49 protein-coding genes and 1 pseudogene are annotated in these 56,696 nt (G+C 48.7%); 20 read left to right on the top strand and 30 right to left on the bottom strand.

Features of this window, described 5'->3' with window-relative positions; all coding sequences use genetic code 11:
- Nucleotides 1-80 precede the first annotated feature (80 nt).
- From GOU96_RS06610 to GOU96_RS06595, 4 genes are all read right to left on the bottom strand, one after another.
- On the bottom strand, nucleotides 81-698 hold the full coding sequence (locus tag GOU96_RS06610) for a glutaredoxin domain-containing protein (RefSeq protein WP_175597472.1): 618 nt from the start codon (nucleotides 696-698) through the stop codon (nucleotides 81-83).
- Nucleotides 699-745: 47 nt separating this feature from the next.
- Entirely contained in the window at nucleotides 746-1,603 is an 858-nt protein-coding gene (locus GOU96_RS06605; protein WP_174499911.1) for a DMT family transporter, read from the bottom strand.
- 199 nt (nucleotides 1,604-1,802) lie between these two features.
- Nucleotides 1,803-2,798 carry an anion-selective porin gene (locus GOU96_RS06600; protein ID WP_267781059.1) on the bottom strand — a complete coding sequence of 332 codons (996 nt, stop codon included), beginning with the start codon at nucleotides 2,796-2,798 and terminating at the stop codon, nucleotides 1,803-1,805.
- Nucleotides 2,799-3,053: 255 nt separating this feature from the next.
- Nucleotides 3,054-3,476, bottom strand: a complete 423-nt coding sequence (locus GOU96_RS06595; RefSeq protein ID WP_267781057.1) for an organic hydroperoxide resistance protein — start codon at nucleotides 3,474-3,476, stop codon at nucleotides 3,054-3,056.
- 111 nt (nucleotides 3,477-3,587) lie between these two features.
- Between GOU96_RS06595 and GOU96_RS06590 the strand changes: the two genes are divergently transcribed.
- Nucleotides 3,588-4,046 carry a MarR family winged helix-turn-helix transcriptional regulator gene (locus tag GOU96_RS06590; RefSeq protein ID WP_000098095.1) on the top strand — a complete coding sequence of 153 codons (459 nt, stop codon included), beginning with the start codon at nucleotides 3,588-3,590 and terminating at the stop codon, nucleotides 4,044-4,046.
- Nucleotides 4,047-4,161: 115 nt separating this feature from the next.
- Entirely contained in the window at nucleotides 4,162-4,776 is a 615-nt protein-coding gene (locus tag GOU96_RS06585; RefSeq protein WP_000018313.1) for a fumarylacetoacetate hydrolase family protein, read from the top strand.
- Between the two features lie 50 nt (nucleotides 4,777-4,826).
- On the opposite strand, the gene GOU96_RS06580 is transcribed toward GOU96_RS06585, so the two are convergent.
- From GOU96_RS06580 to GOU96_RS06570, 3 genes are all read right to left on the bottom strand, one after another.
- Nucleotides 4,827-5,144, bottom strand: a complete 318-nt coding sequence (locus GOU96_RS06580) for an AzlD domain-containing protein (RefSeq protein ID WP_000605633.1) — start codon at nucleotides 5,142-5,144, stop codon at nucleotides 4,827-4,829.
- On the bottom strand, nucleotides 5,141-5,860 hold the full coding sequence (locus tag GOU96_RS06575) for an AzlC family ABC transporter permease (RefSeq protein ID WP_042989186.1): 720 nt from the start codon (nucleotides 5,858-5,860) through the stop codon (nucleotides 5,141-5,143). Before GOU96_RS06575 ends, GOU96_RS06580 begins: the two co-directional genes overlap by 4 nt.
- Before the next feature lie 152 nt (nucleotides 5,861-6,012).
- Nucleotides 6,013-6,843, bottom strand: coding sequence for a helix-turn-helix transcriptional regulator (locus tag GOU96_RS06570; RefSeq protein ID WP_001283934.1), 831 nt, complete (start codon nucleotides 6,841-6,843; stop codon nucleotides 6,013-6,015).
- Between the two features lie 203 nt (nucleotides 6,844-7,046).
- Here GOU96_RS06570 and GOU96_RS06565 point away from each other — a divergent pair, with 203 nt between their 5' ends.
- Nucleotides 7,047-7,676, top strand: coding sequence for a LysE family translocator (locus GOU96_RS06565; RefSeq protein ID WP_000568039.1), 630 nt, complete (start codon nucleotides 7,047-7,049; stop codon nucleotides 7,674-7,676).
- A 71-nt stretch (nucleotides 7,677-7,747) separates the two neighbouring features.
- On the opposite strand, the gene GOU96_RS06560 is transcribed toward GOU96_RS06565, so the two are convergent.
- Nucleotides 7,748-8,323, bottom strand: coding sequence for a TetR/AcrR family transcriptional regulator (locus GOU96_RS06560; RefSeq protein WP_042989188.1), 576 nt, complete (start codon nucleotides 8,321-8,323; stop codon nucleotides 7,748-7,750).
- 149 nt (nucleotides 8,324-8,472) lie between these two features.
- Between GOU96_RS06560 and GOU96_RS06555 the strand changes: the two genes are divergently transcribed.
- A complete protein-coding gene (locus GOU96_RS06555; RefSeq protein WP_042989190.1) occupies nucleotides 8,473-9,516 on the top strand; it encodes an alkene reductase in 1,044 nt (347 codons plus the stop codon).
- Nucleotides 9,517-9,612: 96 nt separating this feature from the next.
- Here GOU96_RS06555 and GOU96_RS06550 read toward each other — a convergent pair whose 3' ends face one another.
- On the bottom strand, nucleotides 9,613-10,317 hold the full coding sequence (locus GOU96_RS06550) for a DUF445 domain-containing protein (protein WP_042989191.1): 705 nt from the start codon (nucleotides 10,315-10,317) through the stop codon (nucleotides 9,613-9,615).
- Between the two features lie 151 nt (nucleotides 10,318-10,468).
- Nucleotides 10,469-12,328, bottom strand: a complete 1,860-nt coding sequence (gene vcaM, locus GOU96_RS06545) for a multidrug efflux ABC transporter VcaM (RefSeq protein ID WP_042989192.1) — start codon at nucleotides 12,326-12,328, stop codon at nucleotides 10,469-10,471.
- Between the two features lie 365 nt (nucleotides 12,329-12,693).
- Here vcaM and ctlX point away from each other — a divergent pair, with 365 nt between their 5' ends.
- The gene (ctlX, locus tag GOU96_RS06540) at nucleotides 12,694-13,665 is read left to right on the top strand and encodes a citrulline utilization hydrolase CtlX (protein ID WP_001964501.1); all 972 of its coding nucleotides are present in this window, start codon (nucleotides 12,694-12,696) and stop codon (nucleotides 13,663-13,665) included.
- A gap of 120 nt (nucleotides 13,666-13,785) precedes the next feature.
- Here the strand turns inward: ctlX and GOU96_RS06535 are convergent, their stop codons facing one another.
- Nucleotides 13,786-14,889 (bottom strand): alkene reductase, encoded by a 1,104-nt coding sequence (locus GOU96_RS06535; RefSeq protein ID WP_042989194.1) that lies wholly within the window; start codon nucleotides 14,887-14,889, stop codon nucleotides 13,786-13,788.
- A 9-nt stretch (nucleotides 14,890-14,898) separates the two neighbouring features.
- The gene (gene grxB, locus GOU96_RS06530) at nucleotides 14,899-15,555 is read right to left on the bottom strand and encodes a glutaredoxin 2 (protein WP_042989195.1); all 657 of its coding nucleotides are present in this window, start codon (nucleotides 15,553-15,555) and stop codon (nucleotides 14,899-14,901) included.
- 120 nt (nucleotides 15,556-15,675) lie between these two features.
- On the opposite strand from grxB, the pseudogene GOU96_RS06525 reads away from it, so the two are divergent.
- Nucleotides 15,676-16,620: pseudogene (locus GOU96_RS06525) on the top strand (LysR family transcriptional regulator).
- Between the two features lie 24 nt (nucleotides 16,621-16,644).
- On the opposite strand, the gene GOU96_RS06520 reads toward GOU96_RS06525, so the two are convergent.
- The 7 genes from GOU96_RS06520 to GOU96_RS06490 form a co-directional block, all read right to left on the bottom strand.
- The gene (locus GOU96_RS06520) at nucleotides 16,645-17,139 is read right to left on the bottom strand and encodes a YgjV family protein (RefSeq protein ID WP_042989198.1); all 495 of its coding nucleotides are present in this window, start codon (nucleotides 17,137-17,139) and stop codon (nucleotides 16,645-16,647) included.
- Nucleotides 17,140-17,209: 70 nt separating this feature from the next.
- A complete protein-coding gene (locus GOU96_RS06515) occupies nucleotides 17,210-17,836 on the bottom strand; it encodes a bifunctional 4-hydroxy-2-oxoglutarate aldolase/2-dehydro-3-deoxy-phosphogluconate aldolase (protein ID WP_032477479.1) in 627 nt (208 codons plus the stop codon).
- Nucleotides 17,837-17,845: 9 nt separating this feature from the next.
- Complete coding sequence (locus tag GOU96_RS06510) at nucleotides 17,846-18,811, bottom strand: sugar kinase (RefSeq protein WP_042989199.1); 966 nt, start codon at nucleotides 18,809-18,811, stop codon at nucleotides 17,846-17,848.
- A gap of 3 nt (nucleotides 18,812-18,814) precedes the next feature.
- On the bottom strand, nucleotides 18,815-20,227 hold the full coding sequence (gene uxaC / locus GOU96_RS06505) for a glucuronate isomerase (RefSeq protein WP_042989201.1): 1,413 nt from the start codon (nucleotides 20,225-20,227) through the stop codon (nucleotides 18,815-18,817).
- A gap of 12 nt (nucleotides 20,228-20,239) precedes the next feature.
- On the bottom strand, nucleotides 20,240-21,703 hold the full coding sequence (locus tag GOU96_RS06500) for a mannitol dehydrogenase family protein (RefSeq protein WP_042989203.1): 1,464 nt from the start codon (nucleotides 21,701-21,703) through the stop codon (nucleotides 20,240-20,242).
- Nucleotides 21,704-21,754: 51 nt separating this feature from the next.
- A complete protein-coding gene (locus GOU96_RS06495) occupies nucleotides 21,755-23,056 on the bottom strand; it encodes a TRAP transporter large permease (RefSeq protein ID WP_000455168.1) in 1,302 nt (433 codons plus the stop codon).
- An 11-nt stretch (nucleotides 23,057-23,067) separates the two neighbouring features.
- Complete coding sequence (locus tag GOU96_RS06490) at nucleotides 23,068-23,583, bottom strand: TRAP transporter small permease (protein ID WP_001038355.1); 516 nt, start codon at nucleotides 23,581-23,583, stop codon at nucleotides 23,068-23,070.
- Between the two features lie 322 nt (nucleotides 23,584-23,905).
- On the opposite strand from GOU96_RS06490, the gene GOU96_RS06485 reads away from it, so the two are divergent.
- The 4 genes from GOU96_RS06485 to GOU96_RS06470 all read left to right on the top strand — a co-directional run bounded on the left by GOU96_RS06485 (nucleotide 23,906) and on the right by GOU96_RS06470 (nucleotide 28,547).
- On the top strand, nucleotides 23,906-24,889 hold the full coding sequence (locus tag GOU96_RS06485; RefSeq protein ID WP_033927872.1) for a TRAP transporter substrate-binding protein: 984 nt from the start codon (nucleotides 23,906-23,908) through the stop codon (nucleotides 24,887-24,889).
- Nucleotides 24,890-24,996: 107 nt separating this feature from the next.
- The gene (locus GOU96_RS06480; RefSeq protein ID WP_000877540.1) at nucleotides 24,997-25,788 is read left to right on the top strand and encodes an FCD domain-containing protein; all 792 of its coding nucleotides are present in this window, start codon (nucleotides 24,997-24,999) and stop codon (nucleotides 25,786-25,788) included.
- A 126-nt stretch (nucleotides 25,789-25,914) separates the two neighbouring features.
- Nucleotides 25,915-27,105 (top strand): mannonate dehydratase, encoded by a 1,191-nt coding sequence (gene uxuA / locus GOU96_RS06475; RefSeq protein ID WP_000438600.1) that lies wholly within the window; start codon nucleotides 25,915-25,917, stop codon nucleotides 27,103-27,105.
- Nucleotides 27,106-27,221: 116 nt separating this feature from the next.
- Nucleotides 27,222-28,547, top strand: coding sequence for a DEAD/DEAH box helicase (locus GOU96_RS06470; RefSeq protein ID WP_080308814.1), 1,326 nt, complete (start codon nucleotides 27,222-27,224; stop codon nucleotides 28,545-28,547).
- A 93-nt stretch (nucleotides 28,548-28,640) separates the two neighbouring features.
- Here the strand turns inward: GOU96_RS06470 and GOU96_RS06465 are convergent, their stop codons facing one another.
- The gene (locus GOU96_RS06465; protein ID WP_042989205.1) at nucleotides 28,641-29,333 is read right to left on the bottom strand and encodes an MOSC domain-containing protein; all 693 of its coding nucleotides are present in this window, start codon (nucleotides 29,331-29,333) and stop codon (nucleotides 28,641-28,643) included.
- 62 nt (nucleotides 29,334-29,395) lie between these two features.
- Nucleotides 29,396-29,638: a hypothetical protein gene (locus GOU96_RS06460; protein WP_042989206.1), complete on the bottom strand. Its 243-nt coding sequence runs from the start codon at nucleotides 29,636-29,638 to the stop codon at nucleotides 29,396-29,398.
- A gap of 86 nt (nucleotides 29,639-29,724) precedes the next feature.
- Here GOU96_RS06460 and GOU96_RS06455 point away from each other — a divergent pair, with 86 nt between their 5' ends.
- Nucleotides 29,725-30,534 (top strand): AraC family transcriptional regulator, encoded by an 810-nt coding sequence (locus GOU96_RS06455; protein ID WP_001141132.1) that lies wholly within the window; start codon nucleotides 29,725-29,727, stop codon nucleotides 30,532-30,534.
- Nucleotides 30,535-30,576: 42 nt separating this feature from the next.
- Here the strand turns inward: GOU96_RS06455 and GOU96_RS06450 are convergent, their stop codons facing one another.
- From GOU96_RS06450 to ppsA, 3 genes are all read right to left on the bottom strand, one after another.
- Nucleotides 30,577-31,905, bottom strand: coding sequence for an MATE family efflux transporter (locus GOU96_RS06450; protein WP_042989208.1), 1,329 nt, complete (start codon nucleotides 31,903-31,905; stop codon nucleotides 30,577-30,579).
- 364 nt (nucleotides 31,906-32,269) lie between these two features.
- Nucleotides 32,270-33,826: a PAS domain-containing methyl-accepting chemotaxis protein gene (locus GOU96_RS06445; RefSeq protein ID WP_138040082.1), complete on the bottom strand. Its 1,557-nt coding sequence runs from the start codon at nucleotides 33,824-33,826 to the stop codon at nucleotides 32,270-32,272.
- Nucleotides 33,827-34,008: 182 nt separating this feature from the next.
- On the bottom strand, nucleotides 34,009-36,381 hold the full coding sequence (gene ppsA / locus GOU96_RS06440) for a phosphoenolpyruvate synthase (RefSeq protein WP_258503015.1): 2,373 nt from the start codon (nucleotides 36,379-36,381) through the stop codon (nucleotides 34,009-34,011).
- A 173-nt stretch (nucleotides 36,382-36,554) separates the two neighbouring features.
- Between ppsA and ppsR the strand changes: the two genes are divergently transcribed.
- On the top strand, nucleotides 36,555-37,388 hold the full coding sequence (ppsR, locus tag GOU96_RS06435; protein ID WP_001177872.1) for a posphoenolpyruvate synthetase regulatory kinase/phosphorylase PpsR: 834 nt from the start codon (nucleotides 36,555-36,557) through the stop codon (nucleotides 37,386-37,388).
- A gap of 84 nt (nucleotides 37,389-37,472) precedes the next feature.
- Here the strand turns inward: ppsR and GOU96_RS06430 are convergent, their stop codons facing one another.
- From GOU96_RS06430 to GOU96_RS06420, 3 genes are all read right to left on the bottom strand, one after another.
- A complete protein-coding gene (locus GOU96_RS06430; protein ID WP_095473492.1) occupies nucleotides 37,473-40,352 on the bottom strand; it encodes an FAD-binding and (Fe-S)-binding domain-containing protein in 2,880 nt (959 codons plus the stop codon).
- Between the two features lie 97 nt (nucleotides 40,353-40,449).
- Complete coding sequence (gene lldD, locus GOU96_RS06425) at nucleotides 40,450-41,586, bottom strand: FMN-dependent L-lactate dehydrogenase LldD (protein ID WP_042989613.1); 1,137 nt, start codon at nucleotides 41,584-41,586, stop codon at nucleotides 40,450-40,452.
- A 122-nt stretch (nucleotides 41,587-41,708) separates the two neighbouring features.
- Nucleotides 41,709-43,403 (bottom strand): L-lactate permease, encoded by a 1,695-nt coding sequence (locus GOU96_RS06420; protein WP_001006166.1) that lies wholly within the window; start codon nucleotides 43,401-43,403, stop codon nucleotides 41,709-41,711.
- On the opposite strand from GOU96_RS06420, the gene GOU96_RS06415 reads away from it, so the two are divergent.
- The 5 genes from GOU96_RS06415 (at nucleotide 43,363) to GOU96_RS06395 (ending at nucleotide 47,834) form a co-directional block, all read left to right on the top strand.
- Complete coding sequence (locus GOU96_RS06415; protein WP_001897441.1) at nucleotides 43,363-43,509, top strand: hypothetical protein; 147 nt, start codon at nucleotides 43,363-43,365, stop codon at nucleotides 43,507-43,509. The two genes, GOU96_RS06420 and GOU96_RS06415, sit on opposite strands and share 41 nt — an antisense overlap.
- 99 nt (nucleotides 43,510-43,608) lie before the next feature.
- Nucleotides 43,609-44,508 (top strand): LysR family transcriptional regulator, encoded by a 900-nt coding sequence (locus tag GOU96_RS06410; RefSeq protein WP_032474332.1) that lies wholly within the window; start codon nucleotides 43,609-43,611, stop codon nucleotides 44,506-44,508.
- A 153-nt stretch (nucleotides 44,509-44,661) separates the two neighbouring features.
- Nucleotides 44,662-45,405: a substrate-binding periplasmic protein gene (locus tag GOU96_RS06405; RefSeq protein ID WP_267781042.1), complete on the top strand. Its 744-nt coding sequence runs from the start codon at nucleotides 44,662-44,664 to the stop codon at nucleotides 45,403-45,405.
- Nucleotides 45,406-45,535: 130 nt separating this feature from the next.
- Nucleotides 45,536-47,083, top strand: coding sequence for a methyl-accepting chemotaxis protein (locus tag GOU96_RS06400; RefSeq protein WP_324701949.1), 1,548 nt, complete (start codon nucleotides 45,536-45,538; stop codon nucleotides 47,081-47,083).
- A 19-nt stretch (nucleotides 47,084-47,102) separates the two neighbouring features.
- On the top strand, nucleotides 47,103-47,834 hold the full coding sequence (locus GOU96_RS06395; RefSeq protein ID WP_000978021.1) for a transporter substrate-binding domain-containing protein: 732 nt from the start codon (nucleotides 47,103-47,105) through the stop codon (nucleotides 47,832-47,834).
- 166 nt (nucleotides 47,835-48,000) lie between these two features.
- On the opposite strand, the gene GOU96_RS06390 is transcribed toward GOU96_RS06395, so the two are convergent.
- Both GOU96_RS06390 and GOU96_RS06385 read right to left on the bottom strand, forming a co-directional pair.
- Nucleotides 48,001-49,620, bottom strand: coding sequence for an ABC transporter ATP-binding protein (locus tag GOU96_RS06390; protein WP_267781040.1), 1,620 nt, complete (start codon nucleotides 49,618-49,620; stop codon nucleotides 48,001-48,003).
- A gap of 28 nt (nucleotides 49,621-49,648) precedes the next feature.
- A complete protein-coding gene (locus tag GOU96_RS06385; protein WP_000422923.1) occupies nucleotides 49,649-50,143 on the bottom strand; it encodes a hypothetical protein in 495 nt (164 codons plus the stop codon).
- A gap of 203 nt (nucleotides 50,144-50,346) precedes the next feature.
- On the opposite strand from GOU96_RS06385, the gene GOU96_RS06380 reads away from it, so the two are divergent.
- The 3 genes from GOU96_RS06380 (at nucleotide 50,347) to GOU96_RS06370 (ending at nucleotide 56,174) form a co-directional block, all read left to right on the top strand.
- Nucleotides 50,347-52,707, top strand: a complete 2,361-nt coding sequence (locus GOU96_RS06380) for a Lon protease family protein (RefSeq protein WP_001007391.1) — start codon at nucleotides 50,347-50,349, stop codon at nucleotides 52,705-52,707.
- A 271-nt stretch (nucleotides 52,708-52,978) separates the two neighbouring features.
- Nucleotides 52,979-54,607: a methyl-accepting chemotaxis protein gene (locus tag GOU96_RS06375; RefSeq protein WP_001116764.1), complete on the top strand. Its 1,629-nt coding sequence runs from the start codon at nucleotides 52,979-52,981 to the stop codon at nucleotides 54,605-54,607.
- A gap of 289 nt (nucleotides 54,608-54,896) precedes the next feature.
- The gene (locus GOU96_RS06370; RefSeq protein ID WP_000520334.1) at nucleotides 54,897-56,174 is read left to right on the top strand and encodes an MDR family MFS transporter; all 1,278 of its coding nucleotides are present in this window, start codon (nucleotides 54,897-54,899) and stop codon (nucleotides 56,172-56,174) included.
- Nucleotides 56,175-56,182: 8 nt separating this feature from the next.
- Here GOU96_RS06370 and GOU96_RS06365 read toward each other — a convergent pair whose 3' ends face one another.
- Nucleotides 56,183-56,623: a DUF2850 domain-containing protein gene (locus GOU96_RS06365; RefSeq protein WP_000032253.1), complete on the bottom strand. Its 441-nt coding sequence runs from the start codon at nucleotides 56,621-56,623 to the stop codon at nucleotides 56,183-56,185.
- Nucleotides 56,624-56,696 lie beyond the last annotated feature (73 nt).

Below are 56,696 nucleotides of genomic sequence, written 5' to 3'. Positions count from 1 at the left end.
ATCTCCTCGCTAAAATAGAAAAGGCCTCGTACTGTGCGAGGCCTTTTTTGCTGATCTTGGCGATGCTCAAACAATTTGAATTACGGAGCTACACGCGTAGTTTCGATTTCTACCACGTTATTAGGTAGCGCATGCGGGTTATTTTGCAGCCATTTTTCCAACGCATCACAGCCCCCAATATACTGACCATTTAACCAGATCTGCGGTACCGTGACGGGTGTTTTTTCTCCGATGATCGCTTTGACTTCTGGGATCATTCGGTATAACGCAGCACTCTCTTTCACTACATCGTGGTAGCGATAGTCGATTCCTGCAGTATCAAGCAACTGCTTGGCTTTCACGCAGTAAGGGCAGGTGGCTTTGCCAAACACAATATTGCCTTGTAACGTGTCTTGTTTAGTCCACTCTTTGATGATGGATTGCACCAATACACCGCGGTTGAGGGCTTCTCCTTGGCTGATCATTTTGCCTGCTACGACCACGATCGGCGCATGCCATGCACCAAGCTTTAAGGGTTCCCACCAGTAGCTAAGCCAATCTTTCACCTCTAATTCAATCGGCACGCCAGCCAATTCATTGGCAAAGGTATCGGCTAAAATATCTTTGGTGAGTGTACATTCTCCGCAAGGAATGTTGACTTTAAAAGGGCCAAAATGGCCTGCCCAACGGTAGAGAGTGACTTTGATCGGTGTTGTCATCAAGTTGTTCCTTATACGCATCTTTCTGTTAAAAGATAGGAAAGGTTTTAGGCGATGTTTCTTTCACGCCGTGATTTTTTTGTTTCCCATTGAGTAATGAACGCGACAGATAACACGATAATTGCTGCGCCTAGCCAGAGTCTGCCCGGTGGTACCCAACCAAACACTAACCAGCCAGCCAGCACGTTTAAGGGAAGCTTGGCGTGATCAAACGGCTGAACAAAGGAAGCATCTGCTACCGCATACGCTTTGGCTATCGCCGATTGAGCAAGCGCTGTCATGATCCCTGCACCAATCAGTAACAGCCATACGGCTTGCCCGTTTGGCATCTGCCAATCGGGTATCGCCAGCAATAAGTTAAACGGGGTGATCAGCAGCAGTAAATAGACCACCATGGTGGACGGTGAGTCGTGAGAGGAGAGTTTTTTCACCATCAAGGAGTAACTCGCCCAGAAAAAGGCTGCACCGACAGGGAGCAGCGAAGCGAGATTAAAATCATCCGCCCAAGGCTCGAGGATGATCATCGCACCGATAAATCCGGTGAGGGTAGCCACCCAGCGCGCCATGCCCACTTTTTCGCGTAGCCATAGGCCAGAGCCAATGGTGGCAAAAAGGGGAGAAGTCATCAGTAGCGCAATACCTTGCCAAATTGGCACTGGATACGCGAGAGCCCACAACCAGAGCTGAATGCCAATCACGGCCAGAAAGACGCGCAGGAGATGCCAGCCAAACTGCTGAGTCCGCAGCGACTGACGAATGCCCAAGGTTTTGAGATAAGGCAGGATAACCACAATCGCAATCGCGTACTGCACTAAGGCAACGGTGGTGGAAGGAAGGCCAAATTGAATGCTGGCGTATTGTGCGACGCTGTTGACGATGGCGAACGCGAGGCCAGCCGTCAGCATCCAAAGCGCACCTTGCAATGGGTGATGTTTAATGCTCATGAATCAAAGAGGTAGTCAGAAAGTGGGCTGAATCATACGTGGTAATAGTGAGAAAACCAATCGCTGTGGTTGCTCATGACGTTCGAAATTCTGCAACAAAAAAGGCCAAGCAAACGCTTGGCCAAAGAAGGACAATATTCAGGAGTTTAAGGCAGTGTGATTAAAAATCGTAACGTAGACCTAGGCGGATGGTGTCTTCGACTTTGTAGCCAGCGTCTTTGTCATCCAGCCCGTTCGCTTTGTAAGCGAGGTAAGAGCGGAAGTTTTTCGTAAAATCATAGCGGCCAGTTAACTCAAAGAAGTCCGCAGTGTCTTTAGTGACATTCTTGGTCTCTTCTTCTTGGTTTTGGTAAGCCGCGATCAGGCGAAATTCTTTGGTGATTTTGTACTGTGCAGAGACTTCGATACCGGTAAATTCCGTATCTGCTTTGTCATTTTTATCACCCGTGGTGTAAGTGGCCCCGAAGTAGAGGTCACCCATGGTGTAACCCAAACCCGCAATGATTTGATCCGCTGAACCTTTATCTGTACCCAGATCATTGGCGGCATAACCTAAACCGATATCCAAACCAAATGGCGCTGAGTAGATGCCTGACAGGCCATAGCCATCGGCATTTTTCTCATCATCAGCAATGTAGCTTGCTTTTAGCTTGAAGCTTTCGAAGTCATAACCATACGCGATAGTGTTGTTGATCTGCTCGTTACCTGCGCTGATGAAGGCTTTTTGATCGCCAGTAAAGGTAGCGATATCAGACATATCAGAAATTTGTACGCCAGCGGTGTTTTGGCGGCCAAAGGAGATGCTACCAAAATCGCCTTTCATGCCCACGTACATATAACGTTGTTTGAACGTCGTTTCTTGCTCTGTTGACGTTCCTGCGGACGATTTCACGCCTTGCTCTGCTTCCCAGAAGCCAAAGCCTTTCATGCCGGCACCAATGTCGGTTTCACCCGCCACATTCAAGCGCACACGGCTCTTGTTGAGCATTGTGCCTTCAATTTCTTTGCCTTTGTCGTCGCTATTAAAGTCACCACGGAACTCCAGACGACCACCCACTTTGAGTGAAGTGCCTTCTGCATCGTATACGGTTGCGGCTAAGGTTGAGCCAGATACCACTGCGGAAAGAACTGCTACTGCGATTGCTGCTTTTTTCATTTTTCTACCCTATTAGTTTGATTGGGCTTTACTGCCCGACTTGTGATGCCGCTAAGGTACTGATTGAAAATGAATAATGCGTTTCTATTTGGTGACGTTTTGATTGAATTTTTATGGCGCGGGGATGACAGAGATAAGGCAAAATGATGACAGGCCTTAATCACACGGCGGAGCACGTACCTCCTGTTGAGCTTTCAAGTATGCTCTCTAGAGTGAAAAAAGCGCTTCGCCGTGGTGAGTGAGGGGGAATCGAAATTACAGGGTTAAGCCATTGACACTGACTTGCACATCAATGTTGCCACGAACCGCATTGGAGTATGGACAGACTTGATGGGCAACGGTCACCAACTGTCTGGCTTGCTCATCTTCTAAAGCAATGTGTGCGGCGAGGGTGACACTTAGCGCAAAGCCGCCTTGACCGTTGGGTCCGATACCGACAGTGGCGGTCACAGGCGCTTCTTTTAAGGCGACTTTTGCTTCACGAGCGACGTGCAAAATCGCGTTCGAAAAGCAAGCAGCATAGCCGGCTGCAAACAGTTGCTCTGGGTTGGTTGCCATACCGCTTCCACCCATCTCTTTTGGGTAGCTGAGATTGAGCTCAAGCAGTTTGTCTTCGGTGCTGACTACTCCATTGCGTCCTGCAGAAGCGGTCGCGGAAGTTTGATAAATCGTGCTCATGTTTTTATTCCTTAATTTAAGTTGCGTGCAATTTAATTGCTTGCAATCTTATATCGAGTCTTTTGTTGTTTGCAAGTATATTGTGTGCAATTTATTTTTTGAGGATAAATTATGTCTTCTCCACAAGTGAGCTGCCAAACGCCGACTCATGATCCATTACTGCTGGAAAATCAGGTTTGTTTCCCACTCTACAGTGCATCGAATGCGGTGATCCGTGCTTATCGTCCGCTGCTTGAACAACTGGATATCACTTATTCGCAATATCTGGTGCTGCTAGTGCTGTGGCAGCAAAACGGGATAAATGTGAAAGATCTCGGTGCTAAGCTGCATTTGGATTCCGGCACGTTGACTCCACTACTGAAAAGATTGGAAGCGAAAGGAATTGTGGAACGGCGACGCAGCAGCAGTGATGAACGAGTTCGTGAGCTATTTTTGACGCCAGCGGGTTTTGCGTTGCAAGAACAGGCTCGTTCAGTACCGAATGAAATGCTGTGTAAATTTGATCTCAGCTTAGAGGAGCTGATTAGCCTAAAAACGCTGTGCGAGAAAATTCTCCATACTCTCGACTGAGTTTGGCAATCAATGGGCTGAAGTACGCATTTTCCATCATTGTGTGATTGATTTCTGAGTAGTTTATCAGCGGTTAGTTTAGAATCGCGGCTTTGTGTCTGGTCAAGGAAGAGAGATGAGTCATATCCAATTTGCCAACCGAAACCTATCTGTCGGTAAAGTGCTGTGTGTCGGGCGTAACTATGTTGAGCATATTCAGGAACTGCACAATAGCATTCCAGAACAGATGGTGCTTTTTCATAAGCCTTCGTCAGCGGTTACATCGCAGCTGCGCGCCTTCCATCAAGAGCCTTTGCATTATGAAGCAGAGATCTGTTTTCTGGTCGAAAAGGGACAATATGTCGCGGTGGGAATTGGCCTAGATTTGACCAAGCGCCAAATGCAGAGTTATCTCAAGTCCAAAGGCTTGCCTTGGGAGCGCGCTAAAGCGTTTGATGGCGCAGCCGTATTGAGCCGATTTGTTGCGCTTGACGGGTTGGATGCCGACGATCTCAATTTGGAACTGCTGATCAACAGTGTGCGGGTGCAAAAAGGCCATGTCAGCCAAATGCTTTACTCGCCTCAAGCGGTATTGCAAGAGCTCAAAAGCTATCTGACTTTGGAAGATGGTGATGTGGTGATGACTGGTACACCACAAGGCGTTGGAGAAGTACATCAAGGCGACCGTTTTGTTGGCCGCCTGAAATGTGGTGAACAGACCTTGATTGAAGTGGAATGGTTGGCTGAATAACCGAGCTTTCACCCTCTCGCCCAACATACACTAAGCCCGTTTTTACGGGCTTAGGCCAATACCACCAGCTTGAGCAGTAAGAAACTCCCCATCCCCACGACGGTCGTCAGCAGGACATTTTTGCTTAACCAAGCCAGCACACCGGAAAGTAGTGCGGCGAGAAGATAGGGGTTGTGCCACTCTAACCACAAGGTTTTTTCTGGCATAAACACAATCGGCGCCCAAATCGCGGTAAGTACTGCAGGCCCCGAGTAGCTAAGTAAGCGTTGCAGCGTGGGGCTCAAACGCAGGGGTAGCTTAGGTTCAAGAAACAGATAACGGCTGAGAAATACCAGTGCCGTCATCGCGAATATCGAAAGCATGATCATGGGCGAGCTCCTAATAAACGTTCCGCACCGTAGCCAGCGAACATGGCGCCAATACTGGCGAACATCAGGCTGCCTTCAATCCCCATCACGGTGAGTGACACCGATAACACCAAGGCGGTCAGTACCGAAATCAGCACAGGCCAGCTTTTGATATTCGGGATCACAATCGCGATGAAAGTGGCGGCGACCGCGAATTCCAGTCCCCACTGATTGAGATCGGGCAGATAGCTGCCTGCGACAATGCCGACCAAGCTGGCTAAATTCCAAATCAGATAAAAACTCAGCCCTGCGCCTAACGCATACCAGCGATTAAACTGCTTGTCGGACTGCGCGCCGCAAATCGCAAACAGCTCATCGGTGAGCAAAAAGCCCAGTGTCAGCCGCCAGCGCAAGGGCAATAGGCTGATTTTGCTGCGCATTGATACGCTGTACAGAAAATGGCGTGAGGTAATAAAAAAAGTGGCTATCAACAAACTCAGTAACCCCGCCCCCGTTTTAAACATGCCGATAGCGACTAACTGTGCCGCTCCTGCAAACAAGATTGCCGACAAGGCTTGGCTCTCGATGACCGACAACCCCGCTTCAATCGCAAACGAGCCTGCTAATAAACCCCAAGGTAACACCGCAATGCTCAGCGGCAGCATAGCGACTGTGCCTTGCCAAAACAGTCGCGTGGGGGTGGGTGAATCATCAATGGTTAACACTTGGCTATTCATACTCTTTCCAATTTATAGAAGAAAACCTTATACCCTTCTTACCTGAAACTCCAAGTGGTTTGGGTACCGTTTGGGGTTATAAAAGCATAGGGACAAGCGGGTCATCTTGGATAATCTTGCGCGGCAGTGTGCAGGTGACGAGTGCTGATTATTTAAGGTCTTGCGTACTGTTTTGGGGTGATGCCGAGCGCTTTTTTAAAGTGGCGATGCAGATGGCTTTGATCGTGAAAGCCACACTCTTGCGCGGTTTCCGAGATACTCACGCCTTGCTTTAACAGGGTTTTCGCGAGGCGCAAGCGGGCTTGGATTTGATAAGCGTGGGGTGGCAAACCAAATTGTTTTTGAAACGTCCGCACCAGATGAAAAGGACTTAATCCCGCCAGTTGTGCCAGCTCTTCGAGTGAAACATCGGCCTGCGGAAAATCATCCAGAAACTCTTTAACTAGCAATAATGGGCGTAGTGCAGATAGCGGTTGATCAGCCTGTGGTGCTGTGCGGCCGTGGCGTGTCATCAGTTTGACTAAGCTGGCGTAAATCAGGGTTTCACGTAGCAAGCGGTTAGTCGATTTCTCAAGGGTTTCAAACACTAAGCGCAGTTGGCTCGCGAGTTCGGGGTCATACACCACCGCTTGTGGAAAATAAGGCGCTCCGGTATTGGCGCCAATCTCTTTGGCAACCGTGGCAAACTGCTCGGGCAGCGGGTACATGGCTTTATACGCCCAACCACCTTCGACGGCGGAGTGTCCGGTGTGCACTTCATCGGCGTTGACCAAAATAATGCTGTCTTGCGGCGCAATATGATTGCCGCCGGTGCGGTAGAAAGATTGTGCACCGCGCTCAATCACTCCCACGGTATAGCCTTCATGACTGTGGCGAGAAAAATTCTGCGTTTCGTATTGCGCATCAAGCAGCTCTAGGCCGCCAAACTCTTCGGCAATCTGAAATTTTGCTTGTTCTTTAATTTTGCCGGCTGAGTCGCTCATCACGCTTCCTTGTGCTTTTCCCTAATGAGTCTACTGCAAAGTGCAGGAAAGTTTTTGTACAAAATTGCGCTTCTGTACTAATCGAAATCCACACTATTTTATCTCTGGCTAGAAATGAGTTTATTTGGATTATCTTTCATATGGAAATGGCGGTATGTCTCCTATAAAATCCGCCGCTTTCCAGCTTTAACAAGATTTTCAACATGATTGATGTTTCGGTATTACCGGTTTATCTCACCGCGGTATTGGCGCTGTTGCTGATCCCAGGGCCAGATATGCTGCTGATTGCGAGCTCTAGTATGAGCTACGGACGCCGAGTCGGTTTGTTTGCCAGCTTGGGCAATGCCACATCAGGGATGATTTTAACCTTACTCGCGGCGCTCGGGGTTTCCGCACTGATTGCGATGAACCCGTTGGCGCTCAATGTGCTGCATTTGTTGGGGGGAGCATACCTGCTCAAAATGGCGTGGGATTGCCTACGCGCCGATGCGGCGCAAGCGCCCACCTTGGATGAGGCACAAGCGGTAGCAAAAACCTTTTACCAACGCGCTTTAGTGAGCAATTTGCTGAACCCAAAAGCCTTGGTGTTCTTTGTGCTGTTTTTGCCGCAGTTTGTTTCAACCAATATCGCAGCCAGCTCTGCCGAACAGATGTTCGCGCTGGGTATGGTGCTGAATGTGTGCGGCTTGCTGTTTAATCTGCTGCTGGTGGCTTTGATTGGCGTGTTTGGTCGCTCGCTGGTCGACAATCAGCGTTTTCGCACTTACCAGCACAAAGTGATGGGCGCGGTGTTTTTGCTGCTGGCGCTCTGGATGCTCAGCGATTTTGTGTGATATCGCCAAAAAAGTGAAAAGCCACAGATCGCATCTGTGGCTTTTTTGTAGGAATTACCAACATTGGTAGCTCAGCGAATCGCGTCCAACAGTTTGTCGGCGAGCTTTCTGAGTAAGCCCTTTTCCGGCCGAGTGTGGGCAAACGAGCGCAAACCATAAATGCCCATCACCAAATATTCGGTGAGTAGCACGCAGTCACTGTCTGAGTTTATCTCACCGCGCTGCTGTGCTTCTTGTAATTGCGCAAGCATGCCTTGCTTCCAAGTACCGACGGTTGCACGGATCAGCGTTTCGACTTCTTCATCCTGACAAGAGAGTTCATTCAGCGCTTTTTGCAGCAAGCAATCTTTGATCTCATCGCGTTCACACTCATCCACCACCATCGCCATGTACTGCTCTAATCCCGCTAAGATGGTGGGATGTGCGGCGAAAATCGCATTAAATTCCGAGACGCGTTGTTTGGTGTATTGCTCAAGAGCGGCAATCAGCAAACCGCGCTTATTTTCAAATGCGCAGTAAATCGAGCCGGGGTGTAAACCGGTCACGCGTTTTAAATCTTGCATGCTGGTTTTGTTGAATCCTTTGGACATAAATTCATCCATCGCGGATCGCAACACCTGCTCTCGGTCAAATTCAGCTACTCGCACAACACACTCTCTTCATCGAACATGGCGCGATTCTAGCGCTAAACCGAGTCGATGACAAAGTATCTTGAACGTTCATTCAAAAAAGTTCTTGAACGATTGTTCAAGAATGATCTAGCATAAGCGCAACAGACAACCACAGGACAACTCAAATGACCGATATTCTTTTTCAGCCATACGCGCTCAACGATGTAATTACCTTAAACAACCGAATTGCGATGGCGCCACTGACGCGCTGCATGGCTGATGATGATTTGGTGCCGACCGATGCCATGGTGGCGTATTACGCACGCCGTGCCGATGCTGGGCTGATCATTTCCGAAGCCACCATTATTCGCCCCGATGCTCAAGGCTACCCGAACACTCCGGGGCTGTTTACGCAGGCGCAAATTACCGGTTGGAAAAAAGTAACGGACGCCGTGCATGCCAACGGCGGTAAGATTTTCGCTCAGTTATGGCATACCGGACGCGTGGCTCACCCTGCCTTTTTTGCGGGTGAATACGTTCTAGCGCCTTCAGCTCTCGGTGTCGAAGGCAGCGTGCCACGCCGCCGCGAATTGCAGTACACAGTACCGAAAGCCGCGAGCCAAGCGGAGATCAAGCAACTGGTGGCCGATTACGCACAAGCGGCGGAAAATGCACGCTTGGCGGGTTTTGATGGCGTCGAGATTCATGGCGCGAACGGCTATCTCATCGACCAGTTCCTGCATTTTGATTCGAACCAACGCAGCGATGAGTACGGTGAAACGCCGGCCAATATGGCGCGTTTTGCTTTGGAAGTGGTGGATGCGGTGATCGCACGTATTGGCGCAGAGCGCACTGCGCTGCGTGTGTCTCCGGGGGCGTATTTCAACATCAAAGCTGACCCGCGTGATCGTGAAGTGTTTGATTATTTACTGCCTGAGTTGGAAAAACGCAATTTGGCCTATCTGCATGAAGGGATGTTTGATGACAGCGTGACCTTTGATTTCTTAGGTGGTCGAGTGTCGACTTACTTGCGTCAGCACTACTCAAAAACGCTGATGGGTGTCGGTGGTTTTAGCGCAGAAACGGGTGCTGCTGCGATTGAAAATAATGAGTTTGATCTGCTCGCGATTGGTCGTCCATTTATCGCTAACCCAGATTACATCGCCCGTGTTCAAAAGGGTGAAGAGCTAAAAACGTACCAAGATTCGATGTTAACGGAGCTTTACTAACTCGATGTTTCACCTTTATTGATAAAATCAGCCCCACTATTGGGGCTGATTTTTTAGGTTTACAGTGCGGATGTTTAAACCAAGGTTAAATCAAGGTTAAACCAAAGCTGCGGAAACAAGACCAATCACGCCACCAAACACGCCGCCCCAAATCACCAGCCAGCCAAGATGCTCTTTGATCATCTTCTGCACGATCTCTTTGACCAGTTGCGGAGTCAGCTCATTTAAGCGCTGATCTATGATGCCTTCAATATTGGCTTTGATTTCATCCAGCATCGCTGGGGATTCCAGTTGCTCTTTTAGGGCTTCACGTACCGACTCACTTTGGCTCATCTCGACAAGCGCCGTTTGCATTTTCTCGACAAAGGGCTGTTTCAGTGGCTCAAGCGCGGTCGCGCCGCCAAACATCGCCAGCATGCCACCGAAGGAGGATTGGCTTATCACTTCGACGAGCGAATCAAAGGTCGGGTTGAAATCGACTTTGGCGATCACCGGTTGCAAATCAAGGTTCAACGCGCCATTCATCTCTTTATTGAGGAAACGGTCGATATTGGCATCGGTAAAAAACTGCTCCATCATCAGATTTTTGATGGCGGCTTTGAAATCTTCAAAACGTGCGGGAATCACGCCGGAGCCATACAGTCCAGGCACTTTTTCAAACAGCATATGGATGGCGAGCCAGTTGGTGATCGCGCCAGAAAAGGCAAACAGCCCCGCATAAAAGGCATAGTGGTTAGGCAGGAAATAGCCGACACCCATCAGGGCCAGCGCCACTACATTGGTAATAAGGCTTTTATTCATAGTGTTCTCTAAGTTACTCAAAGTCTTACCTTGGCATAACGGCCAAGTGCTTCTCGGTTAATGCATGGAAAAAGTAGCGAAATTCTAAGTCAAAAGCCCAGAAAGAGGAAAGCCCGCGAATAGCCGCGGGCTTATTCAGTGTTGATTGGAATTATGCCAGTATGGCTTCTTCTACTTCGTCTTCATCACAGCCGATAAAGCCACCGGTTTGATGCGCCCACAAGTGAGCATAAATGCCGTTTTGCGCAATCAACTCTTGGTGAGAACCTTGCTCAACAATTTGGCCTTTATCGAGCACGATCAGGCGATCCATCGCTGCGATGGTCGACAGACGGTGGGCAATTGCAATCACAGTTTTGCCCTGCATCAGTTCATTGAGGCTCTCTTGAATCGCCGCTTCCACTTCAGAATCGAGCGCGGAAGTCGCCTCATCCAATACCAACAGTGGCGCATCTTTGAGCAAAACGCGAGAGATCGCAATTCGCTGACGTTGTCCACCAGAGAGTTTGACACCACGTTCACCGACCTGTGCATCGTAACCGCTGTTGCCATGCGGATCGGTCAAACCGAGGATGAACTCATGGGCGTGGGCTTGCGCCGTTGCTTTCAAAAGCTGCTCCTCGGTGGCGTTCGGATTGCCATACAAAATGTTGTCGCGAATGGAGCGGTGCAGCAGTGACGTATCTTGTGTCACCATGCCGATTTTGCTGCGTAGCGATTCTTGGGTCACTTCCGAAATGGGTTGACCATCAATTAAAATCCGGCCGCTTTCCACATCATGAAAACGCAGTAACAGGTTCACCAAGGTCGATTTACCGGCTCCAGAGCGCCCCACCAAACCGACTTTTTCACCCGGTTTAATGTTGAGATTGAGATGGTTGATCACGCCTTTGTTTTCACCGTAGTGGAAGCTCACATCATCAAAGGTAATGCCACCATGCTTAACCACCAAGGGTTTCGCGTCAGTTTTGTCGGTGACGGTGATGGGTTTGCCCAGCATGGTCATGCCATCGACAACGGTACCGATGTTTTCAAACAGGGCGCTGACTTCCCACATGATCCACTTAGACATGCCGTTGATACGCAAGGATAAACTGACCGCAACCGCAATGGCACCGACGCTGATGGCGCTGGTGGTCCACAGATAAATCGACAGGGCAGCAATGGTAAACACCAATAAGTAGTTGGCCATTTCAACCCAAATATTAAAACCGGTCACCAAACGCATTTGGCGATGGACGGTGCCCAGAAAATCTTGCATGCCTTCTTCGGCGTATTGCGTTTCACGTTGACTGTGCGAAAACAGCTTTACAGTCATAATGTTGGTGTAGCTATCGACGATACGGCCGCTCATCAGTGAGCGGGCATCGGCTTGCTCGGAAGCGACTTTTTTCAGCTTAGGCACGTAATACATTTGCACCGTAACGTAAATCGCCAGCCAAATCAGCATCGGGATCATTAAGCGCCAATCAGCCTGCGCCAAAATCACGACAATCGCGGTGAAATAGACCATCACGTAGACAAACACATCGAGACTTTTCATCACGGTTTCACGTACCGCGAGCGCCGTTTGCATCACTTTGGTTGAGATGCGCCCTGCAAATTCGTCTTGATAAAATGACACGCTTTGCTTGAGCAGATAGCGGTGCGCCAACCAACGGATCGACATCGGGTAGTTACCGAGCAAAGATTGGTGGATCAGCAGTGAATAGAAGGCGATCAGTAGCGGCATGCCGACCAATACCAATAAGCCTAACCCAATCAAAGTGCTCTGATTCTCGACTAAAAAGGTGTCTGGCGAGCTGGTGGAAAGCCAGTCCACCAGTTGGCCCATAAAGCCAAACAGAGAGACCTCGATAATCGCGATCGCCGTGCTGAGTAACGCCATCACGATCAATGGTTTTTCAAACCCGCGAGTGTAGTGGCGACAAAAGGCCCACAAAGTGTTGGGTGGGCGTTGGGGTTCACCTTTGGGAAAAGGGTCGGTGAAACCTTCAAATAGCTTAAACATGAACAAGATCCTTGCTGTGATAGGGCGGCAGTGAGGGAGAGAGCACGCGTGCGAGCGTCCGCCAAAATGTGATTTTCTGTTAAAACGGAAGCAGTATAACGTTATCCATTGGTGACTTGAAGTTATACCCTTGCGACCTGCAACGCCAAGTCGTTTGGTTTCGGTTTTGCGAGCCAATCCGTTTGGCGTGCTATTTTGAAGTGAATCCAGCCGATGTCATCCATAACGCCAGCAAATTTGACTGAGATGAGCCATTTTTTCAGTAAAAAGATAAAATTTATCGATTGAAATTCATCAAAATCAGCAAATCTTTAGTTAACATTCTGTTTACACTTTTGGGGTGAAATCGGTGATGAGTGCCTATTATGAATGTTCATCTACAACCCAATATGTTGATTCCGCGCTCTGCTGCGCAAACGGCTCGCGCTGTCGTTATGGTGCCGCCGAAAGAGTTCGGCTTTAATGCGCAAACTGCGCAAGATAATGCCTTTCAAAACCCGCTGGCACTGAGCGCTGAAACCATTTTGCAGCGTGCTATGGCCGAGTTTAACGCCATGGTAAACGGTCTTCGCCAAGCGGGCGTTGACGTTGTGATATTTGATTACCCCCTAGGTCAAGGTGAAACACCGGATGCGGTGTTCCCGAATAACTGGTTCAGTACCACTGAGGCGGGCGAGCTGTTTTTGTTTCCAATGGCGTGTGCGAATCGACGTTTGGAAGTGCGCCCTGAAGCTTTGATTGATACCTTACAAAAGCAAGGCTTTGCTGTGAAAAAACAGCACTCTTTGCTGGCGTTTACTGAGCAGCAAGCGTTTTTGGAAAGCACCGGCGTGATGGTAATGGATCACCCTAATCGCACCATTTATGCGGGGCTTTCACAGCGCTGTGATCGTGAAGTGTTGGAAGTGTATGCCGAACAGATCGGCTATTCGCGCGTGGTGTCGTTCCAAACTCGATTGCCGTCTGGCTCGCCGATTTATCACACCAATGTGATGATGGCGATAGGCGAGCATTTCTGCGTGATTTGCGATGAAGCGATCCCCGAATATGAGCGCCGATTTGTCGTAAAGTCGCTGGCTAAAGATAAACAGGTAATTTCGATTTCGATTGAGCAGATGAACCACTTCTGCGGCAATATCCTGCAACTCGAAACCGCTGACGGCCAGAAAGTGATCGCGATGTCGCAATCCGCTTATGAAGCCTTTACGCTTACGCAACTCAATCAACTTGCCACTCACGGTAAGTTGCTGCCTTTCGCCGTACCGACCATAGAAACCATCGGCGGTGGCAGTGTGCGCTGTATGTTGGCCGAGTTGTTTTTACCAAAACAAGCGTAAGGTGAATCAGCAAAACAAAGGGAGATGAGGGGCTCTCCCTTTAAAGTATCCCTGCGTCACTTTACTTCGCTAGGCCAAATAGCGGCGTAAAGTGACGAGGATTGAGCAAATCCGATCGGGCTAGATTGGCTGTTCAGGGATTTTGGGGTAATCGGTATAGCCTTGCTCACCGCCACCAAACAGGGTTTTACCATCCAGTTGCGCCAGCGGTTGCTGGTGCTTGAGGCGAGAAACCAGATCGGGGTTGGCGACAAAAGGACGCCCGAATGCGACTAAATCGGCATAGCCTTTTTGTAGCACCTCTTCCGCGCGCTCAAGGGTGTAGCGACCAGCGACGATAATCGCGTTAGTGAAATGCTTGCGTAGCTCAATGCGAAAGCTTTCTGGAATGGTAGGAGCATCATCCCAATCCGCTTCTGATAAGTGCAAATATGCAATATCTCGTGCTTGCAACTGCTTCGATGCCTCCAAAATTGTTGGCACTATGTCGGGACAGTCCATGTCTTTGAAAGTAATAAACGGCGCTAAGCGAACGCCTACTCGGCTGGCACCAATCGCTTGACTGACCGCATCAACCACTTCGAGCAAAAATCGAATTCGATTTTCACGGCTGCCACCATAACTATCGGTACGATGATTCGAGTTGGTACGCAAAAACTGATCGATGAGATAACCATTCCCACCGTGGATTTCTACACCATCAAACCCTGCTTCAATAGCGCATTTCGCCGCCTGAGCGAAGTCGTTCACCACTCTATCAATATCGGCTTGAGTCATAGCGCGGGGTTCAACGCAATCCACCATCTGGCCATTACCTTGTTCATCGGCGATCCAAACTTGAGTTTCAGCCGGTTTGAGGGCTGACGGGGCAATCGGCAACTGCCCTTTTTGAAAAACAGGGTGGGAAACACGCCCGACATGCCAAAGTTGGCAAAACATCGCTGCACCTTGTTGTTTGACCGCTTGAGTTACGCTTTTCCAACCTGAAACTTGCTCATCGGTATAAACGCCGGGAGTGAATGAATAGCCTTGCGCATCATCGGAGATCTGGGTCGCTTCGGAAATGATTAACCCTGCACTGGCGCGCTGTTGGTAATAGGTTGCCATCATTGGATTGGGAATATTCCCCGGTTGGCTACTGCGTGCACGAGTCATCGGAGCCATCACTACACGGTTTTGCAGCGTGAGTTGTTTTAAATCGGTTGGTTCAAATAATCTGCTCATTTTGCCTCCTTATTTCTGCGATGTGATTTGCAACGGATCTTGCAACAAGCGGACTTGGGTTTTCTGGCTGACCGATACCATCCAATCTCTGACTTCGCTGTCCCATTGGATCTCAGGCGCGCTGAAAAATCCTCGTAGGATTGAGAAAATGATCGCTTCATCAATAAGAGCAACGTGCTGATAGGAATGAAGTTTTAGCAGCGGTTTAACCGCATCAATACAGGTTTGCACTTGCAGGGCAATTTGCGACGTGTTTTTCAGTAGGGATTCAAAATGAAGTTCAGTGGTCTCTTTTTTTACACGCCATGCTTGTTGAGCGGATGCGGTTTTAAACTCAGGTAAATTCATGTTCGACCAGCGTGGATAGCCGATTTTTTGCAAAGGCAAGAATGCGCTGCGCTGCCAATCCAACGTGGTTTGTGCTGGTTGTGCTGTTTCACTTGAGTTCACCGATTCGAGCAAGAATTGAATGATGTCGAGACTTTCTGCCAGTGCTTCGCCACTTTCTTTGATCAGCAAAGGCACTTGTTTGCTACCAATGAGCTCATTGGTGGTTTGGTCGTCGTCGTAATCAAGGGTGATCACATCAAGTGGAATGTTCAACATACCTGCCACGTAGCGCACGCGTGCACTGAAAGGACAGTGTTCATAAATATAGAGTTTCATGGTGATTTCCTAATCCAGTTGAGATTGAGGCAGTATATTTCTCATATAAAAATTGATAATTGGCGAGAAACTGAATTGATTGTTCGGTTATATTGAATAATCAGGGTTTAGGGAGGTGTTATGGATAAGTTTGCAGATATGGTGTTATTTGCCAGCATAGTCAAAAACCAAGGTTTGGCGGCCGCTGGCCGAGAGTTGAGTTTATCGCCCGCAACAGTAACGGCAAGGCTACAAGCACTGGAAGATCGCTATGGAGTCAAATTGCTCAATCGCAGCACTCGCCATCTCTCCTTAACCGAATCTGGCGTTTTGTATCATCAAGCTTGCCTTGAGATTCTTAATAGCGTGCGCGAGACAGAAAATTTGCTGCAAACAGGCAGAAAAGAAGTCCGGGGAACGCTAAAAGTCTCTGCTCCGCGTGACATCGGGAAGCAACATATCGCTCCGATTCTTGCCGATTTCACTGAGCAATATCCGGAAGTGGTGCCCTATCTCTACCTCAATGACAACATCTCGAATTTGGCGGAATCAGGTTTGGATGTGGTGATCCGCTACGGTGAACTGGCCGACAGCAGTCTAATTTCACGCAAGCTGGCGACGAGTCGCCGAGTGTTGTGCGCTTCTCCGGCTTATTTAGCGCGTAAAGGAATACCGAAAACGCCGCAAGATCTTGCACAGCATGACTGTTTGGCCATGGTTCGCAGCAATGAAGAGATGAAAACCTGGCACTTCCAAGAGAATTAGCAGCACAAAGTGATCACGGTAGTACCCAAGAGTTTTGCAGATGATGGCGAAGTGATTCGCCAGTGGGCTTTAGCGGGAATGGGGATCGCGTTGAAATCGATCCTCGATGTGCAGGACGATCTCAATCAGCAGCGGTTGGTCACTGTTCTCGATGGTTACATGAAGAATTTTAACGCCTCCACGTCTGCTTCAGGGGCGGATTTGAATGTGCTTTATCTCATCCGCCAATACCAGCCCAAACGCCTGCGATTGTTTATCGACTTTTTGATTGAGCAGTGCTCGTTACGCTTGGCTGGCAAAGAGCATTCAGAAAATTCATGAGCCCATTTCGTCACGGGTTTCTGATTATGGATGGGCGCTTTTGTGTAACCGATAAATGGTCATCAGGTTGGTCACAATAAAGGTGCTTTCCACGAGTGTGCCGCCGATGGAGCCAAGCCAAATATTGTGGCTAACCCAACACAGTGAGTTAAATAGAATCAGACTGCGTAGGGCGACCCCTCGTTTAGAAAATAGTGCCCAAGTCGCCACTGACGATCCAAACACAGTCATAAACTCGAAAAAGTGGGTGATGTTGGGCAGCGTCATCAGCCACATCAACGCGATAAAAAAACACATGACTCTGCGCGATTGCGTTTTGATCGAAGCAAAACTGCGCATGCCGTTAATCACCACACCGATGGCGGCAACGGTCGCACCCAGCAGAGCAAAATGAATGCCCATGATGAAGCAAAATGCGACCATCTGATAACGAAAGCGCATGTCGTCTTTTTGCCAAAAGGCCATCACACCGACCAGAAACGCAATACCACCGATGCCTTGCGCTAATGCATTGCCCATTGTTGTGTCTCTTTAGTGAAAGCGCCCCTCAAAGTGAGGGGCGTCAAGATGGTGAAGCTCAGTCAGAGGGTTAGTTGACTAACGCAACGGCTTCACGAGTCAGCCGAGCCAGTTCTTCCCAGTTTCCGGCTTCAATCAGCTTTTTATCCACCATCCAAGTACCGCCGCACGCTAACACGCGTGGGATCGCTAAGTAATCTTGGATGTTGGCAGGACTAATACCTCCAGTGGGCATTAGCTCAATATTGGTATACGGCGCGAGCAGGGATTTCACCATGTTGATCCCGCCAGAGGCTTCGGCAGGGAAAAACTTCAACGTGGTTAAGCCCATTTCCAGTGCTGCTTCAACCGTGCTCGGGTTATTCACGCCCGGTACGATATCAATGCCGATCTCCTGACACGCTTTGACGGTATTAGGGTTAAAGCCAGGGGAGACAATAAAGGTCGCGCCCGCTTCCTTAGCGGCAATCGCTTGTTCGCGATTGAGCACCGTGCCTGCGCCGATCAGCATGTCCGGTTGGGTTTGGCGCAGCAGACGAATGGCTTCTACCGCCGCTTCTGAGCGAAAAGTGATTTCGGCAGCAGGCAGACCATTTTCCACCAGCACTTTACCCAGTGGGATGATGTCTTCGGCGTTGTCGATGGCGATCACTGGGATCACTTTCAGAGCTTTCAGTTGTTGTTTAATGCTAGACATGTTGGTTCCTTAAACGACGCCAAGCGCCGATTGTGTGAATGCTTTGGGAATAATGGCTCCGCGATGCTGAATCACAGTGCCGGCCAGTGCGTTACCACGTTGGCATGCGGTGGCTAAATCGGCGCCCGCTAAGTAGGCCGAGAGGAATCCACCATTGAAGGAGTCACCCGCTGAAGTGGTATCCACAACTTGCACTACCGGTTGGGTTGGTACTGCTTGTGGAGCGAAAGTAGAAGCCGAAGAATCTTGAATCAAGCAGCCCTCAGCCCCCAATTTGACGATGCATTTTTGTACGCCAAGTGCGGTGAGGCGTTGAATGGTCTGCTCTGGAGTGCTATCCCCCCAAATCAACAGCTCGTCATCAAAGGTGACGAGTGCTACATCCGTCAGTTGGTACATGACTTGGTAGATTTCTTTCACGGTATGGTGGTCATCTTGCGGCCACAGAGCGGGGCGGAAGTTGCTGTCAAACGCGATTTCTACGCCTTTGGCTTTGAGTTCAACCAACAGGTTGAGCAACGCAATACGATCTTCGGCAGGCAAAATCGCCAGAGTGATTCCGCTGAGAAACACCATATTGACCTGATGTAACGCCTGCTTAATCTGGCCAAAATCGGGGTGTTGCAGTAAGTAACGCGCCGCAGATTGGTTGCGCCAATATAAGAAAGTGCGTTCGCCTTGATCATCAAGTTGGATCAGGTACAAACCGGGCGTGCGAGTGGGGTCGCGCAGCACGAGTTCTGTTGCAACGCCTTCTTCTTGCCAGCGCGACAGCATGCCAGAGCTAATGGGGTCGGTACCGAGTGCGGTCACATAAGAGACTTTAATGTCGTCCGGGTTAGTATTGGCTTCACAGCCGCGGCGCAGATATACCGCAGCATTTAACGTGTCACCACCAAATGTTTGATGCATTGCGCCGAATGGCTTGCCGTTCAGCTCAATCATACATTCGCCCACAATGGCGATATGTTTCATTCGTTACGCCCTCTCTTCAAAATAGCGTTTAGCGTTACCAAAGCAGATGTTTTCAATCATTGGGCCAAGCAGGGAGAGATCATTCGGTACTTCGCCATTTTCTGCCCAACGGCCGACCATATCACAAAGGATTCGGCGGAAATATTCGTGGCGTGTGTACGATAGGAAACTGCGCGAATCAGTCAGCATGCCGACAAATTGACTCAGCAGACCAAGCTGCGAGAGCTGCTCCATTTGGCGCTGCATGCCGTCTTTTTGATCGTTGAACCACCAACCCGAGCCAAATTGCACTTTGCCTGCAATGCCCCCACCTTGGAAGTTGCCGATCATGGTTGCCATCATTTCGTTATCACGCGGATTTAAACAGTACAAAATCGTGCGAGGCAATTCATTGGTTTGATCCATTTCGTCCAGTAGGTGTGCCAGCTCAAAGGCAAATGGACTATCGCCAATCGAATCGAAACCCGCATCGGCGCCCAGCAATTGGAACATGCGAGTGTTGTTGTTACGTTGCGCGCCAATGTGCAGCTGCATCACCCAGCCCAATTGTGCATAACGCTTGCCAAGCCAAACTTGAACCGCAGTGGAGAACTGGGCACATTCGATCTCGGAAAGTACTTCGCCTTTTAAACGGCGAGTTAACAATGCATCCAGATCCTGCTCGGTTGGAATTGGGGCGTAACGAACCATCTCAATCCCGTGATCGGCCGCGCGACAGCCGTGTGCATTGAAGTGCGCCAAGCGTTTATCTAAGGCATTGAGTAAATCGCCGAAACGGCGAATTTCAATATCCGCCACCGCACCGAGTTGGCTGAGATAATCAACAAAGCCCGCTAACTCAATTTTGAACGCTTTATCCGGACGCCAACTGGGCAGCACTTGCACATTGAAAGTGTCATCTTCGGCGATCGCTTTATGGTGTTCGAGTGAATCAATCGGATCATCCGTTGTTCCAGCCATCACCACATTCATATGCTGCATAATGCCACGAGCGCTGAACTCTGGTGTGGCCAGCAGTTCATTGCAGTGGTGCCAGATGTGATCGGCCGTTTTCGGACTTAACAACGTATCCGTAATCCCAAATGGACGGCGCAGTTCGAGATGCGTCCAGTGATACAGCGGATTGCCTAAGGTTTGCGGTACGGTTTTCGCCCACGCCATGTATTTGTCGTAATCGCTCGCATCGCCGGTGATCAAACGCTCTTCAATACCTGCGGAACGCATGCCGCGCCATTTGTAGTGATCGCCGGTCAACCAAATTTGGCTTAAATTCTCGAACTGACGATCTTGCGCCACCTCTGCCGGATTAAGGTGGCAGTGGTAGTCATAAATCGGTTGGTGAAACGCATGCTCGTGGTACAAGCGGCGCGCCGTTTCATTGGAGAGTAAAAAATCTTCACACAAAAAATTCTTCATGGTTCCTTCCTCTTACAACGCAGCCACAGTGGCGCGTGCACCGTGAGCCAGTAGAGATTGATAAGCGTGGTTGACCGCTTCAATGACTTTGGTGTTTTGGCCTAATTCAGCAGGGAAAATCGCTTCGACACTGAGTAGGGCTGGTACCACTGAAACGTTTAAGCCATGTTCATCGCAAATTTGGCGCAGAGTCGCGGCCATCGGGTCGCGAACGTCAATCTCGTTGCCTTGTTCATCAACGCCAGCCACGTAACGCATCCAACCAGCAATCGCGGTGGCCAACCATGAAAAATCAGAGCCTTGTGCGAGGTGGAAGCGTAAGCTGCCGCCCATACGTTGTGGGATTTTCTGGCTGCCATCCATCGCAATCTGCCACGTTTTGTGTTTCAGGCTTGGGTTGGTGAAACGGTCGATCAGTAGCTTGGCGTAGCCGGCTAAATCCGTGCCTTCTGGCATGGTAAGGGATGGAGCTTGCGCTTTCATCATCATATCGAAAGCGGCTTTGCGGTAGCCTTCATCCGTCATGGTGTCTGAAATGTGTGCGTAGCCGCCCAAGTAGCCCAAGTAAGCTAAGAATGAGTGGCTGCCGTTGAGCATGCGCAGTTTCATCTCTTCGTAAGGTACGACATCGGCGACAAATTCTGCGCCAGCCACATTCCAATCTGGGCGACCAGCGACAAAGTGATCTTCAATTACCCATTGGCGGAAAGGTTCACAAGCGATGCCACATGGGTCTTCACAGCCCAGCAGCTGTGCGATTTCGGTGAGTGTTTCTTCGGTCGCGGCAGGCACAATGCGATCGACCATAGTGCATGGGAAAGTCACATGCGTTTCAATCCAGTCACGCAATTGTGGGTCAAGCAATTGAGCAAATTCGAGAATCGCGGCTTTGGCGACATGGCCGTTCTCTTGCACGTTATCGCAAGACATCACAGTAAAAGGTTTCAAACCACGATCGCGACGCAGTTTCAGTGCCTGAACAATGTAGCCGAGGGCGGATTTTGGCTCGCTTGGATTCGCCAGATCGGCAATGACTAACGGATTGTTTTTATCCAACGTGCCAGTGGCCGGATCGGCGCAGTAACCTTTTTCGGTAATCGTCATCGAAACGATCGCCACTTGCGGCTCGGCCATTTTTTCCAGTACCGCTGGAATGCCATCCAGATTCGGATGAAGGGACTCAGTCACCGAGCCGATCACTTTGACTTCTGTGGATTGCGCGCCTTTTTCCGCGACGGAGTAGAGGTGATCTTGCGCGCGCAGTGATTGAATTAAATCTTCACCACCAAACAGGTTGATCTCACAAATACCCCAATCAGAGCCCGTTTTGCTGAGCATTTCATGGGTGAATAGGGCTTGGTGAGCGCGGTGGAAAGCGCCAAAACCAAGGTGAACAATGCGGCTTTTTAGGGCGGAACGGTCGTAATCTGGCAGTGAAACAGCAGCATTCAGTGTGGAGTTTGCAATGGTTTTCATTTTATTTCCCTTCTCCCGCAGAGCGCTCTGCGGGATGATTCATTGAAAGAGTTAGTAGCCAAGTACCAGTTTGGGTAAGAACAGGCTGAGTTCTGGAATAAAGGTCACAGCCATCAGTGCCAAGATCAGTGCCGCGTAGAAAGGCAGCAAAGGCTTAATCACTTTATCGATCGCCACATTAGCCACCGAACAGCCAATGAACAGCGCACTGCCGACCGGCGGAGTACAGATACCAATCGCCAAGTTGAAGGTCATCATGATGCCAAAGTGCACAGGGTCGATGCCCATATCGAGTGCGATAGGCAGGAAGATTGGCGTGAAGATCAGCACCGCTGGCGTCATATCCATGAAGATGCCGACAATTAACAGGATGATGTTGATGATAAGCAAGATCATCATTGGGTTATCAGAAATCGCGAGCAGAGCATCGGCGATCATGTAAGGAATATCCGCATTGGCCATCGCCCAAGACATCCCCATAGAGGCTCCGACCAACAGCAGTACGATGGATGTGGTGACCGCCGATTCAAGAACGATTTTGGGCAGGTCGCGCCATGTGACTTCACGGTATACCAAAACCGCGAGTACAAAGGTGTACACCACCGCAATCGCAGACGCTTCCGTTGCGGTGAAAATTCCGCCGATAATGCCGCCCATGATCACGATGATCAGTGCAAGCGAGGGGGCTGCTTTGAGGAAAGTATCCCACACCATCGCGAGCGTTGGGCGCGCGGCCACTGGGTAGCCGCGGCGTTTGGCGATAATGCCAGCCACGACCATGATGCTCAGCCCCATCAAAATACCCGGGATGTAGCCTGCTAAAAACAGAGCCGCGATAGAAGTGCCGCCAGAAACCAGCGAGAACACAATCAAGGTATTGCTGGGTGGAATTAACAAGCCGGATGGACAAGAGGTGATGTTCACCGCAGCAGAGAAGTTTTCATCGTAACCATCTTTCTTTTGCAGCGGAGACATAGTGCCACCCACTGCGGCAGCAGAAGCAACCGCTGAACCTGAAATCGAACCAAACATCATGTTCGCCATTACGTTAACGTGGGCGAGTGAGCCTGGCAGTCGGCCGCCTAAGACTTTGGCGAAGTTAATCAGGCGCAAAGCAATACCGCCTTGGTTCATGATGTTGCCTGCCAGAATAAAGAACGGGATGGCTAACAAGGCGAAGTTATCTAAACCCGCCGCCATGCGCTGTGCAACCACCGCAATCGCGGGTTCAAGCGGTAAGCCCATCAAAATAGTGGCTAACGATGACAAACCGATCGCAAATGAAACCGGTACACCAATTGCGAGTAAAACGGCGAAGCTACCAAACAGGGTAAGAATTAATTGCCATTCCATGATGGAACCCTCTATGAGTTAAGTGGTGAGTTGGTGAGTAGGGCTTCACCAAGGATGAGCTGTTTAACGCGTTCATAAGTGAAGATGGTGGAATAAAAAATCATCAGTGCTCCGCTGATCGGTAAGCAGAAATAGATGTAGCCCATCTCTAAACCTAACGCGGGAGTCAATTGTCCTGTGGCTAAGGTTTTTAAGGCTAATTGAGTGCCGCCGTGAACCAAAACGACATAAGAGAAAAGGGCGATGGCGATTTGGATGACGATTTCATTAATCAGTTTGCGTTTTCCCGTCAGTTTCATGGTCAACAGATCAATCGCAAGATGGCGTTTTAGCCCAGTGGTATAGGCTGCACCAATCAAAGCGACCCACATAAACAGATAACGCGCGAGTTCATCGGTAACAGTACTTGGTTTACCAAGCACATAGCGAGACAGCACTTGCCAAACAACACAAAAGACAAGAAAGCTTGAAAGAGAAATGGTGAATGCCGCCAATCCTCGGTTTATGTATGTGACCAATTTATTCATTTTCATTTCCTTAAAATAAACACGCGTGTTGCATAACAATTGGTTTACCACTTTTGGTTGCGTGTTTGTGTGTGGTCTCAAAATGTGTAGGGTATTTTTGATCGGATTATAAGTTAGTCGATTTGGTTGTCACGTGAGCGGCTTCACAAATGAATTGGTTAACCAATTTGAGGGTTGTTAGTGTGATTGTGGTCAATCAATTTGAACTTTTGTTTTGACGATGACTTTTTTGAAGGTCAACATGCCCATCGAAACAACAATATTCGTTAGAGAAGAACAATTACCCTACACATTGGACAACCAATCCACGGAGACAAGAATCATGATGACGCGTAAGACTCTATTAAGTGCCCTTGTGGGTGCTGCAATGACCTTCGGCGCCACAGCTTCTGCTTATGCTGCGACCACATTAAAACTGAGCCATAACCACCCTCGTGACCACGCGGTACACAAAGCGATGGATTACATGGCAAAAGAAGTGAATGAATTGACGGGCGGGGAAGTGCGTATTCGTATCTACCCTGATGCGCAGCTAGGCACACAGCGTGAGTCGATGGAGCTGATGCAAAACGGCGCACTTGATATGGTGAAAAGCAATGCGGCTGAGTTAGAGGCTTTCTCACCGGCTTACTCTGCTTTCAACTTACCTTACTTGTTCCGTGATAAAGAGCATTACTACAAAGTGACGGATGGCGAAGTTGGTCGTGAAATCCTCGATTCATCGGCAAGCAGCGGCTTTATTGGCGTGACCTATTACGATGCGGGTGCGCGTAGCTTCTACACCAGTAAACCTATCAATACTCCGGCGGATCTGAAAGGGTTGAAAGTCCGTGTTCAGCCAAGCCCATCGGCTATCGCTATGGTGAAGGCACTGGGTGGTAACCCAACGCCACTGGCTTACGGTGAGCTTTACACCGCGCTGCAACAAGGCGTAGTGGATGCCGCGGAAAACAACATTCCATCGTTTAGCTTGAGCCGTCACAGTGAAGTTTCCAAATTCTTCAGCTTAGACGAACACACCATGGTGCCAGATGTACTGGTGATTTCAACTAAGACTTACGACAAGTTAACGCTAGAGCAGCAAAAAGCCTTAATGAAAGCTGCAGCGGATTCTTCGGAATACATGAAGAAGCTTTGGGCAGAATCGGAAGCGAAAGAGCGCACCAAAGCAGAAAAAATGGGCGTGACGTTTGTTGAACCAAACAAAGCGGCCTTCGTGGAAGCTGTTCAACCAATGTATCAAGAGATTGAAAAGAGCAATCCAGAGCTAAATCAGTTGGTTGAACGCATTAAAGCCGTTCAGTAATTCATTAAAATCGTCGTAATTGTAAAATTAAAACAAGGTGTTACCACATACTGGTACATATAGGTTGACCAATTATTATTGGTCATTATGATGGCGTGAGTAGTGAGATGAAATACAGTGACAATATCATCATGATGCCTTTTGAACCGAAAAGACCGTATCAAGAGATTGGTTTAGTACTAAGAAAAGAGTTGATCAACGGCCACTATAAAGTGGGGGATAGACTTCCGCCTGAGCGCGATATTGCTGAACGTTTAGACATCAGCCGTACCGTAGTGCGTGAAGCCATCATCATGTTGGAGCTGGAAAACTTAGTCGAAGTGAAAAAAGGCTCGGGTGTCTATGTCATTAATATTCCATCGAAAAATAACGCTCGTGAGAATGTGATCAGCGATGATGCTGGCCCGTTTGAAATGCTCCAAGCGCGACAATTGCTCGAAAGCAATATTGCTGAATTTGCTGCAACGCAAGTTACGCCGGGAGACATCGTGAAGATGCGTGCCGCACTCAAACTGGAACGTGATGAACTGGTGAGTGGCGCGCAAGAGTGTCACGGTGATGAAAGGTTTCATATGTGCATTGCAGAGGCAACCCAAAACTCTGTACTGGTGGACATGCTGAGACAATCATGGGAACGACGCGAAAAAAGCCCGATGTGGAAAAAACTGCATTCTCACATCAGCAGTCAAGACTACCGTGAAGAGTGGCTTGACGATCACGCCAAAATTCTTGCCGCTTTGCAGCGTAAAGATCCTATCGCGGCCAAAAGTGCCATGTGGCAACACCTTGAAAACGTAAAGCAGCGCCTGCTGGCGTTGTCCGACGTCGACGATCCTAACTTTGATGGTTACTTATTTAGCTCAAACCCAGTGGTTCTACTGGGTGCTGAAAAAAGATAACCCTCTAGCCAGCGTAAGCTGGCACTGATCAGCGCGGTTGTTTTGCAACCGCATAATAAGAAGTCGTTACGCACTGAGCTTGAAATTTTCGAGCGGGATAAGTGCGTTTTAAAAAAGGTGAGTGTCATGGAACAAACTTGGCGTTGGTATGGCCCGAATGATCCCGTTTCTTTAGACGATATTCGTCAGGCGGGCGCAACGGGCATCGTGAATGCTTTGCATCACATCCCGAACGGGGAAGTGTGGTCAAAAGAAGAGATTTTAAAACGTAAAGCGATCATTGAAGCGAAAGGGCTGACTTGGTCTGTCGTGGAAAGTGTGCCTGTCCATGAAGAAATTAAAACTCAAACTGGCAACTACCAACAGTGGATCGAAAACTACAAACAAACCCTGCGTAATTTAGCGGAATGCGGCATTGATACGGTTTGCTACAACTTTATGCCCGTGCTGGATTGGACGCGTACCGATCTGGAATTTGAAATGCCCGATGGTTCAAAAGCGCTGCGTTTCGACCAAATCGCGTTTGCTGCGTTTGAGCTGCATATTCTCAAACGCCCAGGTGCGGCAGCGGATTATACCGAAGCAGAACAAGCGCAAGCCTTGGAATACTTCAACAACATGAGTGAAGCGCAGATTCAGCAGCTCACTAATAACATTATTGCGGGTTTACCGGGAGCGGAAGAAGGTTACACCTTAGAAGAGTTCCAAGCCCAGCTTGATCGTTATGCCGGCATTAACAAAGACAAGTTACGTGAGCACATGGCGTATTTCCTCTCACAACTGATGCCGATTTGTGAATCTTATGGCTTGAAACTGGCGGTACATCCTGATGATCCACCGCGCCCGATCCTTGGCCTGCCACGTATTGTCTCAACGATTGAAGACATTGATTGGCTGACCGAAAATGTGCCAAGCAAAATGAACGGCTTAACCATGTGTACTGGTTCGTACGGTGTGCGCGGTGATAACGATCTGGTCAAGATGATCAAAAAGCACGGCGAGCGTATCTATTTTACGCATTTACGTTCAACCAAACGTGAAGAGAGCAATCCGATGACATTCCACGAGGCGGCTCACCTTGATGGCGATGTGGATATGTACAACGTAGTGATGGCGATTCTGGATGAAGAACACCGCCGCGCCGAAGTGGGCGATCATCGTTTGATCCCGATGCGTCCTGATCACGGCCATCAAATGCTGGATGACCTGAAGAAAAAGACCAATCCGGGTTACTCGGCGATCGGCCGCTTGAAAGGGCTAGCCGAAGTGCGTGGCCTTGAAATGGCCCTCAAGCGCGCTTTCTTTACTAAAATCTAATCTGGCGCGAGTAACATAAAGCGCAACCCCATAAACGCGGAGCTTTGGCTCTGCGTTTTTCGTTTTAACGCTGGGCCATCTTGAGCGGAAAAGAGTGTCACTTCTCAAATACGCTTGTGATAAAGTCCACGCCTGCGATAATTCGCCCCACATTGTTTTTTGAATATTCAGGTATCCAACCCATGTCATTTTCTTCTCTCGCGTTAAGCGCTGATCTAATCCAAGCTCTGCCTAAAGCGATCACCGAGCCCTCCGCCATTCAAACTTTGGTGATCCCAGCCATGTTAACGGGTAAAGATGTGTTGGCGTTGGCGAATACGGGAAGTGGTAAAACGTTGGCTTACGGTCTGCCTCTGCTTGAGCGTTTAAAAACTAGCCCTGAGCAGCAAGCCTTAGTGTTGGTACCCACGCGTGAATTAGCCATGCAGGTGAGCGAAGTGCTCACTCACGTTGGTACAGCATTAGGGCTGAACACACTCTGCTTGTGCGGTGGGGTAGATAAGACTGAGCAGCAAAATGCGCTGGCTGAGAACCCGAATATTCTGGTGGCAACCACGGGACGTTTGTTCGATTTAACCCAAAGTGGATTGAGCTTGAACCGCGTAACGACGTTGGTGTTAGACGAAGCCGATCGTCTGCTCGACATGGGCTTTTGGCCGCAAGTGCAAGCGTTAGCCAGTCAAACCGCCGGTGTGCGCCAAACCGTGATGTGTTCTGCGACCTTCTCTGATGATTTGAAACTTAAAGCGCAGCAATTGATGCGTGCGCCAACCCAAGTCTCTGCTAATCCTGAAAATAGCATCAACCAAGCAGTGCAAGAAACGCTGTATTTGGTGAACAAAGGCAGCAAAACGCAAGCCCTGGTAGCCCTTTTAAAGCAGCACCAATGGCCGCAAGTGCTGGTGTTTATCGGCGCAAAAGAGAATGCCGATAGTTTGACCAAAAAACTCAACAAAGCGGGCATAGTGACCACTGCGCTGCATGGTGATAAAAGCCAATCGGAACGTGAAGCGGCACTGGCAGAATTTAAAAACGGCTCAACCCAAGTGTTGATTGCCACCGATCTGCTCGCTCGCGGCATTCATATTGAGCAGCTTCCGGTTGTGATCAACTTTGAGTTGCCGATGCACGCAGAAACGTACGTGCACCGTGTTGGCCGCACCGCCAGAGCGGGGCAGCAAGGCATTGCGCTCTCGTTAGTGTGTCACGGAGAAATGGATGCACTGAATGCCATTCGTACCCTAACCCAACGTCAATTACCTGTGCAGAATCTGGATGGTTTCCCAGTGACCGATCAGCCATCAACGGGTGAAAGCAAACGTACTCCGCGTGATAAACAAGCCAATCGTCGTACTAACAGTAAGAGCAGTATTAAACAGTTTCAAGGCAAGTCGAAGCCCCAATCACGCCGAACGAATGGGGGGGTTAACTACACGCCATAACGAGTTAGAGGGCTTGTTTGAATTGATAAACAATAAGCCTCACTCTTTGCAGCTGTCGAGTAAAGAGTGGCTTATTGATTTATTTTCGGGCACTCAGCTAGCCGTTGGGCCAACCAAACGCATTTCCCAATCTTCGACTTGACCTGTTTCTAGACGGTGTGCAATCAGCTTGCCCCATGACTCGACAAGCGGCAGTTGGGCAATGTCGCTCAATTCTTCTTCATCAAGCTGACCAGTAAAAACAGCGCTCATAATCCGAGCCAGTGACCAATTCGGATAGGGTCTTTCACACAGCAGTATCTCATCATCTGCGCCGATATCGCCTTCTTCTAATACACGGAAGTACCAACCTGTTCTTAAGGTATCTTGCAACCGCGTTGCCATATCTTTTTGGTTGAATCGAACATTAAGTTTCCAGCAAGGCATACGCCCTTGAGAGACTTCGAGGAGGGTAGATCCAATACGAATCTTATCTTTTAAGCAAATGAAAGCTTCTGTTATTCCTGTTGAACTGAGGTTTTCACCAAAGGCTCCAACCGTTTGGAAAATCGGTTTGTTACCTAGCTCTTGTTGCCAAATGGGATAATGCTCACTTGGATAAATGTGCAGTGCTTTTTGAATGCCGCCATGAAAGCGTGGATCACCTTGTTGGTCGTTAATAAAGCCAAGTTGAGTTACTCGTTGTCTTCCGTGCATGATTTTCTTATCGATAGCACTTTGTGAACCATGAGCAAATGCCACGGTTTGACCTGCTAATATGCAGTTTATTACGCCTAATTTTTTCATATGCCCTCACAACTCTTTTCGCCCAATCCAGTCTGGTACAGACTGAGCAAACGTTTATAAAGTTAACGTTCACCTAATGACTTAAACAGTGGAATTGCCGCTAAAAGTTCGATGCTCTTATCGGTACTTTTCAGGTAGCGAGTTTCGCTGTCGGCATAGAGCACATGGTGATGGTAGCCTTCCGCTAGCGGGAACTTTTCTAAGACTAAGTTTAGTGATGTTTCGCATTGATCTTGGTTGATGCTATCTATATCCACTTTGAATAACAGTTGATTGTTTTTGGATATTTCAACTTGATACCGCATGTGTATTCTCCAAGGTTTTATTGGATCTGGCGTGTATCATAGCTTAGGTTAATAATGTCAGAGTAGGGATGTAAGGACAGTTAACAATGCCAAGCCGCCAAATAAAAGCACAACCCAGTGTTATGACAGCCAATCAAATGATGGCTGCTAACCCAAGTTCGCCCGCTTTGACTAAAACAATCGATATGCCTAAAGGCTATGTTGATTTGCGACATCAACATACATGGCATCAAATTATCTTTCCGATTAAGGGGTTACTCCAAACCCAGACTGATCACTATCAGCATCTCGTGCCTCATACTTCTGCCTTATTTGTGCCAGCGGGAATTCAACACGAGTCTATCGCACTCACTCATACCACTTTTGTCGGTATTTATCTCAATCCGGCCTTGGGTGCACAGTATGAGCCTAAAGTTCGAACTATCACACTCACGCCATTTTTAAATGAGCTATTACAAGAGATCCGAAGACAGTGTGAAGGCCACGGTACTCATCATCAGGAAGTCTCCCGTTTGTTGGCTGTTTTGCATGATCAAGTTGAGAAGGATAACGTGCAAACGTTTCAGTTGCTTTTACCGGAAGACCGACGTTTGAGACTGATCTTTGAGGCGTTGACCGATAGCCCGGCACTCGATTGGTCGTTGAAAGAGTGGGGGAAAAAAGTGGGAGCCTCTGAGCGAACATTATCACGCCTGTTTGCTAAAGAATTTCACACCTCATTTCAACTCTGGCGGCAGCAAATCCGCCTAATCTGCTCCTTGTCACTGCTTGATGAAGGCTTTTCTATCCAATCGATTGCCGATCAAGTCGGGTATCAGAATGATTCTTCTTATATCAAAGCGTTTAAAGCTTACTTTGATGTTACTCCTCAGAAATTTAGGGTGAATGGTGGATAATTTTAAGCTTCACCAGCGTAGTGTGTTTTTTACTCATGAAACCTAAGTGGAGGTGTGATGCGCTCCTTCGAGCTGACGTAAAGCTTTTTGATAAGCGAGCCATGATGCCCAACCAGCAATAATATTGCCGACTAACGCACCAATAAAAAGCCCCTCGATCCCGTAGAAATGGGCACCGAGCCACAAACAAGGTAAGTAAAAAGCAAATAAGCGCAGCGCTGAAATAGTCAGAGCCACGTAAGACTTCCCAAGCGCGTTAGCGACAGACACCATCAACATACAGATCCCGAGTGCGCCGAGGCTGATCGGGACAATCACCAAGTGTAAATTCAGTATTTGGCTCACTTCGGTTTCGCTGGTCATCAGCTCAGCTAACGGTGTGGCAAAAACATACGTCACCAGAGCGATCAGCAGTTGAAAACCTAACACAAATTGACAGGCGATCCGTACCAATTGCCGAATATGGGTAATCTCTTTAGCCCCTAACATGCGACCAATCATAGGCGGCAGTGACATGGTCATAGCTAACACGGCCACTAAGGCGAAAAACTCAAAGCGTGAGCCAAGTGCCCATGCGGCGACGGCGGCAGTACCAAAACTTGCCAGTAATTTGGTGGCAAACATCGAAGAGAGCGGGGGTAACAGTTGGCTTAACATCGCCGGTCCCATGATATGGCCAAGCGCAGTGAGGCTTTGCGAGATATTCAGATCTTGCCACTGATAACTCGTCCATTGGCGCTGGGCAACCTTAGGTGCGACGATAGCGATACCGACGCCAAAAGCAATAATGGTCGCGATCGCTGCACCATCAATCCCAAGGTCGAAGGTAAAGATAAAAATCGGGTCGAGGATGAGGTTGAGCACACTGGTCACCATCATCAAAGTGCCTGGCAGTAGAGTATTGCCATTGGCGCGGCAGACACTGTAATAGAAGTAGAGCATAGCGCCTGTCCATGCACTGGCAAGCCACCAGAGCCAGTAGTGATCTATGATGGCAAAGACGGTTTCCGAGGCGCCGAGCAGGCCAAGCAAAGGTTGGCGTAATAGGTAAAGCACAAGGGCTATCAGTGCTACGCCAATACCACCGATGATGATCACCAAACCACCTAACTGTTTAGCGTATTCGGTTTTTCCTGCACCGATGGCTCGAGAAATCACCGCTGTGGTGGCGATACCTAAACCGACTTGAATACCGATGATCACCATCTGAATCGGCATGGTAAAGCCTTGAGCCGCAAGAGGTAGAACCCCGAGCTGGCCGATAAAAGCGCTGTCAACTAGCTGAAAGCTCATCAGTGACAGGACGCCAAACATCATAGGCCAAGTCATCTGAAATAACTGCTTGGCTAAAGAAGACGTTGAAGTTTGCATATACACTCGCGCTTAATGGGGGAGAATACCCCCCTTACTTGTGGAGCCACAGTGGTTAATTGAATTCACCTCAAGCATAGAGTGTCTCAATGCTCATAGGGATGAGTTCACTGACCGTCTACCTGCAACTCCAGGTCGTTTGGGCATAGACCTTATGTTGGGGTGAAATGGCTTTTCACAAGAAGGAATGTGTGACTGTGATGAAAATGTTACGTTTTCATCAAGAGAGCTTACGCTAAAAAACTCGCCCCAAGCGATCTTGGGGCGAGATTTTCTATCACTTACATACCCTTCTGACTTGAGGCTGTAATGCCAAGTCGTTTGAGATTACCCAGCGAGCGGATTAAATATCCTTTACTCTGGTTTATACCCGGCGGAACTGTGCAACCAAGCTGGTTTGCTGGGCAAGATTGTTTGCCAATTGACGACACTCATTTTGAGTATTTTCGGCTAATCCTAGTGTTTCTGTTGAGACATCACTGATGGATTGCACACTACGGTTCATATCTTCCGTTACATTGACCATCTCTTCTATGGCGGTCGCGATTTGCTCATTACGCATCGTAATATCTGAAACCTGTGAAAGCAGGGCTGTCAATTTATCACCTGATACGTGCGCACTTTCCACACAAGAGACGGAGAGTTTGTTACCTTGCTCAATGGTATTCACGGCATTACGAGTACTGGTTTGAATGGACGTAATGACTTCTTTAATTTCTTCCGTTGATTCTGTGCTGCGCTGAGCCAGTTTACGAACTTCATCGGCAACCACAGCAAAACCTCGCCCTTGTTCGCCTGCACGTGCCGCTTCAATGGCCGCATTCAGTGCTAACAGGTTGGTTTGTTCTGCGATACTCTGAATCACTTCCATAACTTGACCAATCATCGCACTTTGTGAAGAGAGTTGCTCAATCACAGAAGACGCGGTTTTCAGTTGGCTTGCCATCTCACCAATCGCATCAACCGTTTGTTCGACCGCATGCATACCATCTCGAGCGGCATTTTTGGCATGTGTTGTTGCATCAGAAGCGGCTTGGGCGTTTTGTGCAATTTCAGTCGCGGTGACATTCATTTGGGTAATGGCAGTGGCTAACTGTTCAGTTTCGCGAGTTTGAGTATCCAGATTCCCCGCCGTTCTTGCACTGTTTTGGGATGACATTTTCGCCGCTTCCCCAATTTGAATACTCGAGTCTTGAATGCGACCCACCACCGCATTGATTTCGGATTGGCGCATTTTCATCGCGAGTTGAATCTCAGATAAATCGTCGACTCGACTGTTGTAAACCAGTTCCATCAGTGGGTTATCGAAGACTTTGCGCGCTTCTTGTGAAAGGCTTTCTAAGCGGCGAGTAAATTGATAGGCCATGAGGATGGTTAACACAAGCATCAATGGCAGACCTGCACCGGCAAAGAAACGATCCGCCGCAAAACTGATGCCTGCCGCTACGATAAAACCGAGACCTAAACGCTGCCATAGGCGAGTGCGTGGCATTTTTAACTGCCAAGGTGTTTTGCCTGCTTTAATCTGTTTGTAAAGCTTATCCGCATTATCGACATGCTGACGGCTCGGGCATAAACGAACCGACTGGTATTCCACTACCTTGCCATTTTCTTTAATCGGTGAAGCAAAGGCATCCACCCAATAATGGTCGCCATTTTTGCAGCGGTTCTTCACCATTCCCATCCAAGATTTGCCCGCCTTGAGGTGTTCCCACATGTCTTTAAACGCTTCAGGCGGCATATCGGGGTGGCGAACCATGTTATGTGGTTGGTTTACGAGCTCATCAAGCGTGTAACCTGCGACATCGCAAAATTCTTTACTGGCGTATTTAATATGACTGCTGAGTGTAGTGGTTGACAAAAGGTTGAAGTGAGGTGGATAGGTGACTTCCTTTTGAGTAACCGGTTGGTTATTGCGCATAAAAGAGCTCCATTCAATAGTTCCTGTTGCGCCAAATACTGTGCGTTGTGATTGTGATTATCGTTGTCTTTAACGTATAGATGGGGTTATGTTGCGAAGCAAGTGAGGAAAGCGAAATTTTATGTGACTAGAGGCAGAGTAAAAACTCTGCCTCTGTTCAAGTAGGTTGGGTATACCTTAGGTTAACGTTTAGACACAGCGCCCAGCTTCAGCCAAGTATCAATCACCGTGTCTGGGTTGAGAGAAACAGAGCTGATGCCTTGTTCCATGAGCCACTGTGCAAGGTCATCATGATCCGATGGTCCCTGACCACAAATACCCACGTATTTTCCAGCGCGCGTTGCCGCATCAATCGCCATTTTCAGCATGATTTTTACCGCAGGATTGCGTTCATCAAACAGATGAGCTACATCGCCAGAATCACGATCCAGTCCTAAAGTGAGCTGAGTCATATCGTTCGAACCGATGGAGAAACCATCAAAGAATTTCAAAAACTCATCGGCGAGAACCGCGTTCGAAGGCAGCTCGCACATCATGATTACTTTCAAACCTTGCTCACCACGGCGTAAACCAAATTTCGCGAGCAGATCGATCACCGCTTCGGCTTCACCTGTGGTGCGCACAAATGGGATCATCACTTCGACGTTTTTCAGCCCCATTTCATGGCGGACACGTTTGATGGCTTGCGTCTCCAGCTCAAAACAGTCTTCAAAAACGGGAGAGATGTAACGCGATGCGCCACGGAAACCAAGCATCGGGTTCTCTTCGTGAGGTTCAAATTCACTGCCGCCAACTAAGTTGCTGTACTCATTCGATTTAAAATCGGACATACGCACAATCACCCGTTTTGGCCAGAAGGCAGCCGCGATGGTGGCGATCCCTTCGGTCAGCTTGCTGACGTAGAAATCGATCGGGTCACGATAGCCGCGGATGCGATCTAGGATCTGCGTTTGCAATTCGGCACTTTGCGCATCGAAATTGAGCAGTGCTTTTGGGTGGATACCAATCATCTTATTGATGATGAACTCTAAGCGAGCCAGCCCCACGCCTTCGTTCGGGATCTGCGCGAAATCAAAGGCGCGATCGGGATTACCCACGTTCATCATCACTTTGGTGGGCAGCATCGGCAGCTCATCTACTGAAGAGCGGCGCACCGCGAAATCCAACTGACCGGCGTACACATAACCGGTTTCCCCTTCTGCGCAGGAAACGGTGACTTGCGCGCCATCGCTCAGGCGACGAGTCGCATCACCACAACCGACAATCGCAGGAATTCCCAATTCACGAGCGATGATCGCTGCGTGACAAGTCCGTCCGCCACGGTTAGTAACAATCGCGGCTGCTTTCTTCATCACTGGTTCCCAATCGGGGTCCGTCATATCGGTGACGAGCACATCGCCTTGCTGCACGAGCGACATTTGATCCAGAGAATCGACCAAACGCACGGTACCGCTGCCGATGCGCTGACCAATCGCGCGGCCTTCGAGTAGCACAGACGCCTTATGGCTCAGCTCATAACGCTCAATCACGTTCTGTTCGCTCTGTGAACAGACGGTTTCTGGGCGAGCTTGAACTATGTAGAGCTTACCGTCGATGCCATCTTTCGCCCACTCAATATCCATCGGACGTTGGTAGTGTTTTTCAATGATCAACGCTTGTTTAGCCAGCTCTTGGATTTCGGCATCAGTCAGTGAAAACTGGTTACGCTCGTGTGCGGAGGTATCGACGACTTCCACTTGCTTGCCAATCACTTGGCTGTTGGCGTAGATCATTTTGCTCAGCTTGGAGCCAAACGTTTTTTTGACAATCGCAGGATAGCCCGCTTCGAGCAGCGGCTTGTGCACGTAAAACTCATCTGGGTTAACTGCGCCTTGTACCACCATTTCACCTAAGCCCCAAGCCGCAGTGATAAACACTACTTTGTCGAAGCCAGATTCGGTATCGAGCGTAAACATCACGCCAGAGGAAGCTTTATCCGAACGTACCATGCGCTGAATGCCTGCTGAGAGTGCGATACCGCGATGGTCGAAACCTTGGTGAACACGATAAGAAATAGCGCGATCGTTAAACAACGAAGCGTACACATGCTTGGTTGCTTCCAGTACCGCATCAATGCCTTTGACGTTAAGAAACGTCTCTTGCTGACCCGCAAACGAGGCATCAGGCAAGTCCTCTGCAGTGGCGGATGAGCGCACCGCAACCGACAATTCGCTGTTGCCATCAATCAGTTGGTTGTAATTGGTACGGATCTCTTGTTCCAGCTCGGCTGGGAAGGGGGCTTGTAAAATCCATTGACGAATCGTGGCACCGGTTTTACGCAGCGCGTCGACATCGTCAACATCCAACTCGTCGAGCAATTGGTGAATACGTTCATCGAGTCCTTCAAAATCGAGGAATTGGTTGAAGGCATACGCGGTGGTGGCAAAGCCATTGGGCACGGAAACGCCAGCGTTGGCAAGGTTAGAAACCATTTCGCCGAGCGAGGCATTTTTCCCGCCGACTTTATCCACATCTTGCATGGATAGGCTATCAAACCAGAGGGTGTTCTTTTGCATGTCTTTCTCCAGAAACATTGCAGCTTGTAGGGTTGGCAATCGTTTGCTTCTCTTGGCAAAAAAATTCGCGAAGGAATTTTCAAAGCTGTGGGAGAGGCGCTGGAATGCCGGGTTTTGTTATGCGTATTATGGTGCTTATCCTAATCAAAAATTTTTGAAAGATTAAATAGAAGATGCAAATGGAATCGCAACGCCGTGATGTGTTCTATGTTTCTGACGGAACGGCCATCACTTGTGAAACGTTGGGGCACGTTGTACTGGGTCAGTTTGCTGTGCAACCCAATGAAAAAACCTTTCCGTTTGTGGAAAGTGACGAAAAATTGAGTGAACTGCTCAAGCAGATCCAACGTTCTTATCAATTGCACGGGGTAAAACCTTTGGTGTTTTTCTCCATGGTGATCCCCGAAATGCGTACCCGTTTGCTGCAAGCGCCCGCGCATTTTTACGATGTGTTGGAGAGCATAGTGCAGCGGGTGAGTCTGGATATTGAGATGGAGCCCGCGCCTAAGTTGCAACGCTCGCGCAGTGTTGGCAAGGACTCGGACACCTATTTTGACCGGATCGCTGCCATTGAATACACCTTGGCACATGATGATGGCGTTTCGCTTAAAGACCTCGATCGCGCAGACATCATTTTGCTTGGCGTATCGCGCAGCGGAAAAACGCCCACCAGTTTGTACATGGCGATGCAGTTTGGCCTGCGCGTGGTGAACTACCCCTTTATCGCCGAAGATATGCATGCGATGCGCCTGTTGCCTGAGTTTGAGTTTCATCGTCATAAACTGTTTGGTCTTACCATCAATGCGGAGCGTTTGACTGAAATTCGCGAAAACCGTTTGGCAGGCAGCGAATACGCCAGCAACCAGCAGTGTTTACAGGAATTAGCGACGGTTGAAGCGCTGTTTCGCCGTGAAGCCATTCCATACATCAATACGTCCTCCTTGTCGGTGGAGGAGATCTCTACCCGGATCCTTGAACGCACAGGCTTAAAGCGCCGTTTATTCTAATTTCTATTTTGATAAGGGCATTTTGAGAAGGGGCGCAAGCGCCCCTTCTCTTTTCCCAAATTGATCGGCTTGGAAAAGTATTTTTTATGCGTACTCGCTTGGCTGCTCTGTACTCTCTTGCGTTGCCAACCTTGGTCTCGCGACTTCATCCACCAGATACAAGATGGATTGATAAGGAATGCCGCTGTGGTGTGATAAGCCGATTTCACACGTGCGGCTATTACTAAACCCACGGCTGCAGTGCGCCGGCACTTGCTCTTTGAGCGAATGGACGGCAGCGGCATTGAGCTCTGGCGTAGTAAAGCCTTTGTCACCCGCCCAACCACAGCACTGAATGTGCTCAGGCACAATCACCTCACTGGCGCAGGCTTTGGCCAGTTTCAGCATATCGCCTTCTAAGCCAAGGCGGCGCGAGCTACAAGTGATATGCAGCATGATGGTTTCTTGCTTCGGCGCGAGTGTGAGGTGATCCAGTAAGTAACGACTTACCAACCCCGTTGGCTCCAGAATTTCCATCGGTTTGGTGAATTGCTCAATGCTGCGTTTGGCGCACGGGCTGGTGTCCATCAAGATCGGATAACGCCCTTCTTGGCTAGCTTGCCATAAAGCGTGTTCGAGCTGCTGGGCTTTGCTCTGCGCAATCTCAGTCATCCCTTTGCTGTCATAAGGCATACCACAGCACTGGCTGCTGAGCTCTGCAGGCAAAATAACCTCAAAACCAGCTTTATTGAGCAGGGAGAGGGTGACTTCCGTCAGTGGGCGTTGATCGGTCGCGCTTGCTTGTTGACCCATATTGCGGCTGGCACATGAGGGAAGGTAAACCACTTTTTTGTCACTGCGCGGCAGATTTTCGACAGCGAGTTCCAGCGAGTGAGTGTTTGCTTGCGGCATTTCCGGCATCCACAAAGGGGTTTTGCCTTTGCTGATCCGGCGCAGCCCATTAACCATGGAATCCACCGATTTTTCTCCAAGCACTTTGGTCGCCAGTTGGTTAGCTTTTAATCCTGTGCGAGCGAGCGTGGTGGTCGCGCTAAAGTGCTCTGCTGTCCAACGCGCAATCGGGGTGAATTTTTGGTATTTGGCGGTGCGCAGTTTTTTGACCAGATCGCCGGTATTGATGCCGACGGGGCAACGTTCGGCGCACAATCCAGTTGCGGCGCAGGTGTCTAACCCTTGGTATTCAAACACTTGCTCTAGCTCGCTAGAAGCCACGTTTTCACCCGCTGTACGGCGGCGTTGCAATTCGCGATACAACACAATGCGTTGGCGTGGTGATAACGTGAGGGTGCGTGATGGGCAGACGGGCTCACAGAAACCACATTCGATACAGCGATCCACCAAGTTATCGGCCGCAGGCATGGGTTTGAGGTTACTGATGTGCGAATGCTTATCTTCGTTGATGATAACGCCGGGGTTGAGTAGGCGTTTTGGGTCAAAGAGTGCTTTGATTTTCTGCATCAAGGCGTAGCCTTCTTTACCCCATTCCAGCTCAACGTAAGGGGCCATGTTGCGCCCTGTACCGTGTTCCGCTTTCAGTGAACCTTGGTATTTTACGGCGACCAGTTCGGCCACATCGTCCATAAACGCGCCGTAACGTTCGATTTCACTTTTTTTATCAAAGCCTTGAGTGAACACAAAGTGCAGGTTGCCTTCAAGGGCGTGACCAAAGATGATCGCTTCGCTGTAGTGGTATTTGTCAAACAGAGCTTGCAGATCGCGCACGCCCGCTGCGAGGTTTTCTACCGGAAAGGCCACATCTTCAATGATGACCGTAGTGCCCACTTCGCGTACAGCCCCCACCGCAGGGAACATGCCTTTACGAATACCCCATAAGGTCGCCACGGTTTTGCTCTCGGAAGTAAACGGAACCGATTCAATAATGTGGTAGCTTTGCAGCGCGCTCATCACTTGCTCACACTGAGCGTGTAAGGTTTGCGCGTCACTGGCGTGGGATTCAACCAGCAGCGCCGCGGCTTCTAAATCGAGCTTGGCGATAAATTCGGGCATGCCTTTTTTGTCGGCCACCGAACGCAGCGCGCGTCCATCCATCATTTCTACCGCTGCCACTGGCGTTTTGGAAAGCGTGGTCACGGCTTGGCTGGCTTGTTCAATATCGGCAAACACCAGTAGCGCAGAGGCTTTGTGTGCGTGTTCAATCACGGTGTGATAGGTGATGTCGGCGATAAAGCCGAGTGTGCCTTCTGAGCCAATCATCAAATGGGTCAGCACTTCGATTGGGTCAGAGAAATCAACCAAGGCGTTCAGCGCATAACCTGTGGTGTTTTTTAGGCGGTATTTGTGGCGAATGCGTTCGGTGAGTTCAGAATTGGCAAGGGTCTCTTGGCACAGCGCGTGAATGCCTTCCACCAAGTCGGCTCGCTCTTGTTTAAAACGAGCCACGCTCTCTGGATCGCGTGTATCGAGCACATAACCATCGGCAAACACAATTTGCATGCCATCAACAGTGCGATACGAGTTTTGCGCCGTACCGCAGCACATGCCGCTGGCGTTATTGGCGGCAATGCCACCGATTTTACAGGTGTTGATGGAGGCGGGATCGGGGCCGATTTTGCGCTGAAACGGGGCAAGGTACTTGTTGGCATCGGCGCCAATCACCCCCGGTTGCAGGCGAATTTTCAAGCCTTGGTTTTGCACTTCATGCCCGCGCCAATCGTCGGTTAAGGTGATCAGTACCGAGTCGGAAACCGCTTGACCCGATAAGCTGGTGCCTGCCGCGCGAAAGGTAAAATGGATACCCAGTTGGCCACAACTCTGAATAGCAAAAATCACTTCATCGAGTGATTTGAGGCGTAACACGATTTTTGGGATCAACCGATAAAAGCTGGCATCGGTACCATAGGCGAGCCGTTTCGCTTCTTGAGTAATAATGCGCTGCGGATCAATTCGGCTCGCTAAAATCTGTTCGAGCTGCTGATAGAGACGATCGGCGATCGGTGGGGTCATATTGTGCTTCCTCGTGTGTTCCCTCAATTCACTTTTTACTTGAAGTTGCAGGGGTGGGCTGCAACTCCAAGTCGTTTAAGGTTAGGGGATATTTTTATTATCTTTTGACTAATGAATCGCGTGACAGTTCGGCAATGCTCTTTGCGCCAGTCAGCGTCATGGCAACCCGCATCTCTTTTTCATACAGGTCGAGCAGATTTTCTACCCCAGCGCGCCCTTGAGCTGCCAGAGCGTAAATAAACGAGCGGCCGAGCATGGTGCAATCTGCGCCGAGTGCCAACATGCGTACCACGTCTAGACCGGTGCGGATACCCGAATCGACCAGAATCTTCAGGTCGCCTTTCACCGCATCGGCAATCGCGGGCAGCGCTTGCACGGTAGAAAGCACGCCATCTAACTGACGGCCCCCGTGGTTAGACACCACAATGCCGTCTGCGCCGAAACGCACCGCGTCTCTCGCATCTTCCGTATCCAAAATGCCTTTGATGATCATTGGGCCGTCCCAGAAATCACGGATCCACTCTAAGTCTTTCCATGAAATGGAAGGGTCAAAGTTCGCGCCCAGCCAGCCGATGTAGTCTTCCAATTTGGTCGGTGAGCCACGATATTTGGAGATGTTGCCCAAATCATGCGGCTTACCAAGCAAACCCACATCCCAAGCCCAGCTCGGGTGTGCCATGGCTTGCAATACACGGCGCATCGCAGCGTTAGGGCCGCTCATGCCAGAATGCATATCGCGGTAACGCGCGCCCGGTACTGGCATATCGACGGTGAACACGAGATTTTTTACGCCAGCGGCTTTGGCACGCTCCAATACGTTTTTCATAAAGCCGCGATCTTTTAAAACGTAAAGCTGGAACCAGATTGGACGATGAATCGAAGGAGCCACTTCTTCAATGGGACAGACCGAAACCGTGGAAAGAGTAAAAGGAATACCTTTCGCTTCTGCGGCTTGCGCGGCTTGCACTTCGCCACGGCGGGCGTACATACCGGTTAAACCCACAGGAGAAAGGGCGATCGGCAGCGCCATTTTTTCGCCAAACAGCTCGGTTTCTAAACTCAGCTCCGACATATCATTCAGCACGCGCTGGCGCAGGGCAATGTCGGCCAGATCATCGCTGTTGCGTCTGAGCGTGTGTTCTCCATACGAGCCGCCATCGATGTAGTGGAACAAAAAGGGCGGGAGTTTGGCTTTGGCTGCCGCGCGGTAATCGGTCGAAGCGGAAATGATCATAATGCAATCCTATTCTGGGCCTATTCTGTGAATGTTTCTTTTTTGCTCAAGCCCATACACGAGGTGCAAGGTGAGTTTGAGCAATGAGAGCGAGACGCTCGCTCTCGGTACTGATTAAAGTTTTAGCGGTTCATTAAAGCATCGGTCATGTTGAAGCCGTAAATCACGGTCATGCCGATGATGCCGGTCAAAACAAGATAGTAGAGGGTTGGCAAAACGGTTTTGCGCAGTGTCGCACCTTCACGACCCAGCAGGCCAACCGTCGCGGATGCTGCGACCACGTTGTGGATAGCAATCATGTTACCGGCGGCTGCACCAACGGCTTGCAGGGCGATGATCACTACGCTCGAGATGGTCAGCGTTTGTGCCACTTCAAATTGGAATTGGCTGAACATCATGTTGGACACTGTGTTAGAACCGGCAATGAAAGCGCCCAGTGCACCAACGGTTGCACTCAGCATTGGGAAAGCGTCACCCACTAAACCTGCTGCAAAGTTGGCGGTCGTCACGGGCATACTGGCTAAATCTGCGCCGTTAACTCCAGAGTTAATGAAAATCCGCACCATTGGAATGGTAAACACCAGTACAAAGCCCGCACCAATCAAGGTTTTGGTGGATTCACCAAACGCTTTGCCCATCGGTGCTAAGCTGCGAGCTTGAGTGAGAACCGCAATCAAGGCCACAAACACCAGAATGCCACCAGGTAGATAAAGCGGCTCAATGGCAGTGCTGATGCCGGTTTCACCTAAAATATTGCTAAAGGAAACCTTGATACCCAGTAGCAACGCTTTGAAATCCGCACTCACACGGCTAGCGACGAGAATCACCGCGAGCAGCACATAAGGTGCCCATGCGAGAGCAAGACTCATCGGCTTGGCTTTGACGTCATCCAGATCCATTTTCAGCGAGCCTAACCATTCCGCAGGCCATTCGTTTTCAGGACGAAAATCCCATTGGGTTTTGGGTACCAAGAAGCCTTTTTTCGCTGCCGTTACCACAATCGCAAGGCCAACGAGACCGCCCATGAGTGAAGGAAACTCAGGGCCGAGGAACACGCCGGTCAGCGCGTAAGGAACAGTAAAGGCAAGGCCTGAAAAAATCGCGAAAGGTAGAATGTCCAAACCTTCCGTCCAGCTACGATTCTTACCGAAGAAACGGGTCAACATCATCGCCATCAAAATGGGCATCAGTGTGCCGACTGAGGCGTGGATCAGCGCCACACTGGTGGTGATTTGCTGCAGATACACATCCCAGTTTGAACCGTTGGCAATCAGCGCTTCCGTGATGTTGTGGGTGTCCAGACCTTTGTTGACGCCAACAATGATTGGCGTACCAACGGCGCCAAATGAAACCGGAGTCGATTGGATCATCATGCCCATTAACACGGCAGCAAGGGCAGGGAAACCAATCGCAACCAGCAGTGGGGCGGCAATCGCCGCAGGCGTTCCGAAGCCAGAAGCCCCTTCAATAAAGGAGCCAAAACACCAAGCGATGATGATGGCCTGCACGCGGCGATCCGGTGAAATGTTGGTAAAGCCGTTACGAATCGTGGTAATCGCACCTGTGTATTTGAGCGTGTTGAGCAGGAAAATCGCACCAAACACAATCCACAACACAGAGACCGTGATGCCCAAACCTTGCAATACGGAGGCGATCACGCGGTTAGCCGACATATCCCAAAATATCAGGGCAATCGCAACGGTAAGGGCGAAAGCCACAGGCATGGCTTTCTTGGCTGGCCAGTTGAGGCCGACCAGTAAAATAGCGGCCACCACTATGGGTGAAAAGGCCACCAGCGCGAGCAGTGTTTCATTCATGGAGTACTTCCTCGTCCTTGAACTCTCCATCAATCGGGATGAGCTAACGCGCACAGAATGTAGGGTACGGCTAACCAGTAAGAGTTCGGTTGTTGATTTTTTATAGTTGTGATGGGGTTGTTAATTTGTCGTGAATTTACTGCTTTATTTTTTGTGGATATAGGGAAATAATGAAATTCATTATTTCCAAAAATAACAAAATCAGATGCGTGCCGATGACTTAATTTTGTTTTATCAAGTGATTGAATTGGGGAGTTTCAGTAAGGTTGCAGAGCAAAATGGCCTTACAAATTCGGTGGTTAGCAAAAGATTGGCGCGATTGGAAGAAGAACTTGGCGTGCAGCTATTGTATCGAACAACGCGTAAATTGACCTTGACTGAGGCAGGCAAGGCATTGTTGCACGGTGCTAAAAATGTGAAGCAAGCCACTCAAGAAGCGCTGGATGCGGTGGTGGGATTTGGCGAAAACGTCAGCGGTCACATCAAAATGTCGGTGCCGACCATCTCGGGTGACTTGATTTTGGCTGATGCGGTCGCTGAGTTTTGTAACCTGCATCCGGGGCTGACGGTGGATATGTCGCTGGATAATCGCTTCGTAGATCTTGTTGAAGGCGGCTATGACTTGGTGATCCGCACCGGTTATTTGGAAGATTCGAGCTTAATTGCCCGGCATATTTTGGACTCGCAGTGGGTAGTGTGCGCGTCTCCTGCTTACATTGCCCGCAATGGTAAGCCGCTCAAGCCAGAAGATTTAGCCAAACACAACTGCTTGCAATACGCCTATCAAACCACGGGGGCGACCGATTGGGAATTTAAAGGGGCAAAAGGCAACTACATAGTCAAAGTATCCGGCACCTTTTCGACCGATAATGCCACCGCACTGCGTAAAGCCGCGCTTGGAGGGCATGGCATTGCTTATGTACCGCGCTGTTTGGTGTATCACGATTTTCGTAATGGTGAATTGGTGGATGTGTTTCCGGAACAGGTCGGTAAAAAGCTTGGTATCTACGCAGTTTATCCATTCACTCGCCAACCCCCCAACAAAGTGCGTTTGTTGATTGAGCACATACGTGCCCGTTATTTAGCGATATCACATTATTTTTAAAAGATAAAAGACTCACTCATCAAGGCCATTTCCTATGAGGATAATCACTTCTTGGGCATTTGTTGCAAAAAAGGCGTGGTGACAAATTGCGCATATTTTCAATCCTAAGTCTATTCTTTTGAATAATGTGTGAACGAATGAAGGATGCCTCAAATGCGTCATGGACTAAGCAAATGGCTTTGGATTCCGCTTTTATCATTATCGGCGGCTTTTTCTGTTAAGGCTGATACCCTGATACTGACCTCGCTAGATTGGCCGCCCTACTCAGGTGAAGGGTTGGCTGAAAAAGGCGCGTCGATTGCGGTGGTTAAAGCGGCCGTTGAAGCGATGGGCCATGAGTTGGTGGTTGAGTTCTATCCTTGGTCACGTGCAGTTCATTTGGCTAAAGGTGATGCCAAGTATTCCGGTTATTTCCCAGAGTACTTTTTTGAAGACAACAGCTTATTGTTCTCCGATTCTATCGGCAAAGGCCCATTAGGTTTTGCGGAAAATGTGGCCAATCCTATTCAATGGTCCGTGCTTGAGGATCTCAAGCCGCACACCATTGGTGTCGTTCGTGACTACATCAATACCCCTGAACTTGATTCAATGATCGCCCAAGGGAAATTACTCTCTTCTGCGGTCAACAGCGATGTTCAAAACTTACAGAAAGTGGCCAAAGGCCGCGTGCCTCTCGCGGTCATTGATAGCAACGTATTTAACTACCTTAAGAATAATGATCCCAGCTTGGCGGCAGATAAAGACCAGCTACAGATGAATAAGCAGTTATTGGTTGAAAAAGATCTGCACATCGCATTTCGCAACGACGCACAGGGTCAGAAATGGCAAGCCATCGTTAATGAAGGTTTGAAAAAGATCGACATCGAAAAAATTATGAATAGCTACCTGTCAAAGTAGCAGAATCACAATGTCAGATTGGGAAAAATAACTTGGGAGAATAGGAACCTACCATGCCACTTTACTTGCCTGTGAAGTGCGTGCTGGTGAAGAGGGTTTCTCTTGAGCCTTCTGGTTTAATGGAGGTCACATGTTTAGAAGTATTAAAGTCGCCTCAATTGTGCAGATTGTGTTTGCGGTGTGTGCGGTTTTGCTGGCATTAACGGTATTTGAGTACAAAAAAGCGCTCAATACTTTTACTAACGATCTTAATTTGACGGTCAGTAACACCTTAACGCGGTTGCAAGTCAATTTGCCTAAACCGCTATGGGATTTTGACTTAGTGACAGTGAAGTCGGCGATCAGCGCGGAGTTGAAAACGCCGGAAATCTCGTCGATCAAAATTACCGATACTACGGGTAAGGCCATTTTGTATCTGACCCTAGATCAGGCAACAGACGATAAAGGATTACGCAAAACGATCGCAGTAGAAAACGAAGGCGCATTGGCCGAGTTAGCTTCTGTGAGCGGAGAGTTAGAGTTTGTTGAATATGGTAAGAAGAACCCGCTCGGCTCGATTGAAATTCGCTATTCCGATGAGTTTATGCATCAGCAATTGGCTGAGTATGTGTCTTTTAATCTGCTCAAAGTATTGATTTTAGCGATTCTTATCCCTTGTATGCTGTTTATTATCCTGAACTTTTCAGTGTTGAAACCACTGAATGAGTTGGGTGATAAAACCCGTACTCTATCCAGTGGGGATGCAGATCTCACCCATCAGTTACCCGTTCCTAAATACAAAGAATTTCAAGCTGTGACTCAAGGCATTAATCAGTTCACGACCACGCTGCGCACCATAGTCGTGGAGGTGAATGATGCTTCTTCTGAACTGCGCTTACAAGCCCAGCAAAGCCGAGAAAAGGCGGAAGAAAACGTTGCACAAATTGACCAGCAAAAACATCAGTTGGAAACCATCGCTGCAGCCGCCACAGAACTGAACCACTCGGTCGCAACCGTCGCACAAACTGTGAATGAAACGGCTGAACAAGCTCTGAATGCGACAAGGTTAACCGATAATGTTGTCCATGAAATTGGTTCAGCGACGTCCGATATCTCCAACATGTGTAATGAAATGGTACGAGTCAATCAAGAGATGAGCAAACTGCTGATTGAAGGGGAGAAAATCACCACAGTACTGAATGTGATTAATGATATTTCAGAGCAGACGAACTTACTGGCGTTAAACGCGGCGATTGAGGCAGCACGTGCTGGTGAACAGGGGCGCGGATTTGCGGTGGTTGCCGACGAAGTGCGAAATCTAGCCGTGAAGACCAGCCAATCCACAGAGCAAATTAAAGCCAATATCACCAATTTGAACCGTGCAACTAATACGGTGGAAGAAGAGTTAACGCGGATGACCGGACTACTGGAAAAAACAGCAGAGAAGGTTAGCCATTCGCAGTCATCGATTCGAAATGTGAAATCGTCAGTGGAAATGATTTCTGAACGAAGCGATCAAATCCATCAATCAGCCGCAGAGCAGAGAACCGCAATTGAAGAGATTAGCCTTGCAATTGTTGAAGCCTCAGAGGCGGCCAACAGTGTTTATGACCGCGCTGCTCAAAACGCGGAAGGAACAAAACGAGTCAGCGCAATCAGCGCATTAATTGCCGAACACATGGCGAAGTTTAGAACTTAGGTCAATAACGGGAGTGTTTATGATGAAATCCATTGCTACTTTAATCAGTGTTGTATTGTGTAGTTTTTCCGCTTGGGCTCAAACCATTACTGCAGCGCAAGATCCATGGCCACCTTTTGTGATGGAAAATGCGCAGCAAAAAGGGCTTTCGGTGGATATTGTGACCGCCGCGTTTGCTACTCAAGGCTATACGGTGGAGTTTACTATCATGCCTTGGTCGCGGGCGCTGAATGATGTTAAAGAAGGGAAAATCGATATTCTACCCGCGACATGGTTTACCCAAGAGAGAACTGCCTATCTCACTTACTCCGATAACTATCTGACTAACCAAGTGAAGTTTATTAAGAAAGCCGGAGATAACTTTGAATTTGCTGGACTGGCCAGTTTAAACGGTAAGAAAGTTGGGATTGTTCGTGGTTATGGGTATGGCGATGAGTTTATGAATGATCCCTCGTTTTTCCGTCCAGAATCTACTGACCTCAAACAAAATTTACAGAAACTGCAAGCTGGACGGATTGATCTTGCTGTCGAAGATGAGCTGGTGGCCAAATCGATCATTACCGAAGCTGGTATGAATTTGGCGGATTTTGCCTTCACCAACCAAGCGATTTCGGAAAACCCACTGCATGTAACTTCCGGTAAAGCCAATCCACGCTCAGAAGAGCTGGTGGCTGCGTTTAATAAAGGGTTAGCGGAAATTAAAGCCAATGGCACATTTGATAAACTGTTAGCCGATTACGGCATCAAATAGCGCCTTATCTCTGTTTAACTGCAGCAACAAAGAATAAAAAACTCGCTCAACTTGAGCGAGTTTTTGTTGTCGGCGGCCAAACCGAAAAGGCAGCTATGCCATGGTGAAATCAGTATAATCTTCATTCACTAATAAGTGTAGACGTCATTCGTGAAGTTAATATGAATCATGCTGCATTTTCTTCCAGAATGTCGAAAGAGGCAGCGATCAGTTTCTTGGTGTATTCATGTTGTGGATTATGGAAGATGGATTCCGCACTGCCTTGCTCCATCACTTGCCCTTTTTGCATCACCAGCACGCGATCCGATAACGCTTTTACCACGGCAAGATCGTGGCTGATGAACAGATAGCCGATGTTGCGTCGTTTTTGAATCTCTTTTAGCAGTTCAATGACCGTCAGTTGTACGGAGCGATCCAGCGCTGAAGTGGGCTCATCCAATAAAATAAAGGAAGGTTCCAGAATTAGCGCCCGAGCAATCGCAATCCGCTGACGTTGACCGCCGGAGAACTCATGTGGGTAACGATTAATCGAATTCGGATCTAATCGCACTTCTTCGAGCGCTCGTCTCGCCCGTTGCATACGTTCCAACTTACTGATGTGAGGTTGGTGAACCAAAAGCCCTTCAGTGATGATTTCGCCAACGGTCATACGTGGAGAAAGCGAGCCATAAGGGTCTTGAAACACCATCTGAATGTCTTTCTTCAGGGCTAAGCGCTGTTTCTCGCTCAAAGCGCGAAAGTCTTGCCCTTTGAAGGCAATCTGACCCGTGGAAGGCAGTAAACCAATCAAAGCTCGCCCTAATGTGGATTTTCCGCTGCCAGATTCGCCTACGATACCGAGGGTTTCACCTTGCTTGAGTTCAAGAGAAATCCCTTTCACTGCTTCAAAGTATTGGTTATGTCTGCTGATAAAGTGCGGTTTGACCAAAAACTTCACGCGGATGTCCTCGGCTTTCAGCAAAGGGGGCGCATCCAGCGCTACTGGGTCTTTACTGCCTTTGGGTATCGAGTTAATCAGCATGCGTGTGTAATCATGCTCAGGTTGCTGGAAAAGCTGTTCAGTAGAGCCTTGCTCTACCACATCCCCTTTACACATTACCAGCACGCGGTCGGCAACAAATTTCACCACACCTAAATCGTGGGTGATAAACAAAATCGCCATGCCCATATTGGCTTGGATCTCTTTGATGAGTCGGAGCACTTCGGCTTGAACTGTGACATCGAGCGCCGTGGTCGGTTCATCTGCGATCAAAATATCCGGCTCATTGATCAGTGCCATCGCAATCATAATGCGCTGTAACTGACCGCCGGAAAACTCATGCGGGAATTTTTGGTAAGCGCCTTTTGGGTCGGGCAGATGAACGAGCTGAAACAGCTCCAAGACTCGCTGTTTCGCTTGATTCTGGCTGACATTACGGTGACAACGAATGGCTTCAGCAACTTGAACGCCAACACGCATATAGGGATTGAGCGAGGTCATCGGCTCTTGGAAGATCATGCCAATCCGATCCCCACGGATGCGGCGCATCTGCGTGTCCGTTTTATTGAGCAGCTCTTCACCTTCAAACATGATGCTCGATTCTGGATGGATCCACGCGTTTTTAGGCAGCAGTTGCATCAAGGCGTTGGTCGAAACCGATTTACCACTGCCGGACTCACCGACAATCGCAAGGGTTTCTCCGGGGCGAATGTCAAAGCTGACGTTTTTCACCGCATCGACAACACCATCATTGGTGGTAAAGCTCACGCTTAAATTACGAACTTGCAAAAGTGGATTGGGTGACATTGTATTTCCTTATTCAATTCATCACGATTCAATTCATCACGGGAGATGCGGTGGGTAAAGCCATGCTGCTTCTTAACTGGTTAAAGTAGAAGTGTGCTTTCTCCACTTGTTGATATTCCAACTGCCATTCGGCACTGCGCTGCGCGTAGCAAAAGGCATTGATATGGCGCAGCAGATATTCGCTCACTTGGCATAGGGTGGTATTAAGGCGGCGCATCAAGTCAATTTCTTCAATCGATAGAAATTGCAACAGAGCATAGGCTTGATTGAGGGCATCAAACGCGCGTTGATACTGGCCGATGTTGTTGAAAATTTCAGACTGCGCAATAGCGGCATCACGCAGACCAGTGATCAAACATGCCATCTGGCATGGTTTCGTCTGCTCATCATGTGCGGCACTGTGAATATGTTGCGGCATGTAGTGTAGAACATCTTCTAACAAGTAATGGGCTTGTGACCAGTGTCCTTGCTTGAGTAACTGTTCAGCCTGCAAAAAACTGTTCCAACACTGCTGTAATTCCATGGTCCATTCTCCCCGCCAAGAAAGGGATATTTAAATGCAATTTATTCTCAAATGCAAATAATTACCGTTTTGTGTTTGGTGGATTTTGGCTATTATTTGTCCGCTTGGTCTTGAATTAGGAATAAGTCACTAAAAAGACAATGATTTATCTCTACACTTGAGCTACATATGAAGTAAAGAGTCCCGAAGGAAGGAGTGGAGCCATGGCGATTCAGCATCTGAGTTTTGAGCAGCTCTACCAAGTCGCAAAACTGGAAAAGCTAGAGTGTAAGTCAACCAAAGAACTTGCACCGATCGATGAGATCGTTGGACAAGAGCGAGCGCAGAAGGCGGTCGAGTTTGCGATGTCAATCAAAGAGAAGGGATACAACATCTACGCGATTGGCCGCAATGGGCTAGGCAAGCGTACCATGATTTTGCGTTATCTCAGCCGCCATCAACACGATGTCAATAAACTGTATGACTGGTGTTATGTGGCGAATTTTGAGGATGTGCGCGTACCTAAAGTGCTGAAATTACCCTGCGGGATAGGCATTCAGTTTCGTCAAGATATTGAAAAACTGATGACCAAACTGGTCACGGCTATCCCATTGGCATTCGATAATGAAATCTACTTCAGCCGTGCTGAAAAGTTAAAAAACCAGCTTGCACAAAAGCAAGAAAGTGAACTGGAAAGCATCACTCGCACCGCAAAAGAGCGGGGAGTGAGTTTAACCTTGACTCCTCAAGGGGAGTATCAATTTGTCGCTCTAAACGGTGAGGAGATGCACACGGAAGAGACGTTTGATGCGCTCTCTAAACGTGAGCAAGAGCAGTTCAGTAATACGATTGATGAGTTGGAAGTCAGTTTGCGCAATATGGTGCGCCAGTTGACCGAATGGGAAGAGTCATACAGCGAGAAAATCAAAAAACTGAATGATGAAGTCACTTTAGATGTGATTGCCCACTTTATTAAAAAACTGAAGCTTGATTACAGTAAGTACCCAGAAATCAAGGCGTATTTGACCGAGCTGCAAAAAGATATTGTGGAAAATGTCGAGATTTTTCTTGATGAAGGCGGTGACCAAGGTGAGCTTGCGAATGCGTCTTTGGATAAGAAAATGCCACGCCGTTATAAAGTGAACGTGCTGGTTAGTCGCAATGCTGAAGAGTTTCCCATCGTGGTTGAGGAGAGCCCAAACTACCACTCTCTATTTGGCTACATTGAAACTGCGACCTACAAAGGCACGGTGTTTACCGATTTCTCTCTGATCCGTCCCGGCAGTTTGCACAAAGCCAATGGTGGTGTGCTGCTCATGGATGCGGTAAAAGTACTCGAACAGCCTTATGTGTGGGATGGATTGAAGCGTGCGCTGCGTTCGCGTCAGCTCAGTTTCACTTCATTGGAAAAAGAAGTCACACTCACTGGCACAGTTTCGCTCGATCCCGAGCCAATCCCACTCGATGTGAAAATTATCCTGTTTGGTGACTATCGTACCTATGAATTGCTGGCACATTATGATCCCGAATTCAGTGAACTGTTTCGCGTGACAGCAGACTTTGCTGATGAAATGCCGCGTGATGCCGATTCAGAGCTGCACTATGCGCGCTTTATTTCCAGTATTGTGCATGATGCCAATATGCTGCATTGCGACCGTAAAGCCATCGCGCGCATTATCGAGCATAGTTCGCGCACCACGGGCGATCAAACCAAACTGTCGTTACACTCGGCCCACATTGCCAATTTGCTGCGTGAATCCAACTATGTGGCGAAACAGGCCAATGCGAATTTGATCCGTCAAAGCCATGTTGAGGAGGCATTGCGTAACCAAGAACTGCGCGTGAACCGCCTACAACAGAGCATGATGGAAACCTTCGTCAATGGCACCACGCTTATCCAAACCGAAGGGGTGGCCATAGGCCAAGTGAATGCGTTGTCGGTGTTGGCAACCAGCGATCACGCGTTTGGTATGCCAAATCGAATCACGGCCACAACGTCATACGGTGAGGGAGAGATCATTGATATTGAACGCAATGTCGATCTTGGTGGCAGTATTCACTCCAAAGGGGTGATGATTTTGTCGGCGTACCTCAGTTCGGTGTTTGGGCGCACCGCACGTATTCCGTTGACCACTACCATAACCTTTGAGCAGTCCTATGGTGGGGTGGATGGCGACAGTGCGAGCATGGCGGAATTCTGTGCGATTGTTTCTGCGTTTTCGAAACAACCGAATCGACAAGATATCGCGATTACCGGATCCATGAACCAGTTTGGCGAATCGCAGCCGATTGGCGGCTTAAATGAGAAGATCGAAGGCTTCTTTGATGTGTGTACCATCAAAGGACGCAAAGATACCCAAGGGGTGATCATTCCACGCTCTAATATGCATAACCTAATGCTGCGCGCTGATGTTGTGAAAGCGGTGGAAAAAGGTGAATTCCATATCTGGGCGATTGATCATGTGACCGAAGCGATCGAGATTTTCACTGGCAAACCGGCTGGCGTCGCAACTGATGATGGCAGCTACCCGGTGGACACCGTATTTGGTCTTGCTCAAGCCAAACTCAACGCATTACGTAAATAAGCCTCTTCTCTCTTTACCCATAGTATGAACACAACAATAAGTTGTGTTCATACTTTTTCATATAAGAATACAAATTGTCATTTATGCAGCGTTTGTCATTATTTTGGCTCATGTTTTGTATTTTTGACGTTTAATTATTCATAAATACCTGAAAAATAACCCTATTTAATGTAGACAAATTTGTGATTAAGATCTAATATTTTGGCGATTTTTTGTGCTGGGAATACTCCCATTTGCATGGATGCGTGCATTGCGTTTAAAGAGGTTAAGCATGCCATTTTCGCTGAAAAACTTGTCCATTCGGCTACAAGTCCTACTCCCTGTTTTATTTACTATGATTGCTTTGGTGATCGCTCTGTGGATCACTAAGGTCAACTTAACTCATGAGCAACAAGCGATTGCGGATAACACTCATGCGTTGGTGCGTTATAAAGACACCATCGCACAAATCGACGATACGATTTATCCGCTGCGAATTAGCGCTGTGTATGCGATTTATGATGCTGAACGTCGTAATAACTTCATCGCTGAACTACGAGAGGGCTTGACGGAAGTGCAATCTGCTCTGAGTTCAATAGAGCAAGATGCACAATTTAGCCGTGATGTTCCTGTGGTGAAACAGTCTATTGAAATCTACGTGGCTGAATCACAGAAGATGGTTGCGCTGTTTAATCGCTTAGACCAAGGCTTAGCCACGCGAGAAGAAGCGAACGTTTTCATCCAGAGTTTCCGCGAGACGGGGAATCGTATGATCAGTGCGATCAATGATTTGTCTCAGAAAGTGAACCACTACGCGACTACGTCTATGGAGCAGAGTGCGCAAAGCAATGCGGTTGTGATGCGCAATGCGATGATCACCGTGCTCTCGGTATTGATGCTCTCGGTACTGGCGGCTTGGCTGCTATCGGGGCAAATCGTTGCTCCTATCAATAGCTTGCAATCGGTGATGCGTAAGTTGGCGCAAGGTGATCTCTCTGTAAAAGCCGATGCTGACGGTGAAAATGAAATTGCCAAGTTGAGCCAAGATGTGAATACCACCGTCACACAGCTGTACACCACTGTTGAGCAACTGACCCGTATTAGTGAAGAGGTGGCATCGGCTTCGACAGAGCTTGCTGCGGTGATGACTCAAGCGGAATCCAATGCGCAGATGGAACTGATGGAAATTGAGCAAGTGGCTTCCGCGGTGAATGAACTCGCGAGCACGGCAGATAACGTCAGCGATAATGCTTCTTCTGCGGATGCAACAGCGCGTGAAGCCGATGAGCTGGCAAAATCAGGCCTTGCGATTTTCAAAGAGAGCAGCCAAGCCAGTGAACAGATGGCGCTGGCTCTGAATGATGCTGCGCGTGTGGTCCTGCGTTTGAAAGAGCAATCTGAGCAGATCAGCAACGTGATTGAAGTGATCCGTGGTGTGTCGGATCAAACCAACCTGCTGGCATTGAATGCGGCGATTGAAGCGGCTCGTGCAGGTGAATCTGGGCGTGGTTTTGCTGTGGTTGCCGATGAAGTTCGTATGCTGGCTGCGCGCACGCAAGCCTCTACGAAAGAGATCCAAGCGATTATTGAAGAGTTACAGACTCAATCAACAATGGCGAACGACAGCATGCAAACAAGCTTGGATATGTTGACTCAAAATAAAGCGCTGACGGCCAAAGCCAATGACGCCTTAATCGGCATTACAGAATCGGTCTCGGATATTAATGATTCGAATGCCCAAGTTGCCACCGCGGCGGAGCAGCAATCTCACGTGACGCAGGACATCAATCGTAACGTATCGAACATGTCGACTCTCGTACATCAGAACGTGACGGGTATCAGTCAGAGTGCTAGCGCCAGTAATGAGCTTTCGCACCTTGCGGAGAAGCAAAAAGCGCAGCTCTCTTTCTTCAAGCTGTAAAGAAAAACGAAAATTTAGCGATCCACATACAATCAAGTGTTAAACGCTGAATAAACGATGAAAAAGCCGTAGGATAATACTGTTCCTGCGGCTTTTTTCTTTTTCTTCAGAATTGATAACTGTCTGTTTAGGAAGAGGTTAATTGAGTCATTGTGATATTTTTTTCTGTTCTTATTGCTTTGTAAAATTCCGCTATCTTTGCCCATTTTTTCTCTTTATATTGAAGGAATAATAAACAAAGTGTGATGTCCATCGCCCAACAATGTCAGTACTTAAGGGAAGGGAAAATATGGGGAAAAGTAAGGAAAAAGGCATAGAAAGTAGTGAGAGTTTATTTCAGTGGGAAAGGGTGGGTCGATTCAATTTTCCTGTCTGGACAGTACTTATTGGCACTTTATTTGCGCGCACCAGCTTTTTTATGGCTTGGCCATTTTTAGTCGTGTTTCTGTATCAAGATTATCACGCGACAGCGACGGAAGTGGGTGCCATGTTGGCAACATCAGCACTGGTCGGCTCGTTAACGGGGCTCTATTCAGGGTATCTTTCTGATAAGTTTGGCCGCAAATGGGTGATGGTCAGCGGTACCCTGATCGCGACGTTTGCTTACACTGGCATCGGGCTTTCAAATCAAATCTGGCAATTTTTCATCATGATCGTTTTAACTGGATTAATGCGCCCTATGATTGAAGCGCCCGGCAAAGCGGTGATTGGGGATAACTTACCCGATGAAAAAGATCGTGAATTGGCGCTCAATGTCCGTTATTTCCTACTTAACCTTGGGGGAGCCATTGGCCCATTAATAGGAATTACCCTTGCGCTTGCTCATCCGCAAGTGCTGTTTATCGTCACGGGCATAGCGTATTTGCTGTTTGGTTTATGGTTGCTCGCCACTTTGGAGCGTAAAGGACGTTTCCAACAACCTGATCGTTCACTTCTCCCCAATTTTTCTGCCACTTTACGAGTGATCAGTAAAGACAATGTGTTCGTTAAAATGATGCTGGCTAACTTCCTGATGATGTTTGTTTATGGTCAGGTTGAGTCCTCATTGCCGCAAGTGATTGTTCGCTCTGGGATTGCGGATGCGGCTCAGTTGGTGGCCGGGTTAGTATTGGTCAATACCATGACCATTATTTTATTCCAGTTTCCGACATTGAAACTGTTGGAAAGCGTGCCGTTGTTTACACGTACGCGCTTGGGAATGGCTTTGATGGGGCTTGCGCAAGTCGGTTTTATGTTCACCCCTGAAGCTTTTCCATTAGGTTGGTATTTGGCTTGTTTTGTCTTGAGTATGGGGGAGGTGATCGCATTTCCGACGCTAAATGTGCAGATTGACCGTTTAGCCCCCGCTCATTTACGAGGCTCTTATTTTGGTGCAGCAGCGCTTTATTCGTTAGGTTTTGCGATTGCTCCACTGGCTGGAGGTATGATGATCGAATATGTCAACGCACAGTGGTTATACGGGCTCTGTTTTGTTTTGTGCTTAGCCATGATGGGTTTGTACTACTTGGCGCAGCGAGAGCAAGAAATGGGGGAGAAAGAGAGATTATCTCGCGCAACGGAGTGTTAAACGGGAGGCTATTTCTCGTTGAAGTGTTCGGATAACGCCGAGCGTCTAAGCTGCGCGGCGTTATTTCCCTGATCACTGACAGTATGTTCAAACCCTTGGCGAATAAAACGCTGCACAGGGTTGATCGGTTGAGTTCGTTTCAATTGTGGCGAGTTAAAGGTACCTGAGAGCTCGTAAACGAAGATGCCATTGCCAGTACGAATGGTGATGGCAGCTCCGTCAAATTCAAAGTTGGTACTGATCAAGCGATCATTGCGATAGACACCTTGTTCATTAAAACGCAGCACTTCGGTTTGGTAATTCGGTGCACCGATTTCAATCCAAGAACCAAAAACGTGTTTAGGATTCACGTAGTCTTGATAACTCACGTAGAGCAGCATAGCAAATGCCACCCCGAGAATAGAGAGTGATGACCAGAATACAGATTTAAAGACCAGCTCTTTTGACATTTTCTCACTTGGTTTATGACAAACAACGGTTTATGGCAAACAAAGAATCACCCAACGCTCAGTGTCGAACTTT

Origin of the sequence: Vibrio sp. R-1, assembly GCF_035615595.1 — a bacterium.
In the GTDB taxonomy this organism is placed as follows: domain Bacteria; phylum Pseudomonadota; class Gammaproteobacteria; order Enterobacterales; family Vibrionaceae; genus Vibrio; species Vibrio cholerae.
Note: the sequence above shows the minus strand (reverse complement) of the source record. Positions and strands in the feature narration are given on the sequence as shown.

Excerpts from the sequence above, each read along its gene's own strand:
- GOU96_RS06610 (WP_175597472.1), bottom strand. The coding sequence starts at position 698 with ATGACAACACCGATCAAAGTCACTCTCTACCGTTGGGCAGGCCATTTT.
- GOU96_RS06605 (WP_174499911.1), bottom strand. The coding sequence starts at position 1,603 with ATGCTGACGGCTGGCCTCGCGTTCGCCATCGTCAACAGCGTCGCACAA.
- GOU96_RS06600 (WP_267781059.1), bottom strand. The coding sequence starts at position 2,798 with ATGAAAAAAGCAGCAATCGCAGTAGCAGTTCTTTCCGCAGTGGTATCT.
- GOU96_RS06595 (WP_267781057.1), bottom strand. The coding sequence starts at position 3,476 with ATGAGCACGATTTATCAAACTTCCGCGACCGCTTCTGCAGGACGCAAT.
- GOU96_RS06590 (WP_000098095.1), top strand. The coding sequence starts at position 3,588 with ATGTCTTCTCCACAAGTGAGCTGCCAAACGCCGACTCATGATCCATTA.
- GOU96_RS06585 (WP_000018313.1), top strand. The coding sequence starts at position 4,162 with ATGAGTCATATCCAATTTGCCAACCGAAACCTATCTGTCGGTAAAGTG.
- GOU96_RS06580 (WP_000605633.1), bottom strand. The coding sequence starts at position 5,144 with ATGATCATGCTTTCGATATTCGCGATGACGGCACTGGTATTTCTCAGC.
- GOU96_RS06575 (WP_042989186.1), bottom strand. The coding sequence starts at position 5,860 with ATGAATAGCCAAGTGTTAACCATTGATGATTCACCCACCCCCACGCGA.
- GOU96_RS06570 (WP_001283934.1), bottom strand. The coding sequence starts at position 6,843 with ATGAGCGACTCAGCCGGCAAAATTAAAGAACAAGCAAAATTTCAGATT.
- GOU96_RS06565 (WP_000568039.1), top strand. The coding sequence starts at position 7,047 with ATGATTGATGTTTCGGTATTACCGGTTTATCTCACCGCGGTATTGGCG.
- GOU96_RS06555 (WP_042989190.1), top strand. The coding sequence starts at position 8,473 with ATGACCGATATTCTTTTTCAGCCATACGCGCTCAACGATGTAATTACC.
- GOU96_RS06550 (WP_042989191.1), bottom strand. The coding sequence starts at position 10,317 with ATGAATAAAAGCCTTATTACCAATGTAGTGGCGCTGGCCCTGATGGGT.
- vcaM (WP_042989192.1), bottom strand. The coding sequence starts at position 12,328 with ATGTTTAAGCTATTTGAAGGTTTCACCGACCCTTTTCCCAAAGGTGAA.
- ctlX (WP_001964501.1), top strand. The coding sequence starts at position 12,694 with ATGAATGTTCATCTACAACCCAATATGTTGATTCCGCGCTCTGCTGCG.
- GOU96_RS06535 (WP_042989194.1), bottom strand. The coding sequence starts at position 14,889 with ATGAGCAGATTATTTGAACCAACCGATTTAAAACAACTCACGCTGCAA.
- grxB (WP_042989195.1), bottom strand. The coding sequence starts at position 15,555 with ATGAAACTCTATATTTATGAACACTGTCCTTTCAGTGCACGCGTGCGC.
- GOU96_RS06520 (WP_042989198.1), bottom strand. The coding sequence starts at position 17,139 with ATGGGCAATGCATTAGCGCAAGGCATCGGTGGTATTGCGTTTCTGGTC.
- GOU96_RS06515 (WP_032477479.1), bottom strand. The coding sequence starts at position 17,836 with ATGTCTAGCATTAAACAACAACTGAAAGCTCTGAAAGTGATCCCAGTG.
- GOU96_RS06510 (WP_042989199.1), bottom strand. The coding sequence starts at position 18,811 with ATGAAACATATCGCCATTGTGGGCGAATGTATGATTGAGCTGAACGGC.
- uxaC (WP_042989201.1), bottom strand. The coding sequence starts at position 20,227 with ATGAAGAATTTTTTGTGTGAAGATTTTTTACTCTCCAATGAAACGGCG.
- GOU96_RS06500 (WP_042989203.1), bottom strand. The coding sequence starts at position 21,703 with ATGAAAACCATTGCAAACTCCACACTGAATGCTGCTGTTTCACTGCCA.
- GOU96_RS06495 (WP_000455168.1), bottom strand. The coding sequence starts at position 23,056 with ATGGAATGGCAATTAATTCTTACCCTGTTTGGTAGCTTCGCCGTTTTA.
- GOU96_RS06490 (WP_001038355.1), bottom strand. The coding sequence starts at position 23,583 with ATGAATAAATTGGTCACATACATAAACCGAGGATTGGCGGCATTCACC.
- GOU96_RS06485 (WP_033927872.1), top strand. The coding sequence starts at position 23,906 with ATGATGACGCGTAAGACTCTATTAAGTGCCCTTGTGGGTGCTGCAATG.
- GOU96_RS06480 (WP_000877540.1), top strand. The coding sequence starts at position 24,997 with ATGAAATACAGTGACAATATCATCATGATGCCTTTTGAACCGAAAAGA.
- uxuA (WP_000438600.1), top strand. The coding sequence starts at position 25,915 with ATGGAACAAACTTGGCGTTGGTATGGCCCGAATGATCCCGTTTCTTTA.
- GOU96_RS06465 (WP_042989205.1), bottom strand. The coding sequence starts at position 29,333 with ATGAAAAAATTAGGCGTAATAAACTGCATATTAGCAGGTCAAACCGTG.
- GOU96_RS06460 (WP_042989206.1), bottom strand. The coding sequence starts at position 29,638 with ATGCGGTATCAAGTTGAAATATCCAAAAACAATCAACTGTTATTCAAA.
- GOU96_RS06455 (WP_001141132.1), top strand. The coding sequence starts at position 29,725 with ATGCCAAGCCGCCAAATAAAAGCACAACCCAGTGTTATGACAGCCAAT.
- GOU96_RS06450 (WP_042989208.1), bottom strand. The coding sequence starts at position 31,905 with ATGCAAACTTCAACGTCTTCTTTAGCCAAGCAGTTATTTCAGATGACT.
- GOU96_RS06445 (WP_138040082.1), bottom strand. The coding sequence starts at position 33,826 with ATGCGCAATAACCAACCGGTTACTCAAAAGGAAGTCACCTATCCACCT.
- ppsA (WP_258503015.1), bottom strand. The coding sequence starts at position 36,381 with ATGCAAAAGAACACCCTCTGGTTTGATAGCCTATCCATGCAAGATGTG.
- ppsR (WP_001177872.1), top strand. The coding sequence starts at position 36,555 with ATGCAAATGGAATCGCAACGCCGTGATGTGTTCTATGTTTCTGACGGA.
- GOU96_RS06430 (WP_095473492.1), bottom strand. The coding sequence starts at position 40,352 with ATGACCCCACCGATCGCCGATCGTCTCTATCAGCAGCTCGAACAGATT.
- lldD (WP_042989613.1), bottom strand. The coding sequence starts at position 41,586 with ATGATCATTTCCGCTTCGACCGATTACCGCGCGGCAGCCAAAGCCAAA.
- GOU96_RS06415 (WP_001897441.1), top strand. The coding sequence starts at position 43,363 with ATGGGTGAAAAGGCCACCAGCGCGAGCAGTGTTTCATTCATGGAGTAC.
- GOU96_RS06420 (WP_001006166.1), bottom strand. The coding sequence starts at position 43,403 with ATGAATGAAACACTGCTCGCGCTGGTGGCCTTTTCACCCATAGTGGTG.
- GOU96_RS06410 (WP_032474332.1), top strand. The coding sequence starts at position 43,609 with ATGCGTGCCGATGACTTAATTTTGTTTTATCAAGTGATTGAATTGGGG.
- GOU96_RS06405 (WP_267781042.1), top strand. The coding sequence starts at position 44,662 with ATGCGTCATGGACTAAGCAAATGGCTTTGGATTCCGCTTTTATCATTA.
- GOU96_RS06400 (WP_324701949.1), top strand. The coding sequence starts at position 45,536 with ATGTTTAGAAGTATTAAAGTCGCCTCAATTGTGCAGATTGTGTTTGCG.
- GOU96_RS06395 (WP_000978021.1), top strand. The coding sequence starts at position 47,103 with ATGATGAAATCCATTGCTACTTTAATCAGTGTTGTATTGTGTAGTTTT.
- GOU96_RS06390 (WP_267781040.1), bottom strand. The coding sequence starts at position 49,620 with ATGTCACCCAATCCACTTTTGCAAGTTCGTAATTTAAGCGTGAGCTTT.
- GOU96_RS06385 (WP_000422923.1), bottom strand. The coding sequence starts at position 50,143 with ATGGAATTACAGCAGTGTTGGAACAGTTTTTTGCAGGCTGAACAGTTA.
- GOU96_RS06380 (WP_001007391.1), top strand. The coding sequence starts at position 50,347 with ATGGCGATTCAGCATCTGAGTTTTGAGCAGCTCTACCAAGTCGCAAAA.
- GOU96_RS06375 (WP_001116764.1), top strand. The coding sequence starts at position 52,979 with ATGCCATTTTCGCTGAAAAACTTGTCCATTCGGCTACAAGTCCTACTC.
- GOU96_RS06370 (WP_000520334.1), top strand. The coding sequence starts at position 54,897 with ATGGGGAAAAGTAAGGAAAAAGGCATAGAAAGTAGTGAGAGTTTATTT.
- GOU96_RS06365 (WP_000032253.1), bottom strand. The coding sequence starts at position 56,623 with ATGTCAAAAGAGCTGGTCTTTAAATCTGTATTCTGGTCATCACTCTCT.